The sequence below is a fragment of the Rhodanobacteraceae bacterium genome, assembly GCA_024234055.1.
GTDB lineage: Bacteria > Pseudomonadota > Gammaproteobacteria > Xanthomonadales > SZUA-5 > JADKFD01.
The window spans coordinates 115,344-173,014 of sequence record JACKOW010000008.1 but is presented as its reverse complement, the minus strand read 5'-3'; the positions used below and the strand labels follow the sequence as shown (position 1 = coordinate 173,014).

The 57,671-nt window shown below is 63.1% G+C and carries 42 protein-coding genes, 1 tRNA gene and 1 other RNA gene (2 of these 44 cut by a window edge); 27 read left to right on the top strand and 17 right to left on the bottom strand.

Annotated elements, in window-relative coordinates:
- The 17 genes from H7A19_14415 to H7A19_14335 form a co-directional block, all read left to right on the top strand.
- Positions 1–1,410: the 3' portion of a carbamoyltransferase gene (locus H7A19_14415; protein ID MCP5476022.1), read on the top strand. Its footprint begins 348 nt before the window's first position; the window shows 1,410 of its 1,758 coding nt (coding positions 349–1,758); its start codon lies off the left edge, out of view; its stop codon occupies positions 1,408–1,410.
- Entirely contained in the window at positions 1,410–1,685 is a 276-nt protein-coding gene (locus H7A19_14410) for a hypothetical protein (protein ID MCP5476021.1), read from the top strand. Before H7A19_14415 ends, H7A19_14410 begins: the two co-directional genes overlap by 1 nt.
- A 68-nt stretch (positions 1,686–1,753) precedes the next feature.
- On the top strand, positions 1,754–2,932 hold the full coding sequence (locus H7A19_14405) for a glycosyltransferase family 4 protein (GenBank protein ID MCP5476020.1): 1,179 nt from the start codon (positions 1,754–1,756) through the stop codon (positions 2,930–2,932).
- Positions 2,933–3,051: 119 nt separating this feature from the next.
- Positions 3,052–4,440, top strand: coding sequence for a hypothetical protein (locus H7A19_14400; protein MCP5476019.1), 1,389 nt, complete (start codon positions 3,052–3,054; stop codon positions 4,438–4,440).
- A complete protein-coding gene (locus H7A19_14395; protein ID MCP5476018.1) occupies positions 4,441–5,643 on the top strand; it encodes a nucleotidyltransferase family protein in 1,203 nt (400 codons plus the stop codon). It abuts the gene before it with no gap.
- Between the two features lie 181 nt (positions 5,644–5,824).
- Positions 5,825–6,754, top strand: a complete 930-nt coding sequence (locus H7A19_14390; protein MCP5476017.1) for a hypothetical protein — start codon at positions 5,825–5,827, stop codon at positions 6,752–6,754.
- Positions 6,747–7,013: a PqqD family protein gene (locus H7A19_14385; protein ID MCP5476016.1), complete on the top strand. Its 267-nt coding sequence runs from the start codon at positions 6,747–6,749 to the stop codon at positions 7,011–7,013. Before H7A19_14390 ends, H7A19_14385 begins: the two co-directional genes overlap by 8 nt.
- Positions 7,014–7,190: 177 nt before the next feature.
- The gene (locus H7A19_14380; GenBank protein ID MCP5476015.1) at positions 7,191–7,328 is read left to right on the top strand and encodes a hypothetical protein; all 138 of its coding nucleotides are present in this window, start codon (positions 7,191–7,193) and stop codon (positions 7,326–7,328) included.
- A 390-nt stretch (positions 7,329–7,718) separates the two neighbouring features.
- Positions 7,719–9,557, top strand: a complete 1,839-nt coding sequence (locus H7A19_14375; protein MCP5476014.1) for a hypothetical protein — start codon at positions 7,719–7,721, stop codon at positions 9,555–9,557.
- 179 nt (positions 9,558–9,736) lie between these two features.
- Positions 9,737–10,696: a 50S ribosomal protein L11 methyltransferase gene (locus H7A19_14370; protein ID MCP5476013.1), complete on the top strand. Its 960-nt coding sequence runs from the start codon at positions 9,737–9,739 to the stop codon at positions 10,694–10,696.
- On the top strand, positions 10,636–11,841 hold the full coding sequence (gene gmd, locus H7A19_14365; protein ID MCP5476012.1) for a GDP-mannose 4,6-dehydratase: 1,206 nt from the start codon (positions 10,636–10,638) through the stop codon (positions 11,839–11,841). Before H7A19_14370 ends, gmd begins: the two co-directional genes overlap by 61 nt.
- 104 nt (positions 11,842–11,945) lie before the next feature.
- Positions 11,946–12,890 carry a GDP-L-fucose synthase gene (locus tag H7A19_14360; protein MCP5476011.1) on the top strand — a complete coding sequence of 315 codons (945 nt, stop codon included), beginning with the start codon at positions 11,946–11,948 and terminating at the stop codon, positions 12,888–12,890.
- A gap of 1 nt (position 12,891) precedes the next feature.
- Entirely contained in the window at positions 12,892–13,866 is a 975-nt protein-coding gene (gene galE / locus H7A19_14355) for a UDP-glucose 4-epimerase GalE (GenBank protein ID MCP5476010.1), read from the top strand.
- Positions 13,867–14,090: 224 nt separating this feature from the next.
- Positions 14,091–15,143, top strand: coding sequence for an undecaprenyl/decaprenyl-phosphate alpha-N-acetylglucosaminyl 1-phosphate transferase (locus tag H7A19_14350; protein MCP5476009.1), 1,053 nt, complete (start codon positions 14,091–14,093; stop codon positions 15,141–15,143).
- 189 nt (positions 15,144–15,332) lie between these two features.
- Positions 15,333–17,135 (top strand): DNA mismatch repair endonuclease MutL, encoded by a 1,803-nt coding sequence (gene mutL / locus H7A19_14345; GenBank protein MCP5476008.1) that lies wholly within the window; start codon positions 15,333–15,335, stop codon positions 17,133–17,135.
- 351 nt (positions 17,136–17,486) lie between these two features.
- Entirely contained in the window at positions 17,487–18,746 is a 1,260-nt protein-coding gene (locus H7A19_14340; GenBank protein ID MCP5476007.1) for a glycosyltransferase family 4 protein, read from the top strand.
- 123 nt (positions 18,747–18,869) lie between these two features.
- The gene (locus tag H7A19_14335) at positions 18,870–20,783 is read left to right on the top strand and encodes an acyltransferase (GenBank protein MCP5476006.1); all 1,914 of its coding nucleotides are present in this window, start codon (positions 18,870–18,872) and stop codon (positions 20,781–20,783) included.
- A 100-nt stretch (positions 20,784–20,883) separates the two neighbouring features.
- On the opposite strand, the gene cysN is transcribed toward H7A19_14335, so the two are convergent.
- The 8 genes from cysN to H7A19_14295 form a co-directional block, all read right to left on the bottom strand.
- Positions 20,884–22,788: a sulfate adenylyltransferase subunit CysN gene (gene cysN, locus H7A19_14330; GenBank protein MCP5476005.1), complete on the bottom strand. Its 1,905-nt coding sequence runs from the start codon at positions 22,786–22,788 to the stop codon at positions 20,884–20,886.
- Entirely contained in the window at positions 22,788–23,684 is an 897-nt protein-coding gene (cysD, locus tag H7A19_14325; protein ID MCP5476004.1) for a sulfate adenylyltransferase subunit CysD, read from the bottom strand. The genes cysN and cysD overlap by 1 nt, the downstream gene beginning before the upstream one ends.
- Positions 23,685–23,979: 295 nt before the next feature.
- A complete protein-coding gene (rpiA, locus tag H7A19_14320; protein ID MCP5476003.1) occupies positions 23,980–24,621 on the bottom strand; it encodes a ribose-5-phosphate isomerase RpiA in 642 nt (213 codons plus the stop codon).
- A 324-nt stretch (positions 24,622–24,945) separates the two neighbouring features.
- Complete coding sequence (locus tag H7A19_14315) at positions 24,946–25,398, bottom strand: EVE domain-containing protein (GenBank protein ID MCP5476002.1); 453 nt, start codon at positions 25,396–25,398, stop codon at positions 24,946–24,948.
- Positions 25,399–25,654: 256 nt separating this feature from the next.
- Complete coding sequence (locus tag H7A19_14310) at positions 25,655–26,272, bottom strand: 5-formyltetrahydrofolate cyclo-ligase (protein MCP5476001.1); 618 nt, start codon at positions 26,270–26,272, stop codon at positions 25,655–25,657.
- A gap of 5 nt (positions 26,273–26,277) precedes the next feature.
- A non-coding RNA gene (gene ssrS, locus H7A19_14305) (6S RNA) lies at positions 26,278–26,464 on the bottom strand.
- A gap of 10 nt (positions 26,465–26,474) precedes the next feature.
- Complete coding sequence (locus tag H7A19_14300; GenBank protein ID MCP5476000.1) at positions 26,475–26,768, bottom strand: cell division protein ZapA; 294 nt, start codon at positions 26,766–26,768, stop codon at positions 26,475–26,477.
- Positions 26,765–26,989 carry a TIGR02449 family protein gene (locus H7A19_14295; protein ID MCP5475999.1) on the bottom strand — a complete coding sequence of 75 codons (225 nt, stop codon included), beginning with the start codon at positions 26,987–26,989 and terminating at the stop codon, positions 26,765–26,767. Before H7A19_14295 ends, H7A19_14300 begins: the two co-directional genes overlap by 4 nt.
- A gap of 363 nt (positions 26,990–27,352) precedes the next feature.
- Between H7A19_14295 and H7A19_14290 the strand changes: the two genes are divergently transcribed.
- Positions 27,353–29,449 (top strand): thioredoxin family protein, encoded by a 2,097-nt coding sequence (locus H7A19_14290; protein MCP5475998.1) that lies wholly within the window; start codon positions 27,353–27,355, stop codon positions 29,447–29,449.
- Between the two features lie 25 nt (positions 29,450–29,474).
- Positions 29,475–30,068, top strand: a complete 594-nt coding sequence (locus tag H7A19_14285; GenBank protein MCP5475997.1) for a thioredoxin family protein — start codon at positions 29,475–29,477, stop codon at positions 30,066–30,068.
- A gap of 957 nt (positions 30,069–31,025) precedes the next feature.
- Here the strand turns inward: H7A19_14285 and H7A19_14280 are convergent.
- The 4 genes from H7A19_14280 to crp all read right to left on the bottom strand — a co-directional run bounded on the left by H7A19_14280 (position 31,026) and on the right by crp (position 36,081).
- The gene (locus H7A19_14280) at positions 31,026–32,405 is read right to left on the bottom strand and encodes an MFS transporter (GenBank protein MCP5475996.1); all 1,380 of its coding nucleotides are present in this window, start codon (positions 32,403–32,405) and stop codon (positions 31,026–31,028) included.
- A gap of 152 nt (positions 32,406–32,557) precedes the next feature.
- Positions 32,558–34,141, bottom strand: a complete 1,584-nt coding sequence (gene purH / locus H7A19_14275) for a bifunctional phosphoribosylaminoimidazolecarboxamide formyltransferase/IMP cyclohydrolase (protein ID MCP5475995.1) — start codon at positions 34,139–34,141, stop codon at positions 32,558–32,560.
- Positions 34,142–34,354: 213 nt separating this feature from the next.
- Positions 34,355–34,639, bottom strand: coding sequence for a Fis family transcriptional regulator (locus tag H7A19_14270; protein MCP5475994.1), 285 nt, complete (start codon positions 34,637–34,639; stop codon positions 34,355–34,357).
- Between the two features lie 737 nt (positions 34,640–35,376).
- The gene (crp, locus tag H7A19_14265) at positions 35,377–36,081 is read right to left on the bottom strand and encodes a cAMP-activated global transcriptional regulator CRP (protein MCP5475993.1); all 705 of its coding nucleotides are present in this window, start codon (positions 36,079–36,081) and stop codon (positions 35,377–35,379) included.
- Between the two features lie 235 nt (positions 36,082–36,316).
- Between crp and speD the strand changes: the two genes are divergently transcribed.
- Positions 36,317–37,141, top strand: coding sequence for an adenosylmethionine decarboxylase (speD, locus tag H7A19_14260; GenBank protein MCP5475992.1), 825 nt, complete (start codon positions 36,317–36,319; stop codon positions 37,139–37,141).
- Between the two features lie 337 nt (positions 37,142–37,478).
- On the opposite strand, the gene coq7 is transcribed toward speD, so the two are convergent.
- Both coq7 and H7A19_14250 read right to left on the bottom strand, forming a co-directional pair.
- A complete protein-coding gene (gene coq7 / locus H7A19_14255; protein ID MCP5475991.1) occupies positions 37,479–38,138 on the bottom strand; it encodes a 2-polyprenyl-3-methyl-6-methoxy-1,4-benzoquinone monooxygenase in 660 nt (219 codons plus the stop codon).
- Between the two features lies 1 nt (position 38,139).
- Positions 38,140–39,312 (bottom strand): (Fe-S)-binding protein, encoded by a 1,173-nt coding sequence (locus H7A19_14250; GenBank protein ID MCP5475990.1) that lies wholly within the window; start codon positions 39,310–39,312, stop codon positions 38,140–38,142.
- A 248-nt stretch (positions 39,313–39,560) separates the two neighbouring features.
- On the opposite strand from H7A19_14250, the gene rplM reads away from it, so the two are divergent.
- From rplM to H7A19_14225, 5 genes are all read left to right on the top strand, one after another.
- Positions 39,561–39,992 carry a 50S ribosomal protein L13 gene (rplM, locus tag H7A19_14245; GenBank protein ID MCP5475989.1) on the top strand — a complete coding sequence of 144 codons (432 nt, stop codon included), beginning with the start codon at positions 39,561–39,563 and terminating at the stop codon, positions 39,990–39,992.
- Between the two features lie 9 nt (positions 39,993–40,001).
- Positions 40,002–40,394, top strand: coding sequence for a 30S ribosomal protein S9 (rpsI, locus tag H7A19_14240; GenBank protein MCP5475988.1), 393 nt, complete (start codon positions 40,002–40,004; stop codon positions 40,392–40,394).
- A 33-nt stretch (positions 40,395–40,427) separates the two neighbouring features.
- Positions 40,428–40,501: transfer RNA gene (locus tag H7A19_14235), tRNA-Gln, on the top strand.
- 446 nt (positions 40,502–40,947) lie between these two features.
- A complete protein-coding gene (locus tag H7A19_14230) occupies positions 40,948–43,185 on the top strand; it encodes an NADP-dependent isocitrate dehydrogenase (protein MCP5475987.1) in 2,238 nt (745 codons plus the stop codon).
- A gap of 267 nt (positions 43,186–43,452) precedes the next feature.
- Positions 43,453–43,866, top strand: a complete 414-nt coding sequence (locus tag H7A19_14225; protein MCP5475986.1) for a hypothetical protein — start codon at positions 43,453–43,455, stop codon at positions 43,864–43,866.
- A gap of 256 nt (positions 43,867–44,122) precedes the next feature.
- Here the strand turns inward: H7A19_14225 and H7A19_14220 are convergent, their stop codons facing one another.
- Positions 44,123–50,164, bottom strand: coding sequence for a hypothetical protein (locus tag H7A19_14220; protein MCP5475985.1), 6,042 nt, complete (start codon positions 50,162–50,164; stop codon positions 44,123–44,125).
- A 215-nt stretch (positions 50,165–50,379) separates the two neighbouring features.
- Positions 50,380–51,732: a Zn-dependent exopeptidase M28 gene (locus tag H7A19_14215; protein MCP5475984.1), complete on the bottom strand. Its 1,353-nt coding sequence runs from the start codon at positions 51,730–51,732 to the stop codon at positions 50,380–50,382.
- 150 nt (positions 51,733–51,882) lie between these two features.
- Between H7A19_14215 and H7A19_14210 the strand changes: the two genes are divergently transcribed.
- Entirely contained in the window at positions 51,883–53,658 is a 1,776-nt protein-coding gene (locus H7A19_14210) for a sel1 repeat family protein (protein MCP5475983.1), read from the top strand.
- 15 nt (positions 53,659–53,673) lie between these two features.
- Positions 53,674–55,863 (top strand): hypothetical protein, encoded by a 2,190-nt coding sequence (locus H7A19_14205; protein ID MCP5475982.1) that lies wholly within the window; start codon positions 53,674–53,676, stop codon positions 55,861–55,863.
- A 114-nt stretch (positions 55,864–55,977) separates the two neighbouring features.
- On the opposite strand, the gene H7A19_14200 is transcribed toward H7A19_14205, so the two are convergent.
- Positions 55,978–57,671 carry the 3' portion of an ABC transporter permease gene (locus H7A19_14200; GenBank protein MCP5475981.1) on the bottom strand. It continues 742 nt past the right edge of the window, so 1,694 of the gene's 2,436 nt are visible here — the last part of the coding sequence; its start codon lies beyond the right edge, outside the window; the stop codon is at positions 55,978–55,980.

Sequence of the window (57,671 nt, the reverse complement as noted above, 5' to 3'; positions counted from 1 at the left end):
AAGGCGCAGATTCGGCCTATCGAGCATCATCTGGCGCATCTGGCATCGGCCTACTACCCATCTGGCTTCGACCGGGCCGTGGCCCTGTCGGTGGACGGCTTTGGTGACTTTGCCAGCGCCGCCTGGGGTGTAGGCATCGGGGGCCGAATCGCTGTTGACGGCAAGGTGGGATTCCCGCACTCCCTGGGCGTTTTCTATCAGGCGCTCACCCAGTTCCTGGGCTTCCCCCACTATGGCGATGAATACAAGGTCATGGGCCTGGCTCCCTATGGAAGGCCCCTGCACGTGGAGGCACTGCGAAAAGTGGTTCAGCCGACCAGTCGTGGCATCGGTTTCACCTTGGATACGCGCTACTTTCGACACCACCGCGAGCGCATTGCCTACGATTGGGAAGACGGCTCTCCCAGTTTCGATCGGCTGTATTCGCGCGAACTGGAAGCACTTCTCGGACCGGCCCGAGAACCTGGCTCGCCCTTGGAGCAACGTCACAAGGATCTGGCGCGATCGGTGCAGGCCGTGTTCGAAGAGTGCTACCTGCAAATGATCAACGCCTTGGCTGGCGAGAACGAGACCGACGCCCTGGTAGTCGCCGGTGGATGTGCGCAAAACTCGGTGGCCAACGGTTTGATTGCCACGCGTACCCCTTTCAAGAAGGTCTATGTGGCCCCGGCAGGTTACGACGCGGGCGGTGCAGTTGGCGCAGCCTACGCAGCCGCCGCGAAAGCTGGCGACCTGACCGTTGCCGAAAGATCGCCCTACCTTGGACCGGAATACAGTGCGGCAGAGATCGAGGCGGAATTGCGCGCAAGCCAGTCGCAGATTGCTGCCGCTGGATGCACCGTGCGGCTGCTTGCCGACGAGAACGCGCTGATCAACGACGCCGCCGACCGCATAGCTGCGGGCCAAGTGGTCGGATGGTTTCAGGGTCGTTTGGAATGGGGGCCGCGGGCGCTCGGAAATCGTTCGATTCTCGGCGATCCCCGCCGTGCCGACATGAAAGACATCATCAACAGCAAGATCAAGCGCCGTGAGTCGTTTCGGCCTTTCGCACCCTCCATCCTGAGGGAGCACGTCTCGGCGTGGTTCGAGCAGGATGGTGACGTGCCTTACATGGCCATGGTCTTTCCCATTCGCGAGGAAAAGCGCGGCCAGATTCCCGCTGTCACGCACGTTGATGGCACCGGGCGGTTGCAGACTGTCGATGCCGAGACCAACCCATTGTATGCGGCGCTCATCGGCGCGGTGGCCCAGAGGACTGGCGTTCCGATCGTGCTCAATACTTCCTTCAACGAGAACGAGCCTGTCGTGTGTCGGCCGGTCGAGGCCTTGCAATGCATGCTGCGAACCGACATGGACGTGGTGTACCTGGGGCGATTTGCGGTGTCACGCAACTCCGGGATGCCCAGTTGATGCCGCCTGACGTGCCGCGACAATCCAGGTTGGCAAAGCTGTGGTCCACCAAATTCAGGAACGATGGTTGCCCCGGCGAGCTTGCCATGAAGGCGTTCGCGATCGGCCTTGAGCACGGTATCGAACCCAGTCCGACGCCGAACGGCTGGAACGACGCCAGCAAGGAAAACGACCACGCGGTGCCGGACCATTGGTCGCGTTGCTGGTGGGTCGGCCACCCGACTCGCTTGACACCACGCACCTGGCTGCTGCCCACGCGCGCGTTGTCGAAATGATTCAGACAGGGCATACCGAGCGGCTGGAATCGATGCAGCATGAGCAAACCGCCAAGAGGAAGCTCCGAGTGGCGGTGCTGAACACGCACCCGATTCAGTACTTCGCGCCCATGTACGCGTACATGACGACCCACATGCCCGACATTGAACTGACGGTCCTGTATTGCTCGGACTTCAGCTTGCGAGGCGCTGTCGATGAAGGCTTCGCAAAGCCCGTCACCTGGGACATTGATCTACTCTCTGGGTACCAATACCTCTACCTGGGTGAAGCCGCCACCAGAAGAACGCCCGGCGGATTCTGGTCGATGATAGTGCCGGAGCTCTGGAGACACATTCGAAGCGGGGGCTACGACGCCTTGTGGCTGCATGGTTATGGCTACGCCGCCTGTTGGGTAGCCATGCTGGCCGCGAAGTCAATCGGACTCCCTGTCATGCTACGCGGAGAAACCCATCTGGCATTGAGTCGGCCGAGTTGGCGACGATTCATCCGGGATACCGTGCTCCGACGGTTATTTCGTTCTCTGGACGGTCTTCTTGCCATTGGAACGCGTAATCGTGAATATTATCAAGCGGCTGGTGTCCCGAACGACAAGATTCACATGGTCCCTTATGCCGTCGATAACGAGCGCTTCGAAGCAGCCGTGAGCGCAGTAGCAACAAGACGGCAGGAATATCGATCAACTATGGGGTTTCCAGAGGGCGTACCGGTGGTCCTCTACGCCTCGAAATTGATTGAGCGCAAACATCCTCACACGCTGATGTACGCCATCGCGAAACTCCAGGCCACCGGACGACGTGTCGCGCTATACGTGGTCGGCTCCGGCCCCATGGAGCCACGCCTGCGGGCATTGCAGGCCGAACTGAACCTCGACGATACCCATTTCGCCGGCTTCCTGAATCAAAGCGAATTGCCGATGGCTTATGCCGCTGCCGATATTTTTGTACTGGCGTCAGAATCAGAACCCTGGGGCCTGGTAGTCAATGAGGTGATGTGCGCCGGATTGCCGGTGATCACCTCGCCCGAAATGGGCTGCAGTGAAGATCTTGTCGTCGATGGCGCGAACGGCTTCCAACTTCCGCCGGGGAATGTCGACCAACTGGCCGCCGCCATTGATGCCATGATTGACAACCCAGATAGAATGCGGGCCATGGGAAGGCGCAGTCTGGAAATCATCCGCCAGTGGGGCTATGAACAATGCACGCACGGACTAAGACAGGCACTGGCCGGTCTCCCTGCGAGCAGGTGACCCATGACTTTTGAATTCTTCACATGTTCACCAGGTCTGCCATCGAGCGTAGCCAACCGGATCGAGACAGGCGTGCTTGAAGCTTAAATGCACAACTTGATCAACCTGACAGCCCTGAAATGACCAGCGAACTGATCATGCTGGCAGTCGTGGTTGCACTGCCTTATCTGGTCTTTGCAAACGCAGGCTGGCGCGCCATATTTCTCCTGTTCATTCCGGTAGGTTTCGTTCAGGAGCCGATCCGCAAGTCAATCGAAGGACAGCCAGTCTTCGTTCAGCTGGCCGCAGTGGCGGTATTCGCTCTGGCGTTGTTCGCAGCGATCGCACGATTTGGTCGACCAACGTTGAGCCCGCTTGCTGGAGACAGCAGCGCTACCCGGAAGCTGCTCATCGGTTTTGTCTGTTTGATCGGAATTCAGACGCTGAATTCATTGATCAGATACGGTTCGCTGATGGTGCCGATGATCGGAATGCTCAGCTATCTCTTGCCAATACCGGCACTCTGGGTGGCGTATCAATTCGTACGTCAACCAGAGGACATCAGACGATTTCTGATGATCTATGTAGTCTGTGCCTTGCTTTTAACGCTTGGCGTGATTGCCAGCTACCTCGGAGTGAGCTCTGAACTGTTTGGTCAGGTCGGTGGCGCAAAGATGGTTGTGTACCACGAACTCGTTGGCGTTGTAGACCTGTATTGCGGATATCTCAGGTCACCAGAAGTTGCGGCATGGCACGCCGCAGCCCTTGCCTGTCTTTCGGTGGTCTTGGCGGTTTCCTTCAAACGGCCGGCAATGCGCGTACTGTGTCCTTTCATCGTGGTGTACGCTTTTTACACCATACTCCTGACCGGCCGCCGAAAGGCGCTGGCGATCATGGTGATTTTTGCCGGCATATACCTCATTGGTTTGATGAATCAAAAACGACGTTCCTCGCGTCGAACCGTGGCTGCCGCCATCATGGTGGGACTGTTGGTCACGCTGGGGTCACTGACCATGAGTCCGGAGTCAGTGGCGCCAAATCCTTATGTCGAGCGTTCGCAAACGGCCTTCGGTGATGCCTACGACCGCTTCGAGAAACTGGGCTTGACTTCGATAAAATGGGCTTATGTAGCAGCTGGTCCCATCGGTCTGGGAACAGGCGCCGGTGCCCAGGGCGCTGGCCAGGTCGCCGGTATTGCACTGCAGGGATCGGCTGAGGGGGGACTTGGCCGTATCATGCTTGAACTTGGTCCATTGGGATTGATCCTGGCAGTTCTTTGCTCGGTGGCCGTTGCCCGTCAGACGCGACGCTGCTTGTCCAGGGCCAATGCCCACAGCGCAGAGTTGTTCAAACTCGCGCTTGGAATGCTGGCGTTCGTCGCTGCCAACGTACCGATCTTCATTGGTGCAGCTCAAATCTTTGGCGACCCATTTGTGCTGATGATTCTTGGAACTCAGCTCGGCTTTGTGCTCGCAGTTCCGAGAATGATCAGCATCAGCAGGGGCCGCATGGCACGGATGCAAGCGTAGATGCCGCACTCTCAGGACGACCAGGCCGTGATATCGCCAAGTATCGAAGTTGTGGAAATGTTGCGGATTCTTTTCGAGCTCTCGAGCGCCGAGTTCGTCGTATCCGAGAAGCCGACCCTGGCAGGCGTGGATATAGACAGATTCCAGCAATTAGTCGCTCGCAATCGTATTTCCACGCTGGCTGCACACTATTTTGAATCCGGGGCGGCAAGGGAGATGTCCGCAAGTCTCCCGAGCATCGTAGCCGAGGCTCGCGGTGAACGGCGATTGTCATTCTCCCGCCACTTGGAATTGCGCCGACTTGAAGAAAAAATCCTCGGGCCTGGAAAGATAAAATACGCAGTATTGAAAGGCGGTTTGATTGATGCAACCCTCTATGGGGGACAGTTTCTTCGTCAAAGTTCCGATATAGATATTCTGGTGGAGCCGGAGCGGGTCCGCGAAGTGGTGGAGAAGCTCCTCGAGAGCGGCTACCAATTCAGTCATGAACGCTGGGTGGGACACCCGGTTCCGGCCGTCTGCAAATACTCGGCGGTTGTGGAAATGTCGCGGCCGGGGGCGTTGCAGATTGAGGTGCATAAATCATTGGACGAGCACTCGATAATTTTTCCCGCGGTAACAGATCTCGACTTCCCGAGGACGAAGGTTTGCGGGTTCGATCTTCCTGGATTGGCAGAGCCCGTGAATACGCTCTACATGATATTCCATCATTCGCGACACCGATGGTCTTGTCTGCACTGGGTGATGGATCTCATCCGTCTCTGCAAGACTCTTTCCAATCCTGACCGTGTGGCGCTTTCGCATGCGGCCGAGAATATGGGATTGCGGCGGACTGTCGATGAGGCATTCAAGCTGGAGCGGGACCTGGCCCTTGTCGCCGCAGGCGGCAGTCTAGAGGGCCTTGACCTTTCGCTTTTCACGTTGGAGTGCTTGTATCGTGTAGGTCTCAGCAACGATGAAGCTGCATCCTTGAAGGCAAGATCTGTTTCGACGGAGCCAGATTTTGCCTTCGCGTGGCAGCGCCCGCGGGGATATGACCTGAAGGCGGCCGTCAGTCGATTGGGTCCTGGCGAGAACGAATACCGTCTGATGCCTCAGCTCTCAGGATCTGCGATTGGCATGTGTCTGGTACGGGCTTTTACGCTCAGCATGCATTTTGGATCGCGGTTGGCCTCTTCCGTCCGGAGTCGCTCCGCAGATTGACGGATGTTGAGGCTGATGTCACATGGTGCCGACGGCCGTATCGACGCCAGCGTGGGCTTTGGGGCCATCTTCGTCGGCTGTGGCGGGTGATTTCAAGATCTACAACCTGCTTGAATTTCTCGATAACTGACGGCCCGTTGCCGCTTCCGGTGCCGTTGGTAGATGTGGGGTGATGATACGTATGTCGGTCAAACAGGGATATGTGTATGAGGCGGTGGGCCTTAGGATCTGGTCGAATGTGCCGCTGACTCCTTTGGTGACGATCGACGATAGTCGTGAGCCTGATGTCCGCGTGCAGATCGTGCAGCGGCACTCCCTTGATATCGCCAGGACGCCAAGCTGCGAGAAGGGAGTGTGGTTCCAGTTCAAGGGTGAGTGCAGGATTGCGGTCACAGATAGTTCCCACATTTTTGCTGAATACGATCCGGATGAAGTGGAATTCCGAACGTTTCTGGGATTTCTTTATGGTCCCGGATTCGCCATCATGCTCGCCCAGAGGGGGCTGTTTCCGTTGCACCTGAGCGCCGTAGCTTTCGGAGGAAGCGCGCTCGCTTTTTTTGGCCCTTCCGGGGCAGGCAAATCCACGACCGCTGCAAATCTGGTGTTCAATGCTGGCGGGAAATTGATTGCCGATGATTTGGGTCTGATCAGGTTCAGCAACGGTACGCCTTTGATCTGGGGTATTGCCGAGCGAGGGCTGAAGCTGTTCTCAGGATCTGTTCAAGCCCTCGCCCTGGAGCAAACAATAGTAGGGATCGAGTGCGATGAGAAAAGAAAATCAATCATTGGGTTGTCCACGGACAATAGCGTCGCATCGGCAATGCTCAAGGGAATGGTGTTGCTCGAGGTTTCCGACCTTGCCGAAGACGTCACGATAACGCGCATGTCCTTGCCTGAGGCCTTGATCGAATCACGCAAGCTGCTGTTCATCCCGCAAATAGGTGTCAAGATGTGGGAGTTTGAAGACGCACTTGCATTTTTAGCGTCGGTCGTCTCTTCCGTGCCCTTCTTTCGAGTCGTTCGGCCGCGACGATCGGATGGCGATCTAGTTGACGTTCTTGCTTGCATTCGCGAACTGGGACTTATCCCCCTGAGGCCTGACCATGTATAAATTGAGCGAGAAGGTTGTCCTGCAGAAGCTTGGTCCGGAGGTTGTTGTATTTCGCTTTTCCGATGAGCGCTTCTTTTCTCTGGACAGCGTCGCTTCCAAAATGCTTGAAGCAATCATCGAAGCTGGAGACCCACAGCGAGCAGCATCGGCGCTGCTGCAATATTACGACATAGACCAGGCGACCTTGGAGGCGGATGTACTGGCCTTCGTTGAAAAGTGCGAGCGTGAGGGCTTCTTGGTTCGTACTAAATCTGCCTGACGATTGGATGGGTCCGTGGGCTGCTGGTTTTGGCTGCATGCGTCACTGTGCTCTGGTTGATGCGGCTGGAACCAGGATCCTTCGTGGGTCGAGATGTCCCGGAGCGCTTGCACGGAGCACGGTTTTCTGGGTAGCATCTTGTTACAGGGGCAGTATCGCCTCAACAGGAGGTTGATCATGGACAAGACTGAGTACACGAAGCCGGTAGTGACGGATCTGGGCATCGCCAAGGACTTCGTGCAGATGCAGCAGCTCAGCACCAACGGCGACGGTTTGTCGAACGGCATGGTGATCTTCACGACCTCTCCCTTCTGATCTTCGGGCCGGGCCCTCGCTTGACGGCGTGACCCCGGCCCAGAAGGCGATGCGCCGAGTCAGTTCGGCTCGGTTGAACAGCCTTGAATGCTCAACGGGCCGCAAGCTTCCACTTGCGGCCGTTGGCGTGGCTATTGGTCCAGTGGCCAGGTTCGACGGGAATCCGTCCGAAAGCGCCGACTACCATGAACGCTACGAAAGCGTCGCACTGGCGCTGTGTTCCCGTATGGGTTGTCGCTCGGTCTCAATGCTGTCACTCGATCTTGGCAGTGGCCCCCGCGATTCTCGGAAAGGCTATCGCTTCGCTTCTCCTCCCGTCGGGCTTCGACGTCCTTCTGCCATGCGTGGGAGTCAGCGGTTCGCATCACTTGCGCGGCCAGTACAGGCTTGATGCACTTCTCGCTCTCCTATTCCCCTATCCCTGAGCTGCCAGCAACAGCACCTCCTCCGGCATGCTCGCGACAGTCAGCGAGTGGCAGTAGCGCCTGCGGCAGAACTGTCGACAAGAGATTTGCCTATCGAACGTATTGGACGGGGCCCGAGAGCTGGTCTGGACCGGAGGAAAATTGTCTCGAAAGCGAACGCTGGACAGTACTTTGCGACGCTCGGATCGACGGTAAAGCTTCGTTGATCAGGGCGTTGAGCTGCGGAGACGTGCGCCGCGAGCGCGACTTGAGCCGCGCCAATACGGCGAACCTGATACTGGCAGCCTTCTTGAAATGGGGGGCGAGCCTTGTAGACCACGTCCTTGGTGACTATGCCTTCGTCATTTATGACGGGGAGACCGGAAAGGTCAGGTTTGGAACCTCACCGCTGGGACTTCGCACGCTCTACATCAGCCAGAACGAACAGGACGTTCGTCTGTCGTCAGAGCTGTCGCCGCTGATTCCGAAGCATCCGTCACTCTCCGAAGTCGATGAGTTCGCTATCGCTGGCTTCCTGCTGGTCGGGTATCACGCAGCCATCGATCATGAGCGCACGCCCTACAAATCCATATCCCAGGTCGCTGCCGGCAGTTTCAACACAATCGCCGGTCGTGAGTTGACTCGGGATCACACATGGTCCTTTCCCGAATCGTCAACCGCGCTACGCTTGCCCCGCCTGCATGACTACTGCGAGCATTTCCGGGAAGTTCTTGCAAACGCAGTATCGGATCGCGTTCGAGATCGGCGCGTAGCCATCGCGCTCAGCGGCGGTCTCGACTCGACGGCAGTAGCCGGCTTGTGTTCCGACGCAGCGTCGGCCGGCGGCGGGCCGACGGCAGTTTCGGCATTTACGTTCATTGCCGACGGGGATGATGATGAGGCGCTATTCGCTTCCGAAGTGGCCAAACGACTCGGCTATCCTCACGAGGTGTTTGACTATTCCCAAGCGACGCCGTTGGGGGCCATCTCTCGCTCAACGGTGCCTTCCTTGGACTTGTTTCCGGAATTCGGCAATCTGGCGCGTTCAATCACTGCTCAGCATTCTGATGTCGTCTTGTACGGCCACGGCGGTGACAACGTATTGTGTTCTGGCAATCCCAATGTGCTGGCCACCGCCCGAAGATATGGACTTCGAATTGCGGCAGAGGCCGCTTCGCTACTTTATTTCCGGCACGGATTGCGGCCGTCACTCGGTACAGGCCTGTTCCAACGAGTTCGATTCCCATCAGGCGGCAAGTCAACCAAGGCTGCCGATGCAGCGCGCCCGGAACTACCGAAATGGATATCAAAGGAATTTGTTGCGCGGCTGCGACTGGTGGATTATTGGGAAGATTTTCTTGATCGCAAGAGCTGGTCAAGCAATCAGCCCTTCGGTCATGTACGGTCATCCCTGATGTGGCATCCGTGGGTGCTGCAGATGGATTCGGCTGATGTACTTCAGATCTTGCCCAGCGCCACTGATCCGTTTCTTGATCTTCGGGTCATCGAGGCGAGGTTGAGTTACCCAGAGTTGGGACTGATGCACAAGAAGCATTTGCTTCGAGAGGCCATGCGCGGACGCTTGCCGGATGCGGTCTTGAATCGTCCGAAGACGCCAGCCGCAAATTTGCTTCGAGGGCACGGCGGGAAAGCGGAGGTTCATCAGTCGCTGATTTTGAAACGGCCTGCTGATATCGCCAACTACGTGAATCTCGACCGTTATCACGAGGCGGCTAAGCAATATGACCGGCTGCAACCAAAGGAATGGGTGCAGCCATTGATGCTCGACCGCTGGCTTTTCGGACTCTCTTTGCCATGGGTATGAGAATCGCGGTAGCTCCGCATGAGAAGAGATGTCAATTTATGTGTCAACGGCAAGCGAGTGGCGATCATCGATCGGAGCGGCGTCGATGGTGAGTGCGTCTCTGGCAAAGGCTGGGTCGCGAGATAGTGGCACTGTCGGGATGGGATCGAAGCATGTCGTATAACATGAGGTCATACGGCGTGATGCTGTCCGATCCGTTGCGGATGGCTGCTTTCACCGATGCAATGCGACGTCACGTCAAGCCTGGGTCAATTGTGCTGGACCTAGGGGCCGGCTCGGGGATTTTGTCCTTGCTGGCTTGCAAGTTCGGGGCGCAAAGAGTTTACGCTGTTGACCCCAATCCACTGGTGTGGGCGTTGGTTGACGCGGCTAAGAGAAATGGTTTCGAAGACCAGATCGTGGTGATCTGCGCTGATTCACGCGAGATCGATCTGCCCGATCGAGTGGATGTCATACTGGCCGATATTCGCGGTACCTTACCATTGTTTGGGGGCACGCAAGCCATTGTGAGCGATGCGTGTCGTCGCTTCTTGACCGCCAAGGGCGTTGTACTGCCGATGTCGGACAGGATGTTCGTGGCTCCTGTGAGCGAGCCGAGATTTATGGCGGAGTGGAACAGGATCTGGAAGGAAAATGACCTTGGCGTCGACATAAGTTCGCTCGGCCGCTGGGAGTTCGGCAGCCTGATCGCTTCGCAGGCAAATGCATCCGACCTACTTTCGCCGGCGCAATGTCTCGGCGAGTTCTCTTGGTCGACAGATGTCAGGATGGATTTGTGTCCTGAGCTTGTTTTTCAAATGGCGCAGGATGGAGATTTACACGGCTTCATGGGCTGGTTTGATCTGCATTTTGGAAATGGATTGGTTTTAACCAACGCTCCGGATGCGCCTAAACTGGTCTATGGGCGGGCGACGTTCCTTCTGGGGGAAACCGTGCGAGTTCGATCCGGGTTTACCGTTCGGGTAGAGATCAATGTACGTCCGTTGGTGAGCAGCGAGGTCTGGTCTTGGGCGGGTGACGTCCGGGATTGTTCGGGAGCGGTGGTGTATTCATTTCGTGAGTCAACGCTCAAGCTTGCATCGCTGCAGTCGATTGCCGCAGCGCGGGCGCCTCGGGCGACAGTCAGAAAGGTAGAATAGTGAATACAGAGTGCAGTGAAAATTCAGGTGCGAACGGCAAGGTGGCGTTGATAACTGGTATCACGGGTCAAGATGGCGCCTATTTGGCTGAATTTCTACTTGGCAAGGGCTATGAGGTGCACGGAATAAAGCGCCGGGCGTCCTCGTTCAATACCGATCGCATAGATCATCTTTACCAGGATCCTCATGAGAAGAACCGGAAACTCATTTTGCACTACGGGGATCTGACGGATTCCACCAATCTGATTCGTATAGTGCAAGAGGTTCAGCCCGATGAGATCTACAATCTCGGTGCGCAGAGTCACGTCGCAGTGTCGTTTGAGAGCCCGGAGTACACGGCCAATAGCGATGCCATGGGTTGCCTCCGGCTGCTTGAGGCTATTCGCATTCTTGGTCTGGAGCAGAGGACACGCTTCTATCAGGCGTCCACATCCGAGATGTTCGGCAAGGTCCAGGAGATTCCTCAGCGCGAGACCACTCCCTTCTACCCGCGCTCTCCCTACGGAGCCGCAAAGGTCTACGCCTACTGGATCACGGTGAACTACCGGGAGTCCTACGGCATGTTTGCTTGCAACGGCATCCTGTTCAACCATGAATCGCCGATTCGTGGTGAGACTTTCGTGACGCGAAAGATCACCCGTGCGCTGGCGCGTATTCACTTGGGTTTGCAGGATTGCTTGTATCTGGGGAACCTGAATTCCCTGCGGGATTGGGGGCACGCGCGGGACTTCGTGGAGGCGCAATGGCTCATGCTTCAGGCCGATGAGCCAGAGGACTTCGTGATTGCCACGGGAGTGCAGCATTCGGTGCGGGAGTTTGTGACCTGCGCTGCGGCGGAATTGGGTATTGCGATCGAATGGGAGGGAAGTGGGGTTGATGAGATCGGTGTCATTGCGGCGGCGCCCGCGGAAAGCGCGTTGAAGGTTGGCCAGCGCATTGTCGCCATCGATCCGCGCTACTTCAGGCCTTCGGAGGTCGACACGCTGCTTGGTGATCCCAGCAAGGCCAGAGAAAAGCTGGGTTGGGCTCCTAAAGTCGGCTTCAATGGCCTGGTCGGCGAGATGATGCGCGAGGATCTCAAGCTGGCTCAGCGCGACGCAATGATTCGCCGCGCGGGTTTCAGGGCTTTCGACCATCATGAGTAGATGCTGGACGATGTTTCGGCGCTTCCCGCGGGCATGAAGTTCGTGCCGTCGGTGGCTAGTGTGGCCGGCGTTGGGTCGGTTCAGGGGATTTCAGGACGCGATTGATGATTGATCAGAGTGATCGGATTCTGGTAGCTGGCCACCGTGGCTTGGTTGGTTCGGCCCTCCTGCGGCGTTTGCACTCCGCAGGATTTACCAACCTCATGACGATCGAGCGTTCGTCGGTCGATCTGCGCGATGCCACCGCAGTGAGCGCGTGGTTTGCCCGAGAAAGGCCGGACCTCGTGTTCATGGCTGCTGCCAAGGTCGGAGGTATCCATGCCAACAGCCTGTACCCGGCTGAGTTCCTCCACGACAATCTCTGCATTCAGAACGCGGTGATCGATGCTGCCTGGCGGCACGGTGTGCGCAAGCTCTTGTTCCTGGGCTCGTCTTGCATCTACCCCAAGCATGCGCCGCAACCGATGCGCGAGGAATGCCTGCTGACGGGGCCGCTGGAACCCACGAATGAGTGGTATGCGATAGCCAAGATCGCGGGTATCAAGATGTGTCAGGCTTATCGTCAGCAGTATGGCTTCGACGCCATTTCACTGATGCCAACCAATCTCTATGGCCCTGGGGACAATTTTCACCCCGAGAATTCACATGTATTGCCCGCGCTGATCCGACGCTTTCATGAGGCGAAACGCGATGGGCTCTTGCAGGTTGTGATCTGGGGTTCGGGCAGCCCCCGTCGCGAATTCCTGCACGTGGACGATCTCGCCGATGCCTCGGTCCATTTGATGCGCAAATACAGTAGCGCGGAGATCATCAATGTGGGTGTGGGGGACGATCTGACCATCCTTGAGCTGGCGCAGCGGGTGGCCGCCGTGGTCGGCTATCAGGGCGAAATCATCTGTGATCCATCGAAGCCGGATGGGACACCCCGGAAGTTGCTCGATGTCAGTCGTTTGACCAACTTGGGCTGGCAAGCCCGGATTGGACTCGATGAAGGACTGGCCAGCACCTATCAGTGGTTTGTGGATCATGCGGCCGAGGCGCGGAGCTGAGATGAAGGTACTGGTGTGTGGTGGCGCTGGTTATATTGGTGCGCACATGGTGCGCTGGTTGAACCAGGCGGGCCATGAGGTGCATGTCTTCGATAACCTGAGCACGGGACATCGCGTCGCTGTCACGGGGAACCCACTGCATGTGGGTGACTTGCTGGATCCTGCAGCCATCGACCGGGCGCTATCCGCGTCCGGCGCGGAAGTGGTGATGCACTTTTGCGCCAAGGCGCTGGTTGGCGAGTCAGTCACGGACCCTTACAGCTACTACGACAACAACCTCGTTGGCACCTTGAACTTGTTGAAGGTGATGCGCAAGAGAGAGGTTCATCGCCTGGTGTTCTCATCGACCTGTGCCATCTTCGGGGTGCCTGAGGCGGATCGGATCGGAGAAGACCACCCAAAGGCGCCAATAAATCCCTACGGGGCCAGCAAGTGGATGTGCGAGCGCCTGCTGGCTGATGCTGTTGCTGCCTACGAACTGGACAGCGTTGCGCTGCGTTACTTCAATGCGGCTGGAGCTTCTCCGCACGGTGGAATCGGAGAGTCGCACGATCCGGAAACGCACTTGATTCCCAATGCCTTGAATGCAGCGCTCGGCTCAGCGCCGGCGCTTCGCGTGCTCGGCCAAGACTATCCAACGGCTGATGGAACGTGCATACGGGATTATGTGCATGTGGACGATCTGGCGCAGGCCCACGCGTGCGCCATGGATTTCCTGCTCGCCAATTCGGGTGCCCACGTGTTCAATCTCGGGAGCGAGTCTGGTGCCAGCGTACTCGAAGTCATCGAATCGGTGGAGCGAGTCACAGGGCGATCTGTCCCCAGAGTGAACGCGCCGCGCCGGCCCGGGGATCCCGCGACCTTGATCGCTGACAGCACCAAGGCCCGTGAACTCCTGGGCTGGAATCCTCAATATCAATCGCTGGACGCGATTGTCGAAACAGCTGCAGCGTGGCATCGGGCTCGACGTTATTGACGGGGCAAGGCCCGCAGCATGTCGCCCGAGCGGATATTCCCATCGGTCGACTGCAACAAGTCTTCAGGGGTTGTCGGAGAATTGACAGTCCTACCCGCCGGAAAAGCGCAAGTTGGGCATCGCGCTTGCGTCCTCAACAAGTCCGGGGGCAAACTCGCGATCTGGGGGCTTGGTTCGACTGAGCTGCTGAAGGATGCAATCAGGGGAAGTGCGTGCATCTATTGATGTCTAGCTTTGTCGCCTTTGCGGTTAGCGCTGTCTGCTGCAGGCTGTTGCTGGGATGGGCTGAGTGTCTGCGACTGGTGGATCATCCCATTGGTCGCAAGGACCATGAGCATCCAACGCCTGTGATCGGCGGCATTGCGATCTACGCGGCGCTGTTGCCGGCCTTGCTCTCGCTTGCCTGGCCGAGCCTGGATCCGGCGACGCTGGGGATGCTGATTGCCGGTGCCATGTTGATCGGTGTTGGCGTGGCGGACGATGTTTTAGACTTGCCGTGGCCGGCCCGTATTCTGGTGCAGTGTGGCTCGGCTCTGGTGCTGTGTGCCTGCGGCTCTGTGCTGCTCAGTCTGTCGCTGTCCTCGGCCGTCTTGCCGCTGAGCCTGGGGATTTTCGCGATCCCGTTCACGGTCTTTGCCGTGGTCGGGCTGATCAATGCGGTCAACATGATCGATGGCGTCGATGGCCTTGCGGGGTCGATAGTTGCGTCGACATTGGCGCTGATGTCCGCTCTCGCCTATGGAACCGACAAACTGGCCCTGTGCGCGCAGCTTCTGGTCGGCGCATCGGCCGTCCTGGCATTCCTGGGATTCAATTTGCGGATGCCGGGTCGTCCGAAAGCCCTGACCTTTCTGGGCAACAGCGGCAGTGCCTTGCTCGGCCTGATGCTGGCCTGGGCGGCAATTGAACTCACTCAGGGGCCTGCGGCGCGAATCACGCCCGCGGTGGCACCCTGGCTGGTAGCACTGCCTATTCTTGACTGCCTGACATTGATCGGCCGTCGGCTTGCTGGCGGACGTTCGCCCTTCGCCGCCGATCGCCTGCATTTCCACCATCTGCTGCTGGACCGGGGCTTGAGCGTGCCCAAAGTTGTCGTCGCCGGGACGGCACTGCATCTGGCTCTCGCCGGCGCCGGGCTGGGTTTGATGGCGCTGGGCGCATCCGATCTGTGGCTGATCGGTGGATTCCTGGTGGTTCTGGGCACCTATGCCTTGATCGCCGTAGGCATGCTGGGCAGCGGTCAGGCGGTCGAAGCGGATCCTGAACTGGTCAAATAGGCCGGCGAGTTGGATGTTGCGAAAAGCCCCTCCGCGGGGCTTTTTGCGTTTCTGGGCCTCCGCTTTGCCAGGACGAGCGCCCTCGCGGCGCGGTTTTCCTGTGGGAGCGGACTCTGTCCGCGATCGGGAGTTGGTTCGGTCGCGACACAAGGTCGCTCCTTCGGGGGCAGCAAGGCTATGCTCCACGCGATGCCGATCCGCGTACTTTCCGACCACCTGATCAATCAAATCGCCGCCGGCGAGGTGATAGAGCGGCCGTCGTCGGTGGTCAAGGAACTGGTCGAGAACGCGCTGGACGCCGGTGCGGGGCTGGTGGAGATCGACATCGAGGCCGGCGGTGCCAAGCTGATCCGCATCAGCGATGACGGTGGTGGCATTCCGGTGGAGGAGTTGCCGCTGGCGCTGAATCGGCATGCGACCAGCAAGATCACGTCGATGGACGATCTCGAAGTGGTGCGCTCGCTGGGCTTTCGCGGTGAAGCACTGCCGAGCATTGCCTCGGTCTCGCGCTTGACGCTGGCTTCGCGCACGCCCGGCGAAGCCCATGGTTTTAGGGTGGATGCCTCGGCCGGGCAGGTGTCGCCGCCGCGGGCCGAGGCCATGCGACCGGGTACGCGAGTGGAGGCTTGGGACCTGTTCTACAACGTGCCGGCGCGGCGCAAGTTCCTGAAGGCCGAGCGCACCGAGTTCGGGCATATCGAGGATTGGGTGCGCTCGTTGGCGCTGGCCCGGCCCGAGGTGGAGTTTCGGCTCAGCCACAACAGCAAGTCGCAGTTGCCGATCCGGGCGGCGCTGGAGCCCGAGCAGATGCGCGCCCGCTTGCGCTCGGTGGTGGGGCCGGCCTTTGCCGAGCGTGCGCTGGATCTGGATTTCGAAGGCGCGGGCGCGCGTTTGCGCGGCTGGGTCGGGCTGCCCACCGATGCCCGTTCGCAGGCCGATCAACAATATTTCTACGTCAACGGGCGGCTGGTGCGCGATCGCCTGATTGCCCACGCCGTGCGTCAGGCTTATGCCGATGTGCTCTTCCATGGGCGCCATCCGGCTTTTGTGCTGTATCTGGACATCGATCCGGCGCGGGTGGATGTGAACGTGCATCCGGCCAAGCATGAGGTGCGTTTTCGCGAGGGCCGCATTGTCCACGACATGATCTATCGCACGCTGCATGAGGCCCTGGCTGGCACCCGGGCAGGCAGCGTGGGTGGCGTCGCCGTCGGTGGACCGCTGGCGGCCTCGGCTGGCTCCTCGGAGCGGCCGTCTGCGACACCGACGAGCAGCAGCTTCACGCAAATGCCGATGCGCCTGGGCCAGAGCCAGGTGGCGCAGCCGCTGGCGGCTTATCGAGCCTTGTACTCGACCGATTCCCTTGCATCCCCGACGCTCCCGGTGCCTCCGGAATCGCGCCCGGACACGCCGCCACTGGGCTTTGCGCTGGCGCAGTTGCATGGCGTGTTCGTGCTGGCCGAGAACGCCGCCGGGCTGGTGCTGGTAGACATGCATGCGGCCCATGAACGCATCACCTATGAACGCCTCAAGCAAGCTCTGGAGGGCGTGGGCGTGCGCTCGCAGACGCTGCTGGTGCCGCTGCAGATCGCCGTCTCCGGGCGCGAAGCCGATCTGGCCGAAACCGCCGCCGAACAGTTCGAGGCGCTGGGCTTTGAAGTGGTGCGGTCGGGTGTCGAATCCATCAGCGTGCGCCGGGTACCGACGGCGCTGGCTGATCTCGACATCGAAGCGCTGGTGCGCGACGTGCTGTCCGATCTGCGCCAGCACGGCAGCTCCACGCGCATCGAGGAAACCCGCAACGAATTGCTCGGCACCCTGGCGTGTCATGCCTCGGTGCGCGCCAATCGGCGCCTGACCGTGCCGGAGATGAATGCGCTGCTGCGCGATATGGAAGCCACCGAACGCAGCGGCCAGTGCAATCACGGCCGACCCACCTGGGTGCAGCTGGACAAGGCCGCGCTCGATCGATTGTTTTTGCGGGGGCGCTGAGGTGCGGCAATCCAACTTTGCTCTCGTAGAGCGGAGCTTGCTCCGCTGCTCTGGCTGGGCTTCTGCTCCCGATCTTGGTTCTGTGACTCGGGAAAAGCCGCACATCCTGCCGAGCAAGCTCGGCACTACAACAGCCTCGCACACCGCTGCTCTCGTAGAGCGGAGCTTGCTCCGCTGCTCTGGCTGGGCTTCTGTTCCTGCTCTTGGTTCCGTGAATCGAGAAAAGCCGCACATCCAGCCGAGCAAGCTCGGCACTACAACAGCCTCGCACACCGCTGCTCTCGTAGAGCGGAGCTTGCTCCGCTGCTCTGGCTGGGCTTCTTGCGCGATCCGCCGTGGATGGGGTCTCGCATGAGCGCCGATTCTTCGAACGAAACCGCCCCGGCCAAACCGCGGGTGTGGATGATCAACCAATGGTTGCCGCCTGATCCGGCGCCGACCGCCGTGTTGTGTGGGGAGGTCATCGATCTGCTGCGCGCGGAAGGTTTCGAGGTGGTACTGCTGAGCCGGGCACGCGGGGCGGATGTGCTTCCGGCTGGGGACAACGATTCGGTCAAACGCATAGTGATTGATCGACTGTCGCATGGGCCCATCGGCATCCTCGCCAAGCTGGCCTCGTGGCCGACATTCGCCTGGCGGGCCTGGCGCGTTTTGCGGCGTGAATGGCTGCCGGGCGATCTGGTGATCGTCTGCAGTGATCCGCCCTTGTTCTATCCACTGGCAATCGCTGCCGCCCGCCGTGCTGGCGCAAAGACGATCCACTGGAGTCAGGACGTCTATCCTGACGTGGTGCAGCGATACTGGCCCTCGCGCTGGCTGGCGCTGGCCCTCGCCCCGCTACGCTGGTTGCGCAACGCCGCCCTGCGTCGCGCAGATCAGGTGGTGGTGATCAGCGCCGGCATGGGCCGGTTGATGCAGGCTGCCGGTGCCCGCACCACTCTGATCCCTAACTGGGGGCGCGATGATCGTATTCGGCCTCGCGACCTGGGTGACTCCGCGCTACGGCGACGGCACTTTGCCGACGACGACTTCGTGCTCGCGTATTCCGGCAACCTCGGCCGTGTGCACGAGTTCGACACCCTGATCGCGGCGGCCCATCAGTTGCGCGCCAACCCGAAGATCAAGTTCCTGATCGTGGGCTCCGGCCCGCGCCTGGCCATGCTGCAGGCCATCGTGGCCACCGAGCGCCTGGGGAGTTTCACCTTCCTGCCGCTGCAACCCGAATCGGAACTGGCGGACACGCTGGCGGCGGGAGACATGCACTATGTCAGCCTGCGCCCCGAGTTCGAAGGCCTGGTGTTGCCGAGCAAGATCTACAGCATCGCGTCTGTCGGGCGCGGCATGGTCTTCTGCGGTGATCCCGATGGCGAAAGTGCGAGCCTGGTCAAGGAAAACGGCGCTGGCGTCGCCATTGAGGCCGGCAAGGGCCGTGAACTCGCTGCCGTCATCGCCGAACTGGCGCAAAACAAGGCACGCTGCGCCGAGTATGGCGCGAAGGCACGGGCGATGATCGAGAGGCATTACTCGCGCGATGGAGCGCTTGCCAATTGGAAATCGCTTCTGCGCCGACTTGTCGCAGCGGACGCTAACTCCCTGCCGCCACTGGAGTAGCTTGCATTGCCATTGATCCACCATGATTCGAGCCGGCGGGAGCTGTCCTCTGAAGGCGCTCAGTCAAAGGATGGTTCGGCGCCCGCCAATTCCCAAGGTGGGCTCCGAACTGATGTCCAGGCCATGCGCGGGTTCGCGATCCTGTTGGTGCTGCTGTATCACGCGCAGCTTTGGCCGGCGCCGGAGGCCGGATTTCTTGGCGTCGATATCTTCTTTGTGGTCTCGGGCTTTCTAATTACCGGGATTGTTCGGCGCGATTTGCTCGCCGGGAAATTCAGTTTTACCGAATTCTATTTTCGGCGCGCCAAGCGACTGCTGCCCGCGGCCTACATCGTTTTTCTGGCTTGTGCACTTGTCGCACCGTTGTTCTTGACGCAGCTTGAGTTTGTGGATTTCACCAAGCAGTTGCTCGGAGCCGTAACCTTCACCGGCAACATCGCCTTGTGGATGCAGACCGGCTATTTCGAAACAGCCGCCGAACTGAAGCCACTCTTGCATGTCTGGTCCCTTGCCATTGAGGAGCAGTATTACCTGCTCATGCCGGCAACGCTGGCATTCACACCGCGCAGATGGTGGTGGAAGATGGTGCTGGCAGTGACCGTGCTCAGCCTGACCCTGTGTCTGGTGATGGTTGCTGCAAAGCCCGGTGCGGTGTTCTACCTGCTTCCAACCCGTGCCTGGGAATTGGGCATCGGCTCCATGGGCGCTTTCCTGGTTGATTGGCGTCGACTCTGTTCTTTCTGGCGGGTGCTGTTTTGGCCTTCGCTGGCCGTACTTCTGATCGTGCCTTTCTTTCCCTTTGGCGGGAGCCAGCCCGGCGTGGATGCGCTGATCGTATGCACCGCCACATTGGTTGTTATCCTACGCTGTCATCCGCTGGCTGACAGGATTTCGCCAGTTCGCTGGATGGCGCGCTTGGGCGATATGTCCTACTCGCTTTATCTGGTCCACTGGCCGTTGCTGGCTTTTGCCGCCAATGCCTGGGTGATGCCGGTCCCAATGCACGTGCGCGCTGGCCTGGCCTTGCTTTCCCTGGTACTGGCGTGGACCCTGTATCGATGGGTCGAGAACCCGATTCGGCGGATTCGCGCGGTTCCAACAAAGCGGCGTGCAGCGGCCATCGCGTCAGCTTCGCTTCTGCTCATCAGCTTTGGCTACGCGCTGCAACGCTGGGACGCAAGCCGGACATCGGTTGATTTCGGGGCCATTCGGCAGGGAAACCACGGGTTGGACGGTGCCTGCGAGTACGGTGCTCGTTTCGAGAACAAGCCCGAATGTCGAACGGGCCATGCCCCCAATTATTTCTTGTGGGGTGACTCCAATGCCATGCACCTTGCCGATGCCATCAAGTCAGATGATGATGCGGGATTCATTCAGGCAACGAAAACGACTTGCGGGCCATTGATGGGAGTGTCTGTCTTCAGAGACTCGGACTATTACAATCGCGCATGGGGCTTGACTTGCCTCAGTTTCAATTCCAGTGTGCTTGAGTTCTTGGAGAACGCTTCTGAAATAGATGTAGTTGTGCTCGCCAGTTTCAATGGGCAGTATCTTCGAGGAAATAGACTGCTTGTTGAAAACTTCAGTGGCCCCGCGCGCGAACTTGTCGAACGCGAGGGCGGCATCGAAATGGCGCGTCATGGGTATAGGGCCACGATTGAGGCGATACGCGCCATCGGCAAGCGGGTTGTAATCGTGGCTCCGCCGCCCAAAACAGGATTTGATATCGGTCGGTGTCTGGAGCGCGCAGCGACTGGGCGATACTATTTTGGCGCCGACCACGAAGACTGTTCGTTTGCCGAAAGTGCGTTTCGGGAGAAACAATCCGAGGTGTTGTCGCTACTGGACGCCGTGGCCCAGGATAATCACGTTAGGGTGATCCATCTGGAGGACTTCCTCTGTCGCGACGGGCGTTGTGCCGTCAGTCTGGATGGCGTTCCCCTCTATGCAGACGGCGGGCATCTGAGTCATGGAGGTTCACGCATCATTGGCGAGCGAATGCATCTATCGAAACGCATCCGTGAGGAAGCGCGTTAGTTCCTATCGGCACGGCGACGCAAATGGACAATCTTGCGGAATAGATTCGCAGATGTCAGGTAGGCCCTTCGGGCCAACCTGACCTACAAGAGCGTTGGGGCTACATAGCCTGGATGAGTGATTGTACGACTTCATCGGCCAATATCTCGGGTGCCAGTGCGGCGGTTCTTAGCTGCAGTTCCGGGTTTTCCGGTGCTTCATAGGGCGCGTCGATGCCGGTGAAATTGGGGATGAGGCCGGCGCGGGCGCGGGCGTAGAGGCCTTTGACGTCGCGTTGTTCGCAGACTTCCAGCGGGGTGTCGACGAAGATCTCGAGGAACTCGCCGGGGGCGAACAGGCTGCGCGCGAGATCGCGCTCGGAGCGGTAGGGCGAGATGAAGCTCACCAGCACGATCAGGCCGGCGTCGGTCATCAGCTTGGCCACTTCGGCAATGCGGCGGATGTTCTCGACGCGGTCTTCCGGGGTGAATCCCAGGTCCTTGTTGAGGCCGTGGCGGACGTTGTCGCCATCGAGCAGATAGGTGTGATAGCCGGCGCCGTGCAGTCGCCGATCCACCAGATTGGCGATGGTCGACTTGCCGGAGCCGGACAGGCCGGTGAACCACAGGCAGCGCGGCTGCTGGCCCTTGATCGCGGCGCGCGCGGCGCGATCGATGCTGAGCAGTTGCCGGTGCACATTGCTGGCGCGGCGCAGGGCGAAATCGATGGTGCCGCAGGCCACGGTGGCGTTGCTCTGGCGGTCGATCAGGATGAAGCCGCCGAGGGCGCGGTTGTCGGCGTAGCGCTCGAAGGCAATCGGCGCGCTGAGGCTGATGTTGCAATAGCCGACTTCATTCAGCTCCAGGCGCTTGGCCGCCAGATGCTGCTGGGTGTTGACGTCGACCTTGTGTTTGATTTCGCCGATCTGGGCGCTGACGCTGCGACTGCCCTGCTTCAGCCAGTAGGGGCGGCCGGGCAGCAGCGGCTCGTCGCCCATCCACAGCAGGTGCACGGCAAACTGGTCGGCCACTTCCGAGGGGCTGCGCGCGGCGGCGATCAGATCGCCGCGGCTGATGTCGATTTCATCGCGCAAGGTCAAAGTCACTGCCTGGCCAGCGCCCGCGCGCGGCAGATCGCCATCGGCACTGACAATGCGGGCAACGCGGCTGCGGGCGCCGGAGGGCAGGGCGACGATCTCCATGCCCGGCTGCACTTCGCCGGAGACCAGCGTCCCGGCATAGCCGCGGAAATGCGAGTCGGGTCGATTCACCCATTGCACCGGCATGCGCAGGCCCAGATCCTGCTCGGCGCGATCGGTATCGGCCTGCTCCAGCAGTTTCAGCAGCGGCGCGCCGGTGTACCAGGGCATGGTGGTGGAGCCGTGCATGACGTTGTCGCCATTCAGCGCCGACATCGGCACGCAGTGCACCTGGGTGATGCCGAGCTGTTGGGCCAGGGTTCGATAGTCCTCGGCGATGGCCTCGAACACCGACTGCTGGTAGTCGACCATGTCCATCTTGTTGACCGCCAGAATCACCTGACGCACGCCGAGCAAGGCGACGATGTAGCTGTGCCGCCGGGTCTGCGTGAGCACGCCCTTGCGGGCATCGATCAGCACCACCGCCAGATCCGCCGTGGAGGCGCCGGTGGCCATATTGCGGGTGTACTGTTCGTGTCCGGGGCAGTCGGCAACGATGAACTTGCGGCGTTCGGTGCTGAAGTAGCGGTAGGCGACGTCGATGGTGATGCCCTGTTCGCGCTCGGCGCTGAGGCCGTCCACCAGCAGCGCAAAATCCATGGCCTCGCCTTGCGTGCCGTGCTTGCGGCTGTCGGTTTCCAGCGCCGCCAGTTGATCGTCGAAGAGCTGCAGGCTGTCGTGCAGCAGGCGCCCGATCAAGGTGCTCTTGCCGTCATCGACGCTGCCGCAGGTGATGAAGCGCAGCAGCGATTTGTGTTCGTGCTGCTTCAGGTAGGCAGCGACCTCGGCGCTGGCGTCGGCGTTTTCGGTCTGGGCGATGTTGTCCATCAGAAATAGCCCTCTTGCTTCTTCTTCTCCATCGAGGCCGCCGGATCATGATCGATGACCCGGCCCTGGCGCTCAGAGGTGCGCGCCACCAGCATTTCGGCGATGACGGCCTCCAGCGAGTCGGCATTCGATTCGACCGCGCCGGTCAGCGGATAGCAGCCCAGCGTGCGGAAGCGAATCGAGCGCAGTTCCGGCACTTCGCCCGGCTTCAGCGGCAATCGATGGTCATCGACCATGATCAAGGCGCCATCACGCTCGACCACCGGGCGCGGTGCGGCGAAATACAGTGGCACCACCGGGATCTGTTCGCGGTAGATGTACAGCCAGATGTCGAGTTCGGTCCAGTTCGACAGCGGGAAAGCGCGCACGCTCTCGCCCTTGTGCACGCGGGTGTTGTAGACGTTCCACAGTTCCGGGCGCTGGTTCTTCGGGTCCCAGCGGTGTTCGGCGCTGCGGAAGGAAAACACCCGCTCCTTGGCCCGGGATTTCTCCTCGTCGCGACGGGCACCGCCGATGGCGGCATCGAATCGATAGTGATCCAGCGCCTGGCGCAGTGCCTGGGTCTTCATGACATCGGTGTGGACGCTGGCGCCGTGCGTGACGGGCGAGACGCCCTGCGCCAGACCCTGCGGGTTGGTGTAGACCCGCACGTCGATGCCGAAGCGTTCCGGCAGGCTGTCGCGGAAGGCGATCATCTCCCGGAATTTCCACGTGGTGTCGATATGCAGCAGGGGTATCGGCGGCCGCGCCGGGTAGAAGGCCTTGCGCAGCAGATGCAGCAATACCGAGCTGTCCTTGCCCACCGAATAGAGCATCACCGGGTTGCTGAACTCGGCCGCGACCTCGCGGAAGATGTGGATGCTTTCGGCTTCGAGCCGGTCGAGATGGGTCAGCATGGGCTTGATGGGGGGAGTTCGGCGAGCGCGCAGTATGTCGCGGGTGGCAGCAGGTTCAAGTGTGGAGATGGTCATGAGATCGGACGTCTGGACGTTCAGACGGCCACGATATCAGCCGGACACGGGCGCGATATGACCATTGGGCATGAGTAAAAGCCGCGTTTGATGCGGGCTGCGTTGCGGCTTTGAGGAGGGACGCGCGCCTGCGCGGCCGCTCTTGATCTTCGGGAAAGCAAAGCGGCGTCGCAGCGCGGCGCACCCCCCAACCGCAGCCTGCATGTAAATCTCCGACACGCTACAACTCAACGCCGTTGCAGATCACCACATCGGCCTTGCGCAGTGCGAACAGGCCGACGGTCACCACGCCGGGCACCTGGTTCAGATCGCGCTCCAGTTGCTCAGGGTGGGTGATGCGCAGGCCGTGCACGTCCAGAATCTGGCAACCGTTGTCGGTGAGCACGCCTTCGCGCAGCACCGGTTGGCCGCCGAGCTTGACGATCTGGCGGGCCACGAAGCTGCGCGCCATCGGAATCACCTCGATCGGCAGCGGAAAGGCGCCGAGCAGATCCACGCGCTTGCTGTCGTCGATCAGGCAGACAAACTTGCGGCTGGCGCCCGCGACGATCTTCTCGCGGGTCAGTGCCGCGCCGCCGCCCTTGATCAGGCGGAAGTGCGGATCGCATTCGTCGGCGCCGTCGATGTACACCGGCAGATCGCCGGTGCTGTTGAGCTCAAGTACGCGGATGCCGTGTTGCTTGAGCAGGGCGGTGCTGGCCTCGGAACTGGACACCGCGCCCTCAATGTCGTGCTTGCGCTCGGCCAGCAGCGGTATGAATTGATTCACCGTGGAGCCGGTGCCGACACCGATCACGGCGCCGTCTTCGACGTAGCGCATTGCCGCCTGCGCCGAGCGGCGCTTCTGTTCGTCCTGGGTCATGGCATTGCTCGCAAGAGTTGATTCCCGGCAGTCTAGCGACTTGATCGGTACCGGGCACGAGCGCCGGGTTCGGTCGAACGCCGACAGAAGCCAAGCAGAAGCAGCGGAGCAAGCTCCGCTCTACGAGAGCATCGGTGTACGAGGCTGTTGTAGTGCCGAGCTTGCTCGAGCTTGCTCGGCAGGGTGTGCGACGAGAGCACTCGGTGTACGAGGCTGTTGTAGTGCCGAGCTTGCTCGGCAGCAGTAGCCCGGGTAAGCGCAGCGCACCCGGGGGTTGTTGCGGTGCGTCCCGGGTGCGCCTGCGGCTTACCCGGACTACGGGAATTACTTCGCCAGCGCAGTGATCGCCCGCCACTCGTTCTCACTCACCGGCATGACCGACAGCCGGTTGCCGCGCTTGACCAGCGCCAGATCGGCCAGTTCGGGCAAGGTTTTCAGCATCTCCAGCGGCAGCGGCTGCTTGAACTTGCGCTGGAATTCCACTTCAACTGCCGACCAGCGCGGATCTTCGGGCTTGCTGCCGGCATCGAAGTAGTCGCTGGCCGGGTCGAACTGGGTGGGGTCCGGAAAGGCGGCCTTGCGGATGCGGGCGATGCCGACCGCCCCTGGGACGGCGCAGCTGGAGTGGTAGAACAGCACTTCGTCGCCAACCGCCATGCTGCGCAGGTAGTTGCGGGCCTGGTAGTTGCGCACACCGTCCCAGGCCTCGCGCTTCTTGCGTTTGAGGTCGTCGATGGAAAACACATCGGGTTCGCTCTTCATCAACCAATAGGACATTCAGGGCTCCTCTTCAAAAAGACGTTCGGCATCTGTCTTTGTTGTTTCAGCTCGGACGGGCGCTGAGGCGAAAAAGCCCCGGTGAGCTGCTACGCAGCACACCGGGCTACGCGCACCAGGCGTGTTCATGGCCTGATGTCAGTGTCGGTCCGGCACAGATGGCTTGCAATGACGCATCGACGCGAGTCAATTCGCTGGCCGACTGCCCCGCCAGCATGCCCCGGGGATCCGCTTGGCGGAACCCTCGGCCAACGACTCAATCTGGCACTGCTGCTGCTCCGGTCGTCATCAACTCGCGCTCGGTCACGACAAAATCCAGCGGCACGTCCCAATCTGCCATCGGGATAGCCTCAACTTCCTGGCAGGCGTAGCCGATGCCGATCAGCCACGGGGGCCTGCGTTCTGTGCGCCGGAAGGCCAGCGCCCGGTCGTAATAGCCAGCGCCTGATCCCAGGCGTCCGCCGACGCGATCAAAAGCCAGCAGCGGGATCAGGATCACGTCCATCTGCGCCGGATCGATCAGCTCGGCAACTTCGACCAGCGGTTCGGGTATGCCGAAGCGGTTGGCCATCAGCCGTTTCTGCTGGCCGTTCCAGTGGGCAAAGCGCATTTGTGGCGCGGTGTGTTCGACATGCGGCAGATAGACGGCGCGTCCGCGCTTCAGCGCTGCGTCGATGGTGTCGCCCAGCGACAGCTCTGACGCCACCGCGGCATAGGCACCGATGCGCTGCGCGGCCATGTAGACGGTGAAGTCGTGCAGCCGATCGCGCACTGCCAGGGCGGCGTCGGTGCGTTGTTCATCACTGAGAGCGCGCCGGGCGGCGCGCGTCTGGCGCCGGAGTTCATGGCGCGCGAGGTCATCGCTGTGATCCAAATCAGGGGTCCTCCGCCGATGCCGTTGCGGGTCTCACGACCTTGATCCGTAGGATCAGGGGGGAAGAAGAACACCGCTAAAGGCGGTCCGCTGCGAGGCGGACAAGCTCATGCGCGGTGGAGAGCTCTTCCCAAGGTCGAACAACAGGGTCAAGGTATTTTGCGGACGCGCTATCGAACAACGCAGAGGACGCATGTGCATCTTAGCTGCGCGCCAGCGCCGCCTCAAGCTTGGCGTTCAACTGCCGCAGCTCTTCGCCCACATCCACGCCCACCTTCTTCAGCTCGGTGCGCGCCTGCAGCGATTCATGCGCGATATTGAGTGCCGCCATGACTGCGATGCGTTCCAGTCCGACCAGTTTGGCGCCGGCGCGGATTTCGCGCATCTTGCCGTCGAGATAGGCCGCGGCCTCGATCAGCCCCGGGCGGTCCTCTTCAGAACAGGCCACCGCGTATTCCCGGTCGAGAATATGAACCTTGACCGCCTGCTGACTCATCCGTTCTGCTCCATCGCCTTCAATCGAGTGATCATCGCCTCCACCCGCGAACGCGCCTGTTCGTTCTTGGCCAGCAGCGTGGCGCGCTCTTGCGCCAGTTGTTCCTGCGCAGCTCGCAGGCTGCGATTCTCCTCGAACAATCGAGCATTGGTATTGAGCAGACGCTCCAGCTTTTCCGCCAGAGATCTGAGTTCGCCTTCCACCGCCAAGCGTTCAGCCATGATGACCCGGCTCATCCTGCGATTCCTGATCCAAGTCTAACCCAGACTGCAAGGGCGACAGGGTGGCTTGGGCTTGCGCCGGGAGATTTCTTTGGGCGCGGGGCACGGGGTTCGGCCCGACAGCGCACACGGGCCGCGAGCCACAGGCTTGCTCGGTAGGAGCGCCCTTGCGGCGCGGCCGCTGCGTGGGACGTGGATTGCCAGTCGCGCCGCGAGGGCGCTCCTACAGGCAAGCTTGTAGTTCATGGCTTATGTGCATCCGCTTCGCGGCGACACGCGCAGTCGACGCCGGACCCGCAAGAATTGGCGGCCTGTTCGGGTCTGTAGCGGCATCACATCGGGGAATTCCGAGATTTCATGGTCATGAGCTGGAAAAAGTTCTTGTGGACCGCCGCCCTGGCGCTGGTGGCTGTCCCGGTGCTGGCCGCCGAGGGCTCGCGCGTCGCCAACGATGAGCTGGCGATCACCCTGGTCAGCGAGCAGGTGGCCCTGGTGCCTGGTGGCTCGCAGCGGCTGGGCCTGCTGATCGAACACCAACCGCACTGGCACACCTATTGGCAGAATGCGGGGGATTCGGGCATTCCGACCAAGTTGCGCTGGCATCTGCCCGAGGGCATTGCCGCCGGCGAGATTCAATGGCCGCATCCGCAGCGCTTTGATCTCGCCGGCATCATCAACTTCGGCTATGGCGATCGCGTGCTGCTGCCGGTGCCTTTGGACGTGGCGGAGGCCGTGTCCGCGCAAACCCTGCCGCTCGCGGTGACCGTCGATTGGCTGGTCTGTCGCGAAGAGTGCATACCGGGTCGCGCCGAACTCAGTCTGAGCTTGCCGGTGGCAATGGAGACCGCGGCCGATGCCCGCTGGGCCGCGGATTTCGCCGCCGCTGACGCGCGCATTCCGATGGCTGCCGATTGGCGCGCCAATGTGCGCATCGATCACGATCTGGCGCAGGTGGAAATCGAGCTTCCGGCGGATTTCCCGGCCGCTGCGCCGGTCGACCTGTATCCGGTGCAGGTGGAAGTGTTGTCCAACACCGCGCCGGCCGATCGCGCCGTGCATGCCGGCGTGCTGCACTGGCCGGCCGCGCGCAGCGACTATCTGCAGGATGTGCCGCAGACGCTGGATCTGGTCGTGGTCAGCGGCGAGCCGCCGAACAGTCGCGCCTGGCAGTTGCGGGCCGAGGTCGTGGATCTGACCAGCGCCGCGCCTGCTGCTGCGGCTGCAGATGCGTCAGTTCCAGATACCGCGGGCTCGGCGAACTCCATGTCCATCGCCACCGCCTTGCTGTTCGCCTTGCTCGGCGGCGCCATCCTCAATCTGATGCCCTGCGTGTTCCCGGTGTTGACGCTGAAGGCACTGGCTCTGCGGGGCGATGTCAGTCATCTGCGCCACGGTCTGCTCTACGCGGCCGGCAGCGTACTCGCCTTTCTGGCGCTGGCGGCAGTGCTGTTGGCGCTGCGCGCCGCAGGCGAATCGCTCGGCTGGGGCTTTCAGCTGCAGTCGCCGTGGCTGATCGGCGCGCTGGTGTACCTGTTCTTCGCGATGGGCCTGAGCCTGTCCGGCGTGTTTACCTTCGGCGAGCGTCTGATGGGGGTTGGCCAGAGCCTGACTGAAGGCGAGGGCGATCGCGCTGCTTTCTTCACCGGCGTGCTAGCGGCGGTAGTCGCCAGCCCATGCACCGCGCCGTTCATGGGCGCGGCGATGGGTTTTGCGCTGACCCAGTCCGCCGCGGTGGCGCTGCTGATCTTCGGCATGCTCGGCTTCGGACTGGCCTTGCCCTTTCTGCTGCTGTGTCTGATTCCGGGTCTGGCTGAGCGCCTGCCGCGCCCTGGCGCGTGGATGGACCGGCTCAAGCAGATTCTGGCTTTCCCCTTGTACCTGAGCGCGGTCTGGCTGCTGTGGGTCTACGGCGAGCAGTTGGGAGCCCTGGCCATGGCTCAGCTCGCGGTCGGCGCGGTCTTCCTGGCCTTCGCACTGTGGCTGCTCGGTTGGCCCGGATCGCTGCGCTGGCTGCGTGGCGCCGCCGTGGCGCTGTCTCTTCTGGCGGTGGGCTACGCGCTGCATGCCGGTGCCAGTCAGGAGCCGGTGAGCGCGCAACCGGCCTCCGGCGATCATGAGCCCTGGACTGAAGCGCGGCTGGCTGAACTGCGCGCCAGCGGCCAGCCGGTATTGGTCAACATGACCGCGGCATGGTGCATCACCTGCCTCGCCAACGAGCGCGTGGCGCTATCCACTGATGCCGTGCGAGGACGCATGAAGGAACTCGGCATGGCTTATCTGAAAGGCGACTGGACCCGCCGCGACGATTCGATCACGCGCTATCTGGCGCAATACGGCCGCTCTGGCGTACCGCTTTATGTGCTGTACCCGGCTGGTGGGGGCGCGCCGCGGGTGTTGCCGCAGTTGCTCACCCCGGAACTGGTACTGGCCGAGTTCGATGCGGTCGCCGCACCCCGCTAGACCACCCATCACAGGAGAGACCCCCATGCGCAAGACACTGCTCGCCATCACCCTGGGCCTGCTGTCGTCGGCCACGATGGCCATGACCGTCGGCGAGCCGGCCCCAGGTTTCACGCTCACCGATTCCAACGGCAAGAGCCACTCGCTGGCCGATTTCAAGGGCAAGACCGTGGTGCTGGAATGGACTAATGCCGAGTGCCCCTTCGTCAAGAAGCACTATGGCGCCAAGAACATGCAGACGCAGCAGGGACAGGCCAAGGCGGCTAATGTGGTCTGGCTGACCATCAATTCCGGCGCCCCCGGCAAGCAGGGGCAGGTCGATGGCGCAGGCGCCAATGCCATCATGGCCGCGCAAGGCTTTCAGTCAACCGCCTATCTGCTGGATGCCAGCGGTGACACCGGTCGAGCCTATGGCGCCAAGACCACCCCGCACATGTACGTGATCGATGGTGAGGGTGTGCTCCGCTACAACGGCGCGATCGACTCGATCCCCAGCGCCGATCCGGCCGATATCCCGCAGGCCGATCAGTATGTGAGCCTGGCCCTGTCCGAGATGGCTGCCGGAAAGCCGGTCAGCGTCAGCACGTCCAGGCCCTATGGTTGCAGCGTGAAGTATTGAGGCGAGGGCACGAGGGCGAGAGGGCACGAGGGCACGAGGGCGAGAGGGCGAGAGGGCGAGAGGGCACGAAAAGCTCAGAACTGCGGGCGCCTGCGGTTTCTTGCCCTCCCGGCCTCCTTCGGGCCAGTGTCTGATGCGCGAGTCGAGGTAGGTCACGTTAAAAGGAGGGGTCTACCTGACAGCTCTGTGGGAGCGGCTTCAGCCGCGATCGCCGGCAAGAGCCTGCGCTTGTAGCCCGAAGTGCGCGTAGCGCTCTGCGGGCACTGACGCGAAAGAGCCCCGCTGAGCCGCTGCGCGGCACAACGGGCTACGCGCAGCAGGCGGGGCGTGGGCCATGCGCCGTCTCGGGCCGACACACGCGGCTCTCCATGAACCCTTATCGTCAGTTGTTGATGCGTCATTGCGAGGAGCGTAGCGACGAAGCAATCCAGGTATCGCCGCACGCCTCCTGGATTGCTTCGCTACGCTCTCCATGAACCGCATTCCAGCGCCGGGCGCCGGGGGTGTCGCGTCGCTGTTGTGGAGGGCGCCGCGCTGCGGCGCCGCTTTGCACTGAGCGGAGATCAAGAGCGGCCGCGCAGGCGCGCGTCCCTCCTCAAAGCCGCTCCTTGCCTGACAGGGTTCACGGCTCGTGGACAGTGTCGTGCCGACACAGGTGGCTCTCCATGAAGCCATGTCGCAAGTCATTGATTTGCTTGGTTAACCTGTGGGAGCGCCCTTGTGGCGCGACCGTTGCTTTGGACGTGCGGCTGGCCGGTCGCGACGCGAGGTCGCTCCTACAGGCAGCTTGTGGTTCATGGCCCGTGAGCAGTGTCGGCCTGACACAGGTGGCTCGCAACGACGCTGGGGGACTCATCGCCAGTGGGCAGTTTCGGGCCGACACACGCGGCTGGCAATGAAGCAATGATGGGGTAATGCTGTAAACCCGTGCCCCGTGCCCCGTGCCCCGTGCCCCGCTCAGCGCCACAGCACCTTGCTGACCTGTGGCCGTTCGGCCTCGATGCGGATGAACCAGAGCATGGCCGCTGCGATCAGCTTCACGCCCACCGGCAGCGCGATGTACACGATCACCAGCGCTGGCAGGTTGTATTCGCCATTGCCGGGGTTGAATCCCAGATAGTCGAGGATGGGCAGCGAGGCGGCGGCGCCGATGGCCGTTGCCAGTTTCGTGCTGAGAGCCCACAGGCCGAAATAGGCGCCAGTGGCGCCGCGACTTTCGCGACCTTCCTTGGCATTGATGACATCGGCCAGGATTGCCGGTGGCAAGCCGTAATCGGCACCCAGGCCCAGACCGGTCACCGCGGAAATGGCGATGAACCAGCCGATATCGCCGTGCCCGACGAAGGCGGCTGCGGTCATGGCGCCGGCGGTCAGCAGAATGCCGATGAACCAGGCTGCGGCCTTGCTCAGATGTCGTGACAGAAACATCCACAGCGGCACGCTGGCGGCACCAGAGACAAAATAGGCCATCAGGATCAGGCCGGCCTGCAGCTTGCCGCCGCCGAGCACGTGTTCAACATAGAAGAGCATCACGCTGACGGCGATGCCCAGCGCCGAGCCATTGACGATGAATACCGCCAGCAGGCGACGATACAGCGGATTCTTCAGAGGTGCGAAGAAGATGCCGAGCACGGTGCTGCCCGGCGGGCGCTCCACCGGTCCGTGTACCGAGGGCGGCGAATACAGCAGCGTCGGCAAGGCCGCGAGTATCGCTACCGGCAGATACAGGATTCCCAGCCACTGATAGCCGGCAGCCTCGCCGAAGCGCGCGGTCAGGAAGGTCGGCAACACCACCGCCAGCATCATGCCGGTCAGGCCGAAGACCTCGCGCCCCACGGTGACCCGGGTGCGTTCGTTGTAGTCATCGGACAACTCGGCGCCGAGCGCGTGATAGCTGATTGACACGCCGGCATAGCCCAGGTGCACCAGCAGCAACGAGACGAACAGCCAGATGCTGAGCAGGGTGGGATTGGGGCTGACGCCGCCAGCGACCGGGTGGAACATCGCCGGCGGGTCGAACAGCATGAAGAAGCCCAGGATCATCAGCGGCAGCATCGCCGCCACCAGCATCAGGCGGCCATTCTTGCGATGGGTCAAGCGATCGGAAATGAATCCGAGGATGGGGTCCTGGATGGCGTCGATGATGCGCGAGGCAATCAGGATCGGACCGATCAACGCCAGCGACAGCTTCAGCACTTCGCCGTAGTAGTGGGCAACGTTCAGCACCACCGGCAGGGCGGCCATGGCCAGCGGCAGCTGCAGCGAGGAATAGGCTGCCAGCCGGGCGAAGCCCAGGTGCACGCGGGTACTGTCCTGAACCGGCGGGGTCGATGCCAAGGATGTTCTCGATTGCGGCGGAAGCGGTCGCGACCCCCGTGGTCAGGGCAGGCCCGCCGGCCGAAGGTCAGCGCGGAGCATAACCGCCGACCTGAGTGATTCCGTGAACGCCAGCCCGCTCAGTCACCGGTTCGGGCCATGCTGCTTCGGCATCAATGACGAAAATGGCGCACACCGGTGAACACCATTGCCATATCGTGCTCATCGGCGGCGTCGATGACCTCCTGATCACGCATCGAGCCACCCGGCTGGATCACCGCCCGGATGCCAGCCTTGGCCGCCGCATCAATGCCGTCGCGGAAGGGGAAGAAGGCATCAGAGGCCATGGCCGATCCAGGCACCTTGAGGTTGGCCTGTTCGGCTTTCCAGCCGGCGATCTGGGCGCTGACCACGCGACTCATCTGCCCGGCGCCGATGCCGATGGATCGGCCATCGCGGGCGTAGACGATGGCGTTGGACTTGACGAACATCGCCAGCTTCCAGGCGAAGATCAGATCGGCGAATTCCTGTGCCGACGGGGCGCGTTGAGTGACGACCCGCAAATCGCGGGCGCGGATGCGATCGGTGTCGACATCCTGCACCAACAGGCCACCGGCAATGCGCTTGAAGTCGCGAGCGGGCGCGGTGCTGGCCGAATCGGGCAAGGTGCCGGTCGCCAACACCCGCACATTGGGCTTGCTGGCAAGCGCCGCCAGCGCCAGCTCGTGGAAGCTGGGCGCGATCACCACTTCGACGAACTGTCGCTGCACGATGATCCGCGCTGTCTCGCCATCCAGCGGCCGGTTGAACGCGATGATGCCGCCGAAGGCCGATACCGGATCGGTGGCATAGGCGCGCTCGTAGGCCTCTGTCAATGAATGAGCCACGGCCACGCCGCAGGGATTGGCGTGCTTGACGATCACGCAGGCGGCCTCGTCGAACTGCTTGACGCACTCGAGCGCGGCGTCGGCGTCGGCCAGGTTGTTGAAGGACAGCGTCTTGCCCTGCATGAATCTGGCTGCGGCCACGCTGGCCGCCGGCAATGGATCTTCCAGGTACAGCGCGGCAGCCTGATGCGGATTCTCGCCGTAACGCAGCGCTTCGCCGCGGCGCAGCGACAGATGCAGTGTGGGCGGATGGGCCTCAGGCTGGTCCGGATTGGCGGCGCGGGCGCCCAGATACTCGGCCACCTGGCCGTCATAGCGGGCGCAATGGGCGTAGGTACGGGCGGCCAGCTGGCGTCGCTGGGTCAGCTCGGTGCCGCCGGACTTGAGTGCGTCGACAATCATGCCGTAGTCATCGGGATTCACGACCACGGCGACCCGTTCGTGATTCTTGGCGCCGGCGCGGAGCATCGCCGGTCCGCCGATGTCGATGTTCTCGATGGCATCCTCAAGGCTGCACCCGGGTTTGGCGACCGTGGCCGCAAAGGGGTACAGATTCACCACCAGCAGATCAATGGCCTGGATGCCGTGATCGCGCATGACCGCATCGTCGATGCCGGTGCGCCCCAGCAAGCCGCCATGGATAGCCGGATGCAGGGTCTTGACGCGGCCGTCCATGATCTCCGGGAAACCGGTCACGTGGCTGACATCGGTAACGCTGATGCCGGCATCGCGCAGTGCGCGTGCGGTGCCGCCGGTCGACCAGATCTCGACCTGGTGGGCGCTCAGGGCCGTGGCCAGATCCAGCAGACCGCGCTTGTCGGACACACTCAGCAGGGCGCGGCGAATCGGTAGTCGCGGGTTCTCGGGCATGCGGGCCTCGATGTGCTCGGGTTTCATCGGGTCCGCGATGCTGCGGGAGTCACAGCCCCGGCGCAAGCGGCCTCAGGCGCTGAGCACTTTGAAAAACCGTAGCGAGCGGGTCGAGGGCAAGGCGCACGGAGCGCAGCGACCGAGACATATCAGATAGACAGGCGAGGGAGCGAGCACCGCGCAACGCAGCCATCGGTCCGCGCAGCAGGTTCTTCAAACTGCTCCACTGATGCCGTGTTCACCCAGTTTCTTGCGCAAGGTGGCGCGGTTCATGCCCAGCAATTCGGCGGTGCGCGTGAGATTTCCACCACAATGGCGCAAGGCCTCTTCCAGCACCGGTTGCTCGACCTGACGCAGCATCAGCGTGAACAGGTCATTGCAATCGCTGCCGTTGAGATCGTGCAGATAGCGGCGTACGACGCGCGTCGCCACTTCGCGCAGGGTCGACTCGCTGCGGATCGGCTCAGGGTTGCGTTCGTACGAAAGTCCAACGGTCATCCGGATCATCCTTCCCTTCAAGGACAAGACTACTCGCGCCGCGCAAGCGCAGCGTTCAGGCAGGTTTTGGGGATAGCGAGGGGAGAGCATACCCCCAACCCCTTTGCGTGCGTCAATCGATTTCCTGGAAATTCCGACGAAGCGCGATGGGTTTGGCGAATCGGAACAGAAATCCGGCGCAAAGGTACGGACATGCGCTGGTTCACAGACAAATGGCCTCAGAGCATCCGCGCAAGGCGCCGCGCGGTGTCGGCGGAGCGGCTCCTGCAGGTCCAGAGTTGTCTGGACGCTTCTTGCGCCCCCGGAACGATTTCGCAGAGGTCTTCATCAACGATGCGATCAACTATCGATGCGTCATTGCGAGCCACCTGTATCGGCCCGATGCTGCCCACCGGCCATGAACCCGCCGTCGTAGGTCATGTTGTCCGCGCCAGCGGACTACGTGACATCCATTTGCGTCACGTAGCTCGCTAAGCGAGCAACGTGACCTACAACAGCAAATCAACAACTTACGATCTGGGTTCATGGAGAGGAACGAAGTGACGAAGCAATCCAGGGACTTGCGAGCGGGCATCTGGATTGCTTCCTCCGGATCAAGTCCGGGGTCGCAATGACGCCGACTCGGGGCTCTGGTGCGTCCAGACTTGTCTGGACCTACGAGAGCCAAAAGCCCGTAGCCTTTCCCGTGCCCCGTGCCCCGTGCCCCGTGCCCCGTGCCCCGTGCCCCGTGCCCCGCCTCAGCGGGTCTGAAACACCACGATGGTCTTGCCGGTCACCGAAATCTTGCCCTCTTCCTCCAGTTGCTTCAGCACCCGGCCCACCATTTCCCGCGAACAGCCGACGATGCGCGAGATCTCCTGGCGCGAGATCCGGATCTGGGTGCCTTGCGGGTGTGACATCGCATCGGGCTCTTCGCACAGGTCAACCAGCGTGCGGGCAACCCGACTGGTCACGTCCATGAAAGCCAGTCTGGAGACCTTGCGGCTGGTTTGCAGCACGCGCTTGGTCAGCTGCGTGGCAATCGAGAACAGGATGCGCGGGCATTCGTCCTTGAGCGGGCCCTCGAACAGCTGGAACAGACGCTCGTAGCTGATCTCGGCCAGTTCGCAGGGCACCCGTGAGCGCACCATGACCTCGCGCTTCTCCACTTCCATGAACAAGCCCATCTCGCCGATGTAATCGCCCTCATTGACGTAGGCCAGGATCAGTTCCCGTCCTTCGTCGTCCTCGGTCATGACCGCGAGAGAACCCTCGATGATGTAGTAGAGCGTGTTGGCGACATCGCCCGGGCGAATGATCGGCGCCTTGGATGGATAGCGACGGCGATGGCACAAGGAGAGGAAACGATCAATGTCGGCCGGCTGCGGCGCCAGCGGCCGGGTTTCGGCCAGCTTGCGCATGCTGGCTTGCAACGAGTATCGCAACAGTGACTTCACAGGCATTGCAACCGGGCCGGCCATGGCGCTCCCCCGCGCTGGTAATCATCCGCAAACTTATAGCATGCGAGGGCAGGGTGGCTGCAGAGGGCTCGCGCCCCTGCGCTAGCTGAATGGCTCGCGATTGTCATGAAACTCGGGTGTCTACGGCCGGCGCTTTGCCCCATAATTTGCGGCCCCGCGTTTTCGGCCCAGCTCCGGCAGGCCTGTGCGCTCTTTCGATCCTCGTTGGGAGATCACCATGGTCAAGCCGATTCCGCGCCTCAGGCTGGAAGGATTCAACAACCTCACCAAGGCCCTGAGCTTCAACATCTACGACGTCTGCTACGCGGTGACCGAAGAGCAGCGCAATCGCTACATCGAATACATCGATGAGGCCTACAACGCCGAGCGTCTGACCGAGATCCTTACCGAAGTCGCCGACATCATCGGCGCCAACATCCTCAACGTCGCTCGCCAGGACTACGATCCGCAGGGTGCCAGCGTCACCATCCTGATCTCCGAGCAGCCGGTCATCGACCGCGCCGACATCGGCCGCGAGATGCTGAAGGGCGCCATGCGTGAATCCGAGCAGCCCACCGAGGCCAGCGTCGTCGCGCACCTGGACAAGAGCCATATCACTGTACACACCTATCCCGAGAGTCACCCTTTCAACGGCATCAGCACCTTCAGGGCGGACATCGACGTGGCGACCTGCGGCGTGATCTCGCCGCTGAAGGCGCTCAATTTTCTGATCGACAGCTTCGAGTCGGACATCGTGATCATGGACTACCGTGTTCGTGGCGCCACCCGTGACATCAAGGGCCGCAAGCACTACATCGATCACAAGATCAACTCGATCCAGGACTTCCTCAGCCGGCCGATCAAGAACCGCTACGAGATGTTCGACGTCAACGTCTACCAGGAGAACATCTTCCACACCAAGATGCACATCAAGGAATTCGACCTCGACACCTATCTGTTCGAAGCCAGCAAGAACGAACTCTCGTTCAAGGATCGTTCGCGCATCGAAGCGCAGGTCCGCCGCGAGATCGGTGAACTCTTCCACGGCCGCAATCTGGATTGAGACAAAAGCCTCGTACACCGCAGCTCTCGTAGAGCGGAGCTTGCTCCGCTGCTCCGGCTGGGCTTGTGCTCTACGCTGTGTCGGTGGCCAGAAGAGCCGTACATCCTGCCGAGCAAGCTCGGCACTACAAAAGCCTCGTACACCGCAGCTTTCGTACAGCGGAGCTTGCTCCGCTGCTCTGGCTGGGCTTGTGCTCTACGCTCTGTCGGCGGCCAGAAGAGCCGTACATCCTGCCGAGCAAGCTCGGCACTACGAAAGCCTCGTACACCGCAGCTCTCGTAGAGCGGAGCTTGCTCCGCTGCTTTGTTTCGGCTTTTTCACCGGCCCTGAAAGCGGGCTACACCCGATACGCCACCGCCCGCAGCGTATCGGCGGCGATCTGCATCAATCGCGGCAAGGGCCAGGGCAGATCGATGCCGCCGCGCCTGCGCGCGTCGGCGCCATGTTCGATCTCATCGGCCTGCATCTGTTCCAGCACGGCGCGGGTGCGCTCGTCCTCGGGCGGCAATCGCGTCAGATGTTCGCCCAGATGACTCTCGACCTGGCGCTCGGTCTCGACCACGAATCCCAGACTCAGGCGATCGCCGATCAGACCGGCGCTGGCACCGATGGCAAATGCGCCGGCGTACCAGAAGGGGTTGACCACGCTCGGGTGGCTGCCAAGTTCATGCAGACGGGCCTCGCACCAGGCCAGATGGTCGCCTTCCTCGCGCGCCGCCTGGGTCAAGTGCGCGGCGACCTCTGGATCACGCGCCACCGCCGCCTGGCCGTAGTACAGCGCCTGGGCGCAGACCTCGCCGGCGTGATTGATGCGCATCAGGCCAGCCACATGGCGCCGATCCTGCTCGCTGAGTTCCACCCGCGGATGCGCATCGCCCGGACTTGTCCGATCAGGCGCTTCCGCGGGTGCCAGCACCGTGCGCATGGCACGATCGGCTTCCGCCAGCCATCGATCCAGCGTGGACAGCTGCCGCAGCGGGCGAGTGTTGCTGTTCATCTCAATCCATCTCCAGTTGATCGGCCAAGCATGCCAGCGGATGGCGCACGGGAATCGTGAGCCCGCGTGCCGAGATACGTTCGGACAGATGCAGCGCGCAGCCGACATTGGTCGTGACAAGTACATCCAACTTCAATGCCAGCACGGCATCAATGATCGGCTCGGCCAAGGCATCGGCAGTGTCCGGATGCGCCAGCAGATGCGGGCCCGCCGCGCCGCAACATCCCAGGCCGGCACTGATCGCCTGCACCTGGGCGCCGGGAAGCAGCGCCAACACCGCGGCACTGGCAGCGGCATCTCCGACCCCGTTGCGATGCGTGCAGGGTGCGTACCAGCCGATCCGCTGCGGTGTCGACCGCAAGCGCAGGTGGGCTGTGCAGGGGTGATCGAGCAGCCAGCGACAGGCTTCCACCACGGCAATCCCGTCACTGGCCTGCTTCAGGCTGGCCATGCAACCGCTGTCGAGGGCGACGATGGCGCGAGTGCCCGCCTGCGACCAGATCCGCCGATTGTGCTGTGTCAACGCTGCGGCTTTGGCAAAGTCCCCTCGGTGCCTGGGCAAGGCCCCACAGCAAGACTGGCCAGCCAATAGCGCCATTGGCGCCGACACGACCCTGGCTATCCGGAGCAGCGCATCCTGAGCCTCGCGCTCAAAGGACTGCGCCACGCAGCCGCCAAAGAGCACGGTCTGGCCCGATGGCGCAGCGCTCGCGGGAAGCGGCATGCGCGCTCGCAGCAGCCAGCGCGCGCGGCGGCCCAGGCGCCGGGTCAGCGCCGGCCACAGGCGCGCCAGTGCACCGCCCATGCCCAATGCCCGTGCCAGCCACCGAGGCCTGGTCAGAACCAGATTCCGCCAACGCGAGCCAGAGCCGGGCCCTGTCAGTGCCCGCGCCGATTCGATGATCTCGCCGTAGCGCACCTGGGCCGGGCACACGGCCTCGCAGGCGCGGCATTGCAGGCAGGTGTCGAATGCCGCCACCACCGAATCGTCCACCGCCAGGTCCGGTTGCAGTTGTCGCGCCAGCGCAATCCGCCCGCGCGGCGAACGACTTTCCAGTCCGCTCAGCTGAAAGGTCGGGCAATGGGGCAGGCACAGCCCGCACATCACGCATTCGTCCGCCAGCTCGCGCAATCGACTGGGCTGATCCGGCAGGGCTGTGGTGGCGTCGTTCACTGCGCTAGTATGCCGCGCCGCCCCGCTCGTGTAGGCCCAGACTTGTCTGGACGCTCCTGACGATGCGGTGAAGAAGCATTCAGACAGGTCTGGACCCGCAAGAGCGCCCGCCTACAGTCCCCGACCGGCTCGCTGCTGACCGGAAACTGAGCAGATAGCCAACCAACTTCATCCTGGGGGCTTGCGCGCTCTCCAATGCCCATCTAAACTTGTCGGTCTTTGTAAGGCAAGGTCCAGGGAAGGTCCCCATGATGACGGTAAGCGCGAAATCGGAAACCGTGAAACGTGATTGGTTTCTGGTGGATGCCACGGGCAAGACGCTGGGCCGGCTGTGCACGGAACTCGCACGGCGCCTGCGCGGCAAGCACAAGGCAATCTACACCCCGCACGTCGACACCGGCGATTACCTCGTGGTGATCAATGCCGACAAGATCCACGTGACGGGCAACAAGTTGAACGACAAGCTGTATCACCGTGTTACCGGCTACATCGGCAACATCAAGACGATACCGCTGAAGAACATGATGGCAACGCACCCGGAGCGCGCGATCGAGATCGCCGTCAAGGGCATGCTGCCGAAAGGCCCACTGGGCCGTGATATGTACCGCAAGCTGAAGGTGTACGCCGGTGCCGAGCATCCGCACAGCGCCCAGCAGCCCGCGGTTCTCGACATCGGATAAGGATTCGTCATGGCGATTACGCAGTACTACGGCACCGGCCGCCGCAAGTCTTCCGCAGCACGCGTGTTCCTGCGCCCCGGCAAGGGCCAGATCACCGTCAACGACAAGACCCTGGACCAGTTCTTCGGCCGCGAGACCGCCCGTATGGTCGTCAAGCAGCCGCTGGAACTCACCCAGCTGAGCGAGCGCTTCGACGTGCTGGTCACGGTTGAAGGTGGCGGCATGACCGGCCAGTCCGGCGCCATCCGCCTCGGCCTGTCCCGCGCCCTGGTCGAATACGACGAGAACCTGCGCAGCGATCTGCGCCGCGCGGGCTTCCTCACCCGCGACGCCCGCGAAGTGGAGCGCAAGAAGGTCGGCCTGCACAAAGCCCGCCGCGCGACCCAGTACAGCAAGCGCTAATCGTCACACCGACGATCCGTGCTTTGGAGTTATTGGGAGATCGTCCAATGGTAGGACTACGGACTCTGACTCCGTCAATCTAGGTTCGAATCCTAGTCTCCCAGCCATAACAAGAAAGGCCGCCTCCGGGCGGCCTTTCTTGTTATGGCTGGGAGACTAGGTGAGACCGACGACAGGTTCGACACCGAAGGCAGGATGCCGGAGGTGCGCGAGCACGGCGCGTAGCGCCGAGCGCAGTCCGTAGGATCGTGGCCATGGATGGCCGCGACAATCCTGGTCTCCGGCCTTGCCGCGCACGGAACGGGCCGCCTCCGGGCGGTTCGCAACTGCTCTGGAGGGCGCCGCGCTGCGGCGCCGCCTTGCCGTGCTTTCAGATCAAGAGCGCTCGCTCGTGCGTGTGCCTTCTCTTCAGTTGCGATCGACGTTCTCGCTGCCCGTGCCAGCTATGATCGGGATCCTTTTCCATAGTCGTGGTCGTGCGGGCGCTGGCTCGGTCTGGCATCAGACGGGCGCCGCGTGAGTGATCATGGCTGCATCAGACGGAGACAGCCGCGTGACCCACAAGACCCCGACCATCATCTACACCCTAACTGACGAGGCGCCCTTGCTGGCGACTCACGCTTTTCTGCCGATCATCCGCAGCTTCACGGCAGCGGCGGGGATTGCGGTCGAGGATCGTGACATCTCGCTGGCCGCGCGCATTCTGGCGGTCTTTCCTGACTACTTGACCGAGGCTCAGCGTGTGCCGGACACGCTGTCCGAACTCGGGCGACTGACGCTGGAGCCCGACACCAACATCATCAAGCTGCCGAACATCAGTGCCTCGGTGCATCAGCTGATGAGTGCGATCAAGGAGCTGCAGTCCCAGGGTTACGCCATCCCCGATTACCCGGAGGATCCGAAGACCGATGAGGAAAAGGCCATCCGCGCCCGCTATGCGCGCTGTCTGGGCAGTGCCGTGAACCCGGTGCTGCGCGAAGGCAATTCTGATCGACGCGCGCCGTTGGCGGTGAAGAACTATGCCCGCAAGCACCCGCACAGCATGGGCGAGTGGAGTCAGGCCTCTCGCACCCATGTGGCCACCATGCGGGGCGGCGATTTCTACCATGGCGAGAAATCGATGACCCTGGATCGGGCGCGTGATGTGCGCATGGAACTGCTGACGCGCAGTGGCCAGACCGTGGTGCTGAAGCCCAAGGTTGCGCTGCTGGCAGGCGAGATCATCGACAGCATGTTCATGAGCAAGAAGGCGCTGACGGCTTTCTACGAGCAGGAAATGGAAGACGCGCGCAAGACCGGTCTGATGTTCTCGCTGCATGTCAAGGCCACCATGATGAAGGTCTCGCACCCGATCGTCTTCGGGCATGCGGTCAAGGTGTTCTACAAGCAGGCCTTCGAGAAGCATGGCAAGCGTTTCGACGAGCTGGGAGTGAACGTCAACAACGGCCTGGTCAATCTGTACGACAAGATCGCCACCTTGCCGGCCACCGAGCGCGAGGAAATCACCCGCGATCTGCATGCCTGCCATGAGCACCGCCCGGAGCTGGCGATGGTCGACTCAGCCCGCGGCATCAGCAATCTGCATGCGCCGAACGACGTCATCGTCGATGCCTCGATGCCAGCCATGATCCGCGCCGGCGGCAAGATGTGGGGCGCCGACGGCCGCCCGAAGGACACCAAGGCGGTGATCCCGGAAAGCACCTTCGCCCGCATCTATCAGGAGGTCATCAACTTCTGCAAGACCAACGGCAATTTCGACCCGGTGACCATGGGTACCGTGCCGAACGTGGGTTTGATGGCGCAGCAAGCCGAGGAGTACGGCTCGCACGACAAGACCTTCGAGATCGCCGAAGCAGGCGAAGCGCGGATCGTCGACATCGACAGCGGTGAGGTGCTTTTGGTGCAGCAGGTAGAGGCGGGCGATATCTGGCGCATGTGCCAGTGCAAGGACGCGCCGGTGCGCGACTGGGTCAAGCTGGCTGTCACCCGCGCCCGCAATTCCGGTATGCCGGCGCTGTTCTGGCTGGACCCGTACCGTCCGCACGAGGCCGAGCTGATCAAGAAGGTGCAGACCTACCTCAAGGATCACGACACCACGGGTCTGGACATCCAGATCATGTCGCAGGTGCGGGCCATGCGCTACACGCTGGAGCGCGTGGTGCGCGGGCTCGACACGATCTCGGTCACCGGCAACATCCTGCGCGATTACCTCACCGATCTGTTCCCGATCATGGAACTCGGCACCAGCGCCAAGATGCTGTCGATCGTGCCGCTGATGGCCGGTGGCGGCATGTACGAGACCGGGGCCGGCGGTTCGGCGCCCAAGCATGTCCAGCAATTGATGGAAGAGAATCATCTGCGCTGGGATTCGCTGGGCGAGTTTCTGGCGCTGGCGGTTTCGCTCGAAGATCTGGGTTTCAAGACCGGCAACGAGCGCGCCAAACTGCTCGCCAAAACGCTGGACGCCGCGACCGGCAAACTGCTGGACAACGACAAGTCACCGTCTCGCCGCACCGGCGAACTCGATAACCGCGGCAGCCAGTTCTACCTGGCCATGTACTGGGCACAGGCGCTGGCCGAGCAGAGCGATGATCCCGATCTGCAGACCAGGTTTGCCCCGCTCGCGGCGGCGCTCAGCGCCAGCGAGGCCCAGATCGTGGAGGAACTGACCAAGGTGCAGGGCCAGCCGGTCGATATCGGGGGCTACTACCGCGTCGACCCGGAAAAATGCGCGGCGGTCATGTGCCCCAGCGCGACGTTCAACGCCGCTCTGGCGGCCTTGCGCGGGTGAGGGATTTCGATGGCAGGCGCCGGGTGATCCGGCGCAGGCCTGGCTCGACGGCACAGGGAGACTCCCGGTCACCCCTGGCGGTGCGCCTATTCGCGCACCGAAAGGGGGCGGGGGCAGGGGGCAGGGGACCCACGTCGCGGCACGGTCAGATCATGCGTCGAGATTGGACCCCTGCCCCCTGCCCCTTTCTTTGTGTTCTGAAAATCAATGGGTTACGACGCTTTTGGTGAGAGAGGGCAAATCGTGTCTCAGCCGCTGACTACCCGCATGTCCCTGTTCGACCGGGCATGGGTCGTGGTTCTGGCCATGGCCGCGTTGCTCATGGCTGCCTTGAATTTCCTGCTGGGTCTGGGTCTGACGTTTTCGGGAGCGAATCGCGGCATGGCCCTGCTTGCAGGCGCGCTGTGCGCACTCGCTCCCTTCGCCCTGGCCGCCATCCTGGGCCGGTTGGCGCACCGCCGCAGCTGGCACTCATTCTTCAAGTCCGCAGCCTATGCGTCCTTGTTGCCCATCTTCTGCGCCTTTTTATCCCTCGGGACTTCTCCGCCAGAACTCCAGGGGCTTTGGCCGGAATCTGCGGAGCAGCCGCTGGACGTGATTGAACTTCGGCCGGAATACGTGGGAATGCCGAAGGACACTGTTGAGCTGCCACCAGACGTCGTGGAGCGGCCGCCGAAGTGAGGCGGGCAGGTCCCGAATGCGGGTGGACTGATGGCTGCAGCGGTGGCAAGGTCGAAAAGTACCGGATTGATTCGCGGCGCCGCCTTGGGGGGTCAGAAGATCAAAAGGCGGCCGCGCAGGCGCGCGTCCCGCCTCAAGGCTGCTTGGCGCCCGCCACCAGGGTCATGAACCCTGCGCAGCGTCGGGATGACATGCGCGGCTCGGAACAAGGGGGCCCGTTGTCTGGCCCCAATCCGTGCATCGCTCGCGCTTCGTTTCACTGGACCACCACCCGATCCGACGCGCTCCTGCCGAAGGTCTCCGGCTGGTACATCTCCTCGGCCTTGGCGGGCGGCACCACGAACTCGCCGGGGGTGGTCGCGCGGGCTTCGTAGCGGTAGCGGTAGACGCCGCCGTAGAGCAGGGCGGTGAAGGCTTCGACCCGGTTGTCGCGCAGGTTCTGGTGTTGGTACCAGGGGCCCCACCACCAGCTGGCGGCGCGGCCGCCGCGTTCAAACGGTCCTGGGTTTCCGGGTGGGGTGGCACTGGGCGTGAGGTCTGGATTGATGACTTCGAGGCCTGCCGGCAGCGGGTCCACCAGGGCCACGTGGTAGCGGTTGGCGGTGGCGACCATGGTCAGTTCGACGGCGATTCGGGCGCCGGCACGGATCTGCCAGCTGCCGTCGGCCAGGCGCTGCACGTCGGCAGGGTTGTCGATGGCTTCATAGCGGCGTTCCACTTCAAAGCCATGCTGGGCGGCGTCCAGCTGCAGCGAGCGCGGGGCGTAGTCCATGCCGATGCGGTAATACAAGCGACCGGGGCCGTCCTTGGCGATCAGCAGCGGCCCGAGCGGGCTGTGCTCGGACAGCCACTGCATGGGCACGTCGATCTGGTGGCGTTCGGTGCTGCGACCGCGGAAGGCGTGCTCGCCGGCAAAATCATTGCCGAGCCAGGTGCGGGCGACGAAGTCAGGCGTGACCGACTCGAAGGTCTGGAAGTAGCGATCCAGCGCCAGCAGCACGAAGACATTGTCCTGGGTGTTGGCCCAGCGCCCCTGCACCCGATGCGCCTGCAGCCCGGACACCAGTTTGGGAATCAGGTCGGAGTCGGGTTGGTCGCCGATCATTGCCTCCAGGATCACCGCATCGGCGCGCCGGTCCGAGTGCAGGATCAGGTGCTCGCCGTCGCTGTAGCTGCTGGCGAAGCTGGCATGGGCGGCGGTCTCGGTGGTGCGGTTCAGCAGGAAACGGCGGATCTGCGCGACTTCGGCAGTCGAGGCCGGATCGCTGGACATCACGCCCAATAGCCAGCCGAGTGACTCGAAGTTGAGCGCGTCGAGACTGCCGGCCTCGGCGATCAGACGGCGCGCGCGCGCCGGGTCGCGATCGCCATCGAGGGCGCGCACGTACAGGCCGTAGGCGATGATGTGGCGGCGGGCGCTGTCTCCGTAATAGCTCGGGATATGCTGCTCAATCTGACGGATGTGCGCCAGAGCCCGTTGCAGAGCTTGCGGCGAGCCGAGATAACCCTTGTCCCGGGCGCGGATCAGCGCATGGGTGGCGTGCAGGCTGATGTACGGCCAGGTTTCCTGGCCGGCACGCCAGAAGGCGAAACTGCCATCGGGGTTCTGCCGGGATTCCAGCAGCTTGAGATCGGCCAGCACGGACTGCTCGATCGCCTCGGGCGTGGCCAGATCCTTGATCTCGAAGGCCTGCAGCAGATCACGCAGCGCGGTGGTGGCAATCACCCGCGAAGCGAGTTGCTCGCTGCACTCGAAGGGATATTGATGCAGATACAGATAGGCATCGGTCAGTGATTGCAGAGCCGTGGACGTGGTCGTGACCGAGAGTCCGCCGAACTGCGGCCACACCGCACCGGGCAGGGCAATGGGTTGTTGGGTGGAGCCCTGGTCGATGACGCCGTAGGTGGCGAAGGCCTCGGTGGTGGCGGGCGTCCACACCGGCAATTGGCCGCTGGCGGCGTCGGCGAAGCCCTGGGTGGCGGCGGCGATCTGGTAACGAGCGGTGCCGGCCTCGTCGGCGGCCATCGGGAAGCGCACTTCGACCCGATCGTTGGCGGGCACCGAAACCGAATAGCCGAGGGCGCCGCTGGACTTGAGATTGCGCGCGTCCAGTGCCAGTTGCACCGACAGCGGCGCGTCGGTCTGGTTCTGCAGGACCACCGGGAACTCGAAGCGGTCACCGAAGTTGAGGAAGCGCGGCGGACTCGGCCGCAGCATCAGCGGCAACCGTGCCGTCAGTTGCGATTCGCCGATGCCAAAATGGCTGGCGCCAGACACGGCCACTGCCATGATCCGGTAACGGGTGAGATTGTCCGGCAACTTGAACTCGGCGCTGACCTGGCCGCGCCCATCGGTCTGCAGTGCGGGCACGAACACCGCCAGCGGATTGAAATCGCTGCGGATGGCGATCGGGCTGCTGTCGCTGCCGCCTCCCGGGGGCGCGGGCGAAGGTGGCGGAGGTGGAGGTGGCGCCATCGGTGCGGCCATTGAGCGCATCATCGGTGCTGCGTCCGCCACCGCCATCGCTACCTCCGGCGGCGCTTCCTCGGGCGCCGCAGACGCGTCGCTGGCCAGACGCACGGTCGGGCGCAAGTGATAGGCGCGCAGGCCGGCATCCCGGAGCTGATAGAACAGATCCATTGGATCGGCCAGCTCATAGCCGCCCATCGCGAGTATCGCTTCGTCGACCACCACCAGGGCGATTTCGGCGTCGGCCACGGGCTTGCGGTCCGCACCACGCACCGTCAATGACACGCGCGTCTGTGCCCCGGGCGCCAGCGCCGATTGCGCCGGTTGTACGTCCACATCGAGACGTCGTTCGGCGGTCGACAGCTTGAGCATGAGATCGCCGACGGCCTGTGCCGGGCGTGGTGGAGACTTGGCGGTTTCATCGCCGGCGCGCGGGCTGTTGCCGACCACCATCACCGACAGCTCCACATTCGGCAGCCACTCGCTCTTGATCGGAATCTCCAGCGTGTGACTGCTGCCTTCCAGCTTGAACTGGCGCTGTTCGAGCACGCCGTGGCGGCCGAGCGTGAGCAGGCCGTAGCCATCGGTGAAGGGCGCCTGCACCAGGATCCGTGCGGTGTCGCCTGGGGCGTATTGATCCCGGTCCGGGATGAACTGCAGTTCCTCCAGATCGACGTTGTCTACCGGTGGCCTCTGGCCGCCACTGACCCAGCGCAGGATCTGGCTGACGTTGTGCCGGCCGGCGGCATCGGTGGTGACGGCCGTGATCCGGTACTGGCCGCCCTGGGTGGTGTCCAGCTGGCACTGCGCCAGTCCCTGAGCGTCGCTGCGCAGCTCGCAGCGCTGCGGATCTCGCAGCACTTCCTGATACTCACCGGCCTTGTAGAGCCAATCCACGCGACCAGTTTCGACCGTGACCGGGCGGTCGCCCACGGCCTTGCCTTCGAGGTCGACCACGATCAGGTCCAGACGCAGCGGCTGGCCACGTTCGACGAAATAGCCATCGGTCTTCATGCCCACGTAGACGGCGGCCGGATGCACCAGCGTATTGGCATGCGCCGTCCAGGTCTGGCGATTGACGTCCTGCACGTTGCTTTCGGCGGTGATGGTCAGCGGTCGCGGCAGCTGGTAGCGATCCAGCACGATGGCCAGATCGTGGTGGCCACTGGCATCGGTCTGTCCGCTGAACTGGATGCTGGTGCTGGGGCCCGTCTCCGGGCTCTGGCGCCACCACAGGCTCTGGATGCCGAAGCTGTAGTCGCTCTGATTGGGCGGGTTGTAGTTGGCGATGGCGGCGTTGACGGTCCAGGATACCGGGGCGCCGGGCAGGGCGCCGCCCGCGTAATACTGCGCTGAAGTCCGCGCCTGCAGCAGCTCGCCGGCAAACACCGTGGCCTCGATGAACTGGGTGTCGACGGCGAATTCCGGCGTGCGGAATTCCTGAATCTGGAAGGCGTGCTGGAACTCGGCGCCGTCCAGTCCGTCGCCGTCCTGCAGTTGCAGACGGACGCGGGCGCTGCCCAGGTTGGGCGTGCCCGGCAGCTTGAAATCGAGCGCAAAACCGCCCAGGGCGCCGAGCTTGGAATCGCCTTCGGTCAGGGTGTTGCCGCGCGAGTCGAACACGCTGTAGCGCACCAGGCCGCCGGCCTTGGGCAGGCCGAGGCCGCCATCGGGGCGATTCTCGATCTGGCGTAGCCAGCCCTTGAGATGGACTTCCTCGCCCGGCTTGTACAGGCCGCGGTCGTCGAACACATGCCAGCGCCATTGATCCTGGCTGGGGCGCTGCTGCCAGTCACCCCAGCCGCGGTAGTTCGGGTTCTCGGGCAGGAAGGACAGATCCTCGCCGAGGCGAGCTTCCAGGCGGGCGCTGTCCGGCTGGCCCTGGGTCTGCCGCTCCGGCAAGTCCAGTCTGGCCAGTCCGGCGGCGTCGGTATCGGCCTGGTTTGTGGTCGGCAGCAGACGCAGGCTGACGCCCGGCAGGGGCTGGCCGTCGCTGAGCCGGGTCGCCCAGGCGCGCAGCTGTCGGTTGTCGAGGACTGCATCGAGGCCGATCCCAGTCACCTGCAGCCACACGGCAGTGCCGGGACTGTAGTCGGACAGGCGCGCTTCTCCGAGGGCCTTGGCGGGCGTGAGTTCAACCACCAGATGGCCATGCGCCGACTTCAGCCAGGGCTGCAACTCCAGCGTGGTCGCGGTCAGGGTTTCCATCGTGGCGTCGATGTCCAGGGTCTGCTCCGCCAGCAGCTGTCCGGGCAGGCGCCGCGGCTGCTGCCGGTCGTTCTTCCATTCGCGATCAGCCGATTGCAGATAGGCAGGCCAGTCGCCCGGCTGCACCTTGAACACGCGCAAGCTGATCTGGCTGAGGTTGATCGAGTGGAAGACGAAACGCGGCGGTCCCTGAGGATCCACCGTGATCAGGCCATCGCCCGGGGCCAGCAGCACGGCCGGGCTGGCGCCGACCTTGAACTCGAACCGGCGCTCGCCGCTGAGCGACTGTCCGTGTACATCGCGCAGTTGCGCGGCCAGTTCCACCTGATAGCTGCGCAAGCCGGGTTTGTAGCCGTCGATGCTGATGAAGTTGCCAGTGCCGCGAATGGTGGCGCCGTCAAAGGTCGGCTTGACCCGGACCAGTGCCTCGAGGTCCTGGTCTTCGGCCAGCGCATTGCTCAGGCGCAGGCTGAAGTTGTCGTTGGGACCGCAGTCGCCACGCCAGCCACAGCGATGCTCGACCACCGTGAAGGCGCCGAAGGTGGTGAAGCTGAACGCCTGTTCCGCGCCGGTGAGGCGCGGCCCCTCGGCCGACGGCGCGCCCGCGGCCAGTACCACCTTGACCTGGGTGGCGGTCGGCAGTGGCGCTTCCGGTATCACCACCAGCGTGCGCTGCTGATCCTGACTCTGCCACTGTGCGGGCAAGGCGCCTTCGGCCTTGATCTCGGTCTCCTTCGCCAGGCGCAAACGCGGTCCGGGCTTGCCTTTGGCCAACTCCAGCCGAAGGAAGGGCAGCATCGTCGCCGGGTCAATGCGCTGATCGAATCTGAGCCCGATCAAGGGCTGCAGGCGCACGCCAGGACCATTCGGAAACTGGCTCTGCAGTACCGGCGCGGGCGTGCTGAACTGCCAGGCCGTTGCTGCGGCCGGGGGGCTGCCATCGGCGGCGCGCGCGGCCGGGTCCAGCTGCAGGCGGAACTCAGTCGCCATCGGCAGGCGCGCGGCCTCGGGTTCGAACAGCAGCGTGCGCGTACCCACCCAGCGCCACTGTCCGGGTACCGCGGGCAGCATCTTCAACGGCACGCCGGTGGCGACACTGTCGTCCTGGCTGGTCACCGCGATCATGGGTCTATCGAAACTAATGCTGACCTGGCCGGCGATGCCGACTTCGCCTTCGGGACCGTAGCGCAGCACCTCGAAGGGCCCCTGGGGGGCGGCCGCCTGCGGTCGCTCGCGCTGCTCGGCCGGCGGGAAAGGATCCTGTACCGTCACACCGGTGCGCGGCGGCGGCTGGCTGCCGGCGCGCAACGCAAAATCCTTGCGGTCGTCGGCTTCGGCCTGCAAGGGCTGCAAACGGTCCAGCAAGGCCCGCGCCGTGGCGTCCGGCAGTGGTTGGGCGTCGGCCAGCGGCGGTCGTTGATACGACTGTTCCGGCGGCTGGCCATCGCGGACGCTGCCGGGGAAGCCGTCCAGATGCTGCAGATCGGCGGGAATGCCCAGATGGCTGCTGCCCGTATCGCTTGGCTGACTCATGCTCTGTCCCTGGCTGCTGTCGCAAAGGCTGGCAACGAGGCCGATGATCAGGATCTGCCGCATCCAGCCCATGGGTCTAGGGATCATGCGTCCGGCTCCACGTCAGTGCAGGGGGCAGTGTAGCCCGGCTGCTGGTCGAGTTGAGCGATCAGGCGTTGGGGCTCAACACGAATGCGGACACTGCTGTTGTCACCAGCCCGGTCACTGGTTTTCTGAAACTGCAGATCGGTCGCCCGGTCAGCGCGGAGGAACTCAAGGCGCTGGACCAGTGATGACGGATCACCGGATCAGAATGGGGTGAATCAGAGCCCTTCGAAGCCGTCCGCAAACAGCGGTGTCGCAGCGCTCGCCAAGCCGGCAATCTCGGCCACGACGGCCACATTGGTCTTCAGGATCGCCGCGCCCATGGTCAATGCGTTAGGGCCCATGTTGGCGGGTGTGTCAGTGCTGCGGTGGTAGTGCGGGTAGATATCCCAGTCGTTCTCGATCGCCAGCACCGCCCGCGCGCCGGCGTTGAGATAGGGCACGTGGTCGGAACCGAAAGGATTGGTACTGGTGATCACCGCCAGCTCCGGCACATAGGTGGCGGCTGCGGCGCCGATCTGGGTCAGGTAGGCACTGTGGCTGGCGGAGGTCTCGTACAGGGCTTCCAGATTGGCGTCGGCGCTGTAACCGATCATGTCCATGATCACCACCGCATCGACGCTGGTCAGCAGTCCGGCCTGAATCAGCGACTGCACATGGGCGGCGCTGCCGCGCAGTCCCTGTTCCTCGCCGGCGTAGCACATGAACAGGATGCTGCGGGCGGGCTGCGAGGGCAGCAGCGCCCGCGCCATTTCAATGACCCCGGCACAGCCGCTGGCATTGTCCTCGGCGCCCGGGGTGTTGACCGTCGAGGTGGAGCTGCTGTTGCGCGAATCGTAATGCGCACCGACGATCAGCCAGCGATCCGGTTGACTGCTGCCGATCCAGGCGCCGGTGACGTTGTAGCGCGTGATCGTTCCGCCGCCGGCGCCGTTCATGGTGAAGGCCTGCAATCCGTCGCCGAGCCCGAGCGCCGTGAAGCGGTCACGGATCCAGTCGCGCGCGGCATCCAGCGAGGTCGTACCGTAGCTCGATCGATCCCAGCCCGCCAGGGTCTGCACATCGCTGAACCAGCGCGCGGCATCAATGCGATCGACCACCTGTTGCACTTCGGGGTTGGCCGCGCCTCTGAATCCCTGTGAATCCAGGCGGTATTGCCGAGCCAGAACGGTGTTTGGCTGCACCGGCTGCCAGGCGTGTGAATCCGCCAGTGGCAGCGATTGCCGCTGCTCGGCGGGCACCTCGCGCAGCTCCCAGCGACCGCCGCTGGCGAGCAGCCTCCCGGCTTCCGGTGAATGCTCGCTGCAGCCACGGGCGCGCAGCATCAGATCCGCTGGATCGACCTCGTCGAAACGGGAGAGGACGGTGAGCGAGCCGAGTTCGCGGGCCAGCGCATCCGTCGGCCCGATGATCACCATCTGCAGGCCCATCTCCAGCCACCAGCCATCGCCCGGAATCTGCTTCAGACGCTCAACCTGCGCCGCCTGCGCATGCGAGATGTCGACCACCGTCAGCACCTCTGCGGTGGCGATGGGAGAGACCAGCAAGAGCAGGCTGAGCGACAGTTTCATCCAGGTGCCATGGCAGGTTTGGAAGGCAAGGGGGACAAGTTTCGTGACCGCGACGCTGACCTTCGCAGACGCTTTCCGCGAGGCAGCTCACCCAGATTGTTCGGAGGATAGCTGGTCTGGCGCCTCGCCGGCGCCCGCCTGGAAGACTCGATGGGTGTGCCTATCGAACTTTGGTGGCCCGGCAACTCCTACGCCACCAACGGCAGACCGCGGCCGAGTTCGGGCGCGCTGGATTGGAATTTCCACGCGCAGCTATGGGAGACTCCGCGCCGAATTGACAATTGTGACAAATTCTTCGTGACCCTGAATCTGACGGCATTGTGCTACCTGCGAGCCTGGGAGAACGATCTGGCGATCACCGATGGTCTGGCCCGACGGGATCAGCTGCAGGCACTTGGGCTGGACTATTCGCTGGCCAGTCTGGCGCGCATCGATGGTTGGCTGACGGGCGCCCGTACCAGCAGTCCTTTTTCCTTCGACCAGCTCCTGGCCGATCGCGGGCTGCAGAACACGCTGCACCTGTTGGCCTTCTATGCGGGTGAAGTTGTTGCCCGTGCTCTCGGGCGACATCCCGAATGGCACGATGCCGCCGCCGAGGTCATGCGCGATGAGGACCCCCTGCGCCTGTTGCGCGGCTTTCGGGCCAGCGCCGTGTGCCACTACGCCGGTGCCGGGACCGATGGCGAGTGGTTTGCGCCGCTGGAGCCGATCATCGATCGCTTGTTTGCCAACACCGGGGATGCCAGCCTGGCAGCGTTGGCTGCCGGCCTGGTGGCCGGGCACGCCACGCAGCTCCGATCCGATGAGCCGCTCCCGGCCCTGCCGGACCCTGGTTGGCCGATCGGGCTGTCGGGCCAGATGCCCCGGCTGGAGGAGCATGAGCTCCAGGCCTTGATTCCGAGGACACCGGTTTGGGTGTCTTTCCACGATGACCCGCTGGGCTATCTGTACGCCAACGCCGAGACGCTGCTGCGCGGGCGGCGGGTAGTCTGGGCGGCGGTGGTGCAGGCCAACAACGATCTGTTCAAGCCCAAGTTCATCTTTGCGGCACCTGGCGATGTGGTCTACGACCCGGCCGGGCGCGCCGATGGCCGACAGCTCCATGAAGTTGCCCGCCTGCTGGCGCAGCAGAAGTCCGGCGAACCCACGGATCCGGATCTGGCACGTTATGCCCGACATCTGCGCGCCGAGACCACGCGGGTGTTTGGCGAGGACGTGTCGTCGTCGGTCCTGCCTTATCCGCTCAAGGTGTCGACCACCAGTTTCGACCAGTTGCAGCTGCCCGACGGCATGCTCAGCATGGCGACCCTGCCGGTATTGATTGACGAGCGCTGTCCTGGTGCGGTGTTGCCCTTGCCGCAGTCGCTGTGGCCGGAAGCGCTGCGCGAGGACTGGCTAGCCGCCGGCGAGCGGCGGCACGGTTTCCGCTTCGATCCGCGGGCTGCACACCGCGAACTGGTCAAGGAAGCCGAGCGCCAGCGTGAGGCCGATGCGTGGCCGGATCCGGCGACCCAGCTGTACGAGGAGGGGCTGCTGCATTTTCACGGACGTCGAGGGCTGGCCCGCGATCTGACGAAGGCACGCGAATGCTGGGAAGCGGCGGCGAAGATCGGTGAGGGCCACCCGCTGGCCATCAACAATCTGGCCTTGATCTACGGTGAGGGCCTGGGTGTGCCGGTGGACACCGCGCGCGAGCTGCAACTGCTGACGCGTATTGCCCAGCGTGGCGTGGCCATCGGCCAGCTCAACCTGGGCAAATTCCATCTGCGCGCCGAAGCGTACGCGCAGGCACGGATCTGGCTGCGGCGGGCGGCCGACCAGGGGGAGGTCGAAGCCCTCGATCTGCTCAACACCTATTCCAGGGCCATGAGCAAGTCCAACGGTGGCGGAGTGCTCAGCCGCCTGTTCTCGCTGATTCGCCGCTGACCAGGAAGACTTGCCATGAACACCCATACCCACACCGGTGCCGAGCCGCCGCCGCGCATCAGCCGCGATGAACTGTTCCAGGATTTCTTCAAGCGCCCCACCCACGGCGTGCGCGATCTCTTGCCCCGCTACGACGGCGATCCCGGAGAGCTGAGCGACCGCCTGGTCGCCGCCATCGGCAAACAGGATTCGGCCACCAAGCGCGCTTTCGTCAGTCTGGTGGTGCTGTGGCTGGGGCGACACGAAGGCCTGCCGACCCTGATGGATGCGATGCAGGACGATGAGGCGCGGGTGTTCGTGCTCGACGAATTGCGCCGCAATCGGCAGTTCGTGCTCGGGGCCGACGGTCGCTTTCAGGGCCTGGCGTTGACGATTGCCGATCTGGTGCAGGCGCTGGTACCGGCGCTGCGAGCACCGGAGCTGCCCGGGGCCGACTGGGCGCGGCGCTATTGCATCGAGCACGCCTTCGATCTGGCCGCCCCGCATCTGTGCACTCTGTTCGACCATCCGAAGCTGAAGGTCGCGGAGCAGGTCATTGAAGCCTTTGCCCAGCACGATCGGGACGATGGCCTGGTCGAGGCACTGCGCACCCAGCTGATGGCGCCCGCGGTCGACGAAACCCAGAAGGAAGCCGGTCGCTTGACCACGCTCTCTCATCTGCTGGGGAGCTGGGCGCGGCGCTGCCTGAGGCCGGATCTGAAGCAGCGTCTGGGCACTGCCTGCGTCGACATCATCAAGGACGCGCTGGCCTCGGATCAGGTCAATGAGCGGCTCTGGCCGAAGTCGCAGAACCGACCGCCGGCCGAGCCCCTGCTGGCCGCGATCGCCATCTGCAGGCCACCCGGCGCCGAAGCCCTGTTGCGCTCGATGCTGGTCGATGGCCGCCTGCTCGCCGTCCTGCGAGCCAGCGCCCTGTGTGCGGCACAGGATCTGCTCGGCGCGGCACCGCCGGAGCGGGCCGAGGTGATCCGGGACCTGTTCGCCAACGACGCGCCCATGCGCGCCGATAGCCAATTGCTGGAGGCGTTGGACCAGCGCCAACTGATCAGCACTGACGAGTTCCTGGCTGGCTTGTCCTGTCCGGCCTGGGCCGCGGCCCTGATCTACCTGCTGGAGAATCGCGCCGACGATCGGCTGCAGAGCAGCGCCCTGGGCGAGGCCTTGATTGGCGCCTTGCCCGGGCTGCTGGCGCAGGTCGGGCGGGCACCGAATGCCAGCGAAGCCGTATTGCGCAATCTGGGCCAGCCTGCGCACCGGGCGCGCCATGAGTCGCAGGTGCGTGATGCCCTGCACACCGCACTGGAGCGCCTTGGCCCGACCCAGCCGGACAACCGCGAGCTGCGCTCCAGACTGATGCAGCAACTGGCGCGTTTTGGCGAACTGCAGCGCCTGGATCTGGACGCATTGCCGCCCTGGGAGGCCATGGCGGCCCATTGGGCCCGCGCCGGCATCGACCTCAAGCGTGTGGCAGCGGTGTTGCACGCTGAAGGCCTGATCGCGCCCGTGAGCGAGGATCAGCTGGCGGCGCTGGACACACTCGACACCGAGTACGAGCACCCCTTGATCGAGCTGTGCAGTCTGGGCGGCCGGCCCTGGCACCAGCAGATCCTGGTCGATAGCGGCTACGAGCACGCCCACGACCGCCTGTTCGGGGATCTGGCCAAGCTGGTGGTCCCGCCTTTGCCGATCGAGGAGCTGCGGCAATCCGGGTCCATGACTTTCACCGAGATTTCCCCGAACGCAGCGGACTTGGCCCGCCAGCCGGGCAGCGGCTACGGCGAGAACTTCGCGCTGCTCGAAGGCGTGCCGTTGATGAGCACCGAAGGCAGCCGCCAGCAGGTGCATTTTCGCTGCGGCGATCAGCGGCAGCGTTTCGTCGTCTATCCGAAATCCAGCTGGATGGATGCCGATTCGGTGCTGGTCGCGATCAATGCCTTGCTGGCCCAGCTGGGTCGGCCCGAGCGCGTCCATCGCTTTCCGCACTTTGCCGACTGGGGCTATGAGGCCGCGCTGTATTGGGCCGGCGATGCCGCTGCATTCGAGCGCGCGCGAGTGCAATTGCGATTGCCCGTGGACGGCCCGGACAGGCTGAGCCCAGGCGAGGGACTGGCCAGCGTGCTGTTGCCGGACGAGCCCATCGCGCCAGCAGCACCGGTGCACCTGTATGCGTGGACCCTGAGTATTCCGCGGGCAAGCGGGGCCTGACCTCAGGCCAGTCGTCGCCGGGGGCTGGCTGCCGGTGCGCCCTTCGGCTTCCGGGTAGGCACGCTACTCCGCCCGCAAGGCCTCGGCCGCGCCGACGCAGCCGCTCTATCGGTCCTACTCGGCTCGAAGTGCTTCGACAGGGTCAACGCGCCCGGCCCGTCTGGCCGGCAGCCAGCTCGCCAACGCAGCGGTGCCGAGCAAGGTCAGAGTCGCCGCCAGCAGCGCCGTCGGATCCGTGGCGGTGACACCGTAGAGATAGGCGCGCAACACCGGCGCAGCCACCGCGTAAAGCACGAAGCCCATCAGCACCCCGCCCAGCGTCAGCACCAACCCCTGGCGCGCGACCCACCAAGCGACCTGCCTGGGGTCGGCGCCCAGCGTCAGCCGAACGCCGAACTCGCGGGTGCGCAGGGCGACCATGTAGGCCATCACGCCGTAGAGCCCGATGGCACCCAGCAGCAGGACGACGATGGCGGCGCTGGTCATCAACGTGAGCATCAGCGTCAGACGCGCGGTAGATGCCCTGAGCGTTTCGCGCAGGGTCTCGACCGCGAAGACGGGTACGCTCGGATCCATCTCGCGCAGGATCTGCCGGATGGCAGGTACGACAGTATCGAAGGGTCCACCGGCCCTGACGATCAGAGCCATGTTCCGTGGTGCACCCGCTTCCAGACTGGCATCGCCGGCTACCACCGGCGGTCGGTAGACCAGAGCGGTCGGCTCCTGGGTCAGATCGCGGTCGCGCACGTCACCGACGACCCCGATGACGGTGTAGCTCGGGCCGGATGGTGCAAGCGTCATGCGTTTTCCGACCGCCGCGGACCCGCTGGCATCGCCGAACAGGGTCGCGGCTGCGGTCTGGCTGAGGATGATGTCCTCGCTGGGCTCCAGCGCAGGACGCCCGAAGTCCTTGCCCGCCAGCAGCGGAATCTTCATCGTCGCGAAATAGCCGTCGTCGACCACATTCAGGGGCAGGGAGCGGCGCTCGCCTTCGATCACGAAGGCCCGATCCAGGATCCAGCCGCTGCCGAGCGGTACCTGCTTCGCCAGCGCGGCGGAGCGGACCATGGGCAGCTGGCGAACCCGCTCGACCAACTGCGAGTAGAAGACCAGACCAGCCGCTTCGTCATAGCGCGCGTAAGGCAACTGCGTGCGGATGGTGATGACCTCGTTGCTGTCGAAGCCTGGATGCACCTGAGCCAACTGATGAGCGGTGCGCAACAGCAGGGCCGATCCGACCGACACCATCAGCGCGAGGGCGATCTGCAGCACCGTGATGGCGGCGCGCAGTCGCTGCCGGGCTTTTCCGGTGGATGTCCCCCGCCCGCCATCCTGCAATTGACTGGACAAGACACCGCCGCCCAGTCGAAGGGTCGGGAGCGCGGCGCAGATGAGCACGCCAACCAGGGTCGCCAACGCGATAAAGGCGATGGTCGGCAGCCCCAGGCCCAACTCGGCCAATCGAGGAACATCCGCGGGCCCGAAGGCCACGAGTGCGCGCACCGCAGCAAAGCTCGCAATCACCGCAAGCAAGCCGGCGAACGTGCCCAGAATCAGCGATTCGCCGAGAAAATGACTGGCGATGCGCAGCCGGCCGGCGCCGAGGGCCGCGCGTATGCCCAGCTCCTGCTGGCGACCATCGGCGCGGATCAGCATCAAATTGGCCGCATTGGCCCAGGCGACCAGCAGCACCAGCCCCGCGGCTGCTGCCAGCATCCACAGCGTGCGGGCAATCGGCTGCGTGACCTTTTCCAGCAGCGGAACGACCATCGGTGAAGGTTTCAGGTCGGTCAGCCAGGCGGCTGTCG

Coding starts and splice junctions, on each gene's coding strand:
- H7A19_14410 (MCP5476021.1), top strand. CDS start 1,410: ATGCCGCCTGACGTGCCGCGACAATCCAGGTTGGCAAAGCTGTGGTCC.
- H7A19_14400 (MCP5476019.1), top strand. CDS start 3,052: ATGACCAGCGAACTGATCATGCTGGCAGTCGTGGTTGCACTGCCTTAT.
- H7A19_14395 (MCP5476018.1), top strand. CDS start 4,441: ATGCCGCACTCTCAGGACGACCAGGCCGTGATATCGCCAAGTATCGAA.
- H7A19_14390 (MCP5476017.1), top strand. CDS start 5,825: ATGTCGGTCAAACAGGGATATGTGTATGAGGCGGTGGGCCTTAGGATC.
- H7A19_14385 (MCP5476016.1), top strand. CDS start 6,747: ATGTATAAATTGAGCGAGAAGGTTGTCCTGCAGAAGCTTGGTCCGGAG.
- H7A19_14380 (MCP5476015.1), top strand. CDS start 7,191: ATGGACAAGACTGAGTACACGAAGCCGGTAGTGACGGATCTGGGCATC.
- H7A19_14375 (MCP5476014.1), top strand. CDS start 7,719: ATGCACTTCTCGCTCTCCTATTCCCCTATCCCTGAGCTGCCAGCAACA.
- H7A19_14360 (MCP5476011.1), top strand. CDS start 11,946: ATGATTGATCAGAGTGATCGGATTCTGGTAGCTGGCCACCGTGGCTTG.
- galE (MCP5476010.1), top strand. CDS start 12,892: ATGAAGGTACTGGTGTGTGGTGGCGCTGGTTATATTGGTGCGCACATG.
- H7A19_14350 (MCP5476009.1), top strand. CDS start 14,091: ATGTCTAGCTTTGTCGCCTTTGCGGTTAGCGCTGTCTGCTGCAGGCTG.
- mutL (MCP5476008.1), top strand. CDS start 15,333: ATGCCGATCCGCGTACTTTCCGACCACCTGATCAATCAAATCGCCGCC.
- H7A19_14340 (MCP5476007.1), top strand. CDS start 17,487: ATGAGCGCCGATTCTTCGAACGAAACCGCCCCGGCCAAACCGCGGGTG.
- H7A19_14335 (MCP5476006.1), top strand. CDS start 18,870: ATGCGCGGGTTCGCGATCCTGTTGGTGCTGCTGTATCACGCGCAGCTT.
- cysN (MCP5476005.1), bottom strand. CDS start 22,788: ATGGACAACATCGCCCAGACCGAAAACGCCGACGCCAGCGCCGAGGTC.
- cysD (MCP5476004.1), bottom strand. CDS start 23,684: ATGCTGACCCATCTCGACCGGCTCGAAGCCGAAAGCATCCACATCTTC.
- rpiA (MCP5476003.1), bottom strand. CDS start 24,621: ATGACCCAGGACGAACAGAAGCGCCGCTCGGCGCAGGCGGCAATGCGC.
- H7A19_14315 (MCP5476002.1), bottom strand. CDS start 25,398: ATGTCCTATTGGTTGATGAAGAGCGAACCCGATGTGTTTTCCATCGAC.
- H7A19_14300 (MCP5476000.1), bottom strand. CDS start 26,768: ATGAGTCAGCAGGCGGTCAAGGTTCATATTCTCGACCGGGAATACGCG.
- H7A19_14295 (MCP5475999.1), bottom strand. CDS start 26,989: ATGGCTGAACGCTTGGCGGTGGAAGGCGAACTCAGATCTCTGGCGGAA.
- H7A19_14290 (MCP5475998.1), top strand. CDS start 27,353: ATGAGCTGGAAAAAGTTCTTGTGGACCGCCGCCCTGGCGCTGGTGGCT.
- H7A19_14285 (MCP5475997.1), top strand. CDS start 29,475: ATGCGCAAGACACTGCTCGCCATCACCCTGGGCCTGCTGTCGTCGGCC.
- purH (MCP5475995.1), bottom strand. CDS start 34,141: ATGCCCGAGAACCCGCGACTACCGATTCGCCGCGCCCTGCTGAGTGTG.
- H7A19_14270 (MCP5475994.1), bottom strand. CDS start 34,639: ATGACCGTTGGACTTTCGTACGAACGCAACCCTGAGCCGATCCGCAGC.
- crp (MCP5475993.1), bottom strand. CDS start 36,081: ATGCCTGTGAAGTCACTGTTGCGATACTCGTTGCAAGCCAGCATGCGC.
- speD (MCP5475992.1), top strand. CDS start 36,317: ATGGTCAAGCCGATTCCGCGCCTCAGGCTGGAAGGATTCAACAACCTC.
- coq7 (MCP5475991.1), bottom strand. CDS start 38,138: ATGAACAGCAACACTCGCCCGCTGCGGCAGCTGTCCACGCTGGATCGA.
- rplM (MCP5475989.1), top strand. CDS start 39,561: ATGATGACGGTAAGCGCGAAATCGGAAACCGTGAAACGTGATTGGTTT.
- rpsI (MCP5475988.1), top strand. CDS start 40,002: ATGGCGATTACGCAGTACTACGGCACCGGCCGCCGCAAGTCTTCCGCA.
- H7A19_14225 (MCP5475986.1), top strand. CDS start 43,453: ATGTCCCTGTTCGACCGGGCATGGGTCGTGGTTCTGGCCATGGCCGCG.
- H7A19_14220 (MCP5475985.1), bottom strand. CDS start 50,164: ATGATCCCTAGACCCATGGGCTGGATGCGGCAGATCCTGATCATCGGC.
- H7A19_14215 (MCP5475984.1), bottom strand. CDS start 51,732: ATGAAACTGTCGCTCAGCCTGCTCTTGCTGGTCTCTCCCATCGCCACC.
- H7A19_14210 (MCP5475983.1), top strand. CDS start 51,883: ATGGGTGTGCCTATCGAACTTTGGTGGCCCGGCAACTCCTACGCCACC.
- H7A19_14205 (MCP5475982.1), top strand. CDS start 53,674: ATGAACACCCATACCCACACCGGTGCCGAGCCGCCGCCGCGCATCAGC.